49 protein-coding genes (1 of these 49 running past the window's edge) are annotated in these 57,671 nt (G+C 61.5%); 21 read left to right on the top strand and 28 right to left on the bottom strand.

All coding sequences use genetic code 11. The annotated features are described in order from the left end of the window. Positions 1 to 719: the 3' portion of a glycosyltransferase family 1 protein gene (locus CXQ94_RS13780; protein WP_104091152.1), read on the top strand. It extends 532 nt beyond the left edge of the window; the window shows 719 of its 1,251 coding nt (coding positions 533-1,251); its start codon lies beyond the left edge, outside the window; its stop codon occupies positions 717 to 719. A 431-nt stretch (positions 720 to 1,150) separates the two neighbouring features. Here CXQ94_RS13780 and CXQ94_RS13775 read toward each other — a convergent pair whose 3' ends face one another. The 7 genes from CXQ94_RS13775 to lhgO form a co-directional block, all read right to left on the bottom strand. Continuing rightward, the gene (locus CXQ94_RS13775) at positions 1,151 to 2,194 is read right to left on the bottom strand and encodes a glycosyltransferase family 2 protein (RefSeq protein WP_104091151.1); all 1,044 of its coding nucleotides are present in this window, start codon (positions 2,192 to 2,194) and stop codon (positions 1,151 to 1,153) included. A gap of 90 nt (positions 2,195 to 2,284) precedes the next feature. Then, the gene (locus CXQ94_RS13770) at positions 2,285 to 3,886 is read right to left on the bottom strand and encodes an O-antigen ligase (protein ID WP_104091150.1); all 1,602 of its coding nucleotides are present in this window, start codon (positions 3,884 to 3,886) and stop codon (positions 2,285 to 2,287) included. Then, positions 3,886 to 4,587, bottom strand: a complete 702-nt coding sequence (locus CXQ94_RS13765; protein WP_104091149.1) for a hypothetical protein — start codon at positions 4,585 to 4,587, stop codon at positions 3,886 to 3,888. Before CXQ94_RS13765 ends, CXQ94_RS13770 begins: the two co-directional genes overlap by 1 nt. Further along, positions 4,584 to 5,402, bottom strand: a complete 819-nt coding sequence (locus tag CXQ94_RS13760) for a hypothetical protein (RefSeq protein ID WP_146070315.1) — start codon at positions 5,400 to 5,402, stop codon at positions 4,584 to 4,586. Before CXQ94_RS13760 ends, CXQ94_RS13765 begins: the two co-directional genes overlap by 4 nt. A 3-nt stretch (positions 5,403 to 5,405) precedes the next feature. Continuing rightward, positions 5,406 to 6,341, bottom strand: a complete 936-nt coding sequence (locus CXQ94_RS13755) for a glycosyltransferase (protein ID WP_104091147.1) — start codon at positions 6,339 to 6,341, stop codon at positions 5,406 to 5,408. A 1,348-nt stretch (positions 6,342 to 7,689) separates the two neighbouring features. Continuing rightward, the gene (locus tag CXQ94_RS13750; RefSeq protein ID WP_146070314.1) at positions 7,690 to 10,482 is read right to left on the bottom strand and encodes a WecB/TagA/CpsF family glycosyltransferase; all 2,793 of its coding nucleotides are present in this window, start codon (positions 10,480 to 10,482) and stop codon (positions 7,690 to 7,692) included. A 260-nt stretch (positions 10,483 to 10,742) separates the two neighbouring features. Beyond that, a complete protein-coding gene (gene lhgO / locus CXQ94_RS13745; protein ID WP_104091145.1) occupies positions 10,743 to 11,939 on the bottom strand; it encodes an L-2-hydroxyglutarate oxidase in 1,197 nt (398 codons plus the stop codon). Positions 11,940 to 12,183: 244 nt separating this feature from the next. Between lhgO and CXQ94_RS13740 the strand changes: the two genes are divergently transcribed. The 3 genes from CXQ94_RS13740 to sufU all read left to right on the top strand — a co-directional run bounded on the left by CXQ94_RS13740 (position 12,184) and on the right by sufU (position 15,567). Further along, complete coding sequence (locus tag CXQ94_RS13740; protein ID WP_104091144.1) at positions 12,184 to 13,596, top strand: glycerophosphodiester phosphodiesterase family protein; 1,413 nt, start codon at positions 12,184 to 12,186, stop codon at positions 13,594 to 13,596. Positions 13,597 to 13,779: 183 nt separating this feature from the next. Beyond that, a complete protein-coding gene (locus tag CXQ94_RS13735) occupies positions 13,780 to 15,090 on the top strand; it encodes a SufS family cysteine desulfurase (protein WP_258067081.1) in 1,311 nt (436 codons plus the stop codon). A gap of 6 nt (positions 15,091 to 15,096) precedes the next feature. Beyond that, positions 15,097 to 15,567 (top strand): Fe-S cluster assembly sulfur transfer protein SufU, encoded by a 471-nt coding sequence (gene sufU, locus CXQ94_RS13730; RefSeq protein ID WP_104091143.1) that lies wholly within the window; start codon positions 15,097 to 15,099, stop codon positions 15,565 to 15,567. Here the strand turns inward: sufU and CXQ94_RS13725 are convergent. From CXQ94_RS13725 to CXQ94_RS13715, 3 genes are all read right to left on the bottom strand, one after another. Further along, the gene (locus CXQ94_RS13725) at positions 15,564 to 16,022 is read right to left on the bottom strand and encodes a VanZ family protein (RefSeq protein ID WP_181034222.1); all 459 of its coding nucleotides are present in this window, start codon (positions 16,020 to 16,022) and stop codon (positions 15,564 to 15,566) included. The genes sufU and CXQ94_RS13725 overlap by 4 nt on opposite strands. A 119-nt stretch (positions 16,023 to 16,141) precedes the next feature. Continuing rightward, positions 16,142 to 17,449 carry a Na+/H+ antiporter NhaA gene (gene nhaA / locus CXQ94_RS13720; RefSeq protein ID WP_104091141.1) on the bottom strand — a complete coding sequence of 436 codons (1,308 nt, stop codon included), beginning with the start codon at positions 17,447 to 17,449 and terminating at the stop codon, positions 16,142 to 16,144. A gap of 172 nt (positions 17,450 to 17,621) precedes the next feature. Continuing rightward, positions 17,622 to 17,984, bottom strand: coding sequence for an Hpt domain-containing protein (locus tag CXQ94_RS13715; protein ID WP_181034221.1), 363 nt, complete (start codon positions 17,982 to 17,984; stop codon positions 17,622 to 17,624). A 384-nt stretch (positions 17,985 to 18,368) separates the two neighbouring features. On the opposite strand from CXQ94_RS13715, the gene CXQ94_RS13710 reads away from it, so the two are divergent. The 6 genes from CXQ94_RS13710 (at position 18,369) to CXQ94_RS13685 (ending at position 23,039) form a co-directional block, all read left to right on the top strand. After that, positions 18,369 to 18,911: an alternate-type signal peptide domain-containing protein gene (locus CXQ94_RS13710; protein ID WP_104091139.1), complete on the top strand. Its 543-nt coding sequence runs from the start codon at positions 18,369 to 18,371 to the stop codon at positions 18,909 to 18,911. Between the two features lie 74 nt (positions 18,912 to 18,985). Next, positions 18,986 to 19,579: a hypothetical protein gene (locus CXQ94_RS13705; RefSeq protein WP_104091138.1), complete on the top strand. Its 594-nt coding sequence runs from the start codon at positions 18,986 to 18,988 to the stop codon at positions 19,577 to 19,579. A gap of 11 nt (positions 19,580 to 19,590) precedes the next feature. Next, positions 19,591 to 20,202 carry a signal peptidase I gene (locus CXQ94_RS13700; RefSeq protein ID WP_258067080.1) on the top strand — a complete coding sequence of 204 codons (612 nt, stop codon included), beginning with the start codon at positions 19,591 to 19,593 and terminating at the stop codon, positions 20,200 to 20,202. Further along, on the top strand, positions 20,199 to 21,077 hold the full coding sequence (locus tag CXQ94_RS13695) for a hypothetical protein (protein WP_104091137.1): 879 nt from the start codon (positions 20,199 to 20,201) through the stop codon (positions 21,075 to 21,077). The genes CXQ94_RS13700 and CXQ94_RS13695 overlap by 4 nt, the downstream gene beginning before the upstream one ends. After that, positions 21,074 to 22,057 (top strand): hypothetical protein, encoded by a 984-nt coding sequence (locus tag CXQ94_RS13690; RefSeq protein WP_104091136.1) that lies wholly within the window; start codon positions 21,074 to 21,076, stop codon positions 22,055 to 22,057. Before CXQ94_RS13695 ends, CXQ94_RS13690 begins: the two co-directional genes overlap by 4 nt. Before the next feature lie 157 nt (positions 22,058 to 22,214). Beyond that, entirely contained in the window at positions 22,215 to 23,039 is an 825-nt protein-coding gene (locus tag CXQ94_RS13685; RefSeq protein ID WP_181034220.1) for a response regulator transcription factor, read from the top strand. Positions 23,040 to 23,135: 96 nt separating this feature from the next. Here the strand turns inward: CXQ94_RS13685 and CXQ94_RS13680 are convergent, their stop codons facing one another. Continuing rightward, complete coding sequence (locus CXQ94_RS13680; protein WP_104091134.1) at positions 23,136 to 23,639, bottom strand: DUF2505 domain-containing protein; 504 nt, start codon at positions 23,637 to 23,639, stop codon at positions 23,136 to 23,138. Between the two features lie 183 nt (positions 23,640 to 23,822). Here CXQ94_RS13680 and mfd point away from each other — a divergent pair, with 183 nt between their 5' ends. After that, positions 23,823 to 27,476, top strand: a complete 3,654-nt coding sequence (gene mfd, locus CXQ94_RS13675; protein ID WP_104091133.1) for a transcription-repair coupling factor — start codon at positions 23,823 to 23,825, stop codon at positions 27,474 to 27,476. A 68-nt stretch (positions 27,477 to 27,544) separates the two neighbouring features. Here mfd and CXQ94_RS13670 read toward each other — a convergent pair whose 3' ends face one another. From CXQ94_RS13670 to CXQ94_RS13660, 3 genes are all read right to left on the bottom strand, one after another. Next, the gene (locus tag CXQ94_RS13670; protein ID WP_104091132.1) at positions 27,545 to 27,769 is read right to left on the bottom strand and encodes a hypothetical protein; all 225 of its coding nucleotides are present in this window, start codon (positions 27,767 to 27,769) and stop codon (positions 27,545 to 27,547) included. Between the two features lie 84 nt (positions 27,770 to 27,853). Then, positions 27,854 to 28,555, bottom strand: a complete 702-nt coding sequence (gene deoC, locus CXQ94_RS13665; RefSeq protein WP_104091131.1) for a deoxyribose-phosphate aldolase — start codon at positions 28,553 to 28,555, stop codon at positions 27,854 to 27,856. 58 nt (positions 28,556 to 28,613) lie between these two features. Further along, the gene (locus CXQ94_RS13660) at positions 28,614 to 30,356 is read right to left on the bottom strand and encodes a phospho-sugar mutase (RefSeq protein ID WP_258067097.1); all 1,743 of its coding nucleotides are present in this window, start codon (positions 30,354 to 30,356) and stop codon (positions 28,614 to 28,616) included. A gap of 263 nt (positions 30,357 to 30,619) precedes the next feature. On the opposite strand from CXQ94_RS13660, the gene CXQ94_RS13655 reads away from it, so the two are divergent. Further along, positions 30,620 to 31,462 carry a type IV toxin-antitoxin system AbiEi family antitoxin domain-containing protein gene (locus CXQ94_RS13655; protein ID WP_104091130.1) on the top strand — a complete coding sequence of 281 codons (843 nt, stop codon included), beginning with the start codon at positions 30,620 to 30,622 and terminating at the stop codon, positions 31,460 to 31,462. A gap of 63 nt (positions 31,463 to 31,525) precedes the next feature. On the opposite strand, the gene CXQ94_RS13650 is transcribed toward CXQ94_RS13655, so the two are convergent. Continuing rightward, a complete protein-coding gene (locus CXQ94_RS13650; RefSeq protein WP_104091293.1) occupies positions 31,526 to 32,341 on the bottom strand; it encodes a purine-nucleoside phosphorylase in 816 nt (271 codons plus the stop codon). A gap of 84 nt (positions 32,342 to 32,425) precedes the next feature. Between CXQ94_RS13650 and CXQ94_RS13645 the strand changes: the two genes are divergently transcribed. Beyond that, the gene (locus CXQ94_RS13645; protein WP_104091129.1) at positions 32,426 to 33,853 is read left to right on the top strand and encodes an NAD(P)H-quinone dehydrogenase; all 1,428 of its coding nucleotides are present in this window, start codon (positions 32,426 to 32,428) and stop codon (positions 33,851 to 33,853) included. 203 nt (positions 33,854 to 34,056) lie between these two features. Beyond that, positions 34,057 to 35,466 carry an MFS transporter gene (locus tag CXQ94_RS13640; protein WP_104091128.1) on the top strand — a complete coding sequence of 470 codons (1,410 nt, stop codon included), beginning with the start codon at positions 34,057 to 34,059 and terminating at the stop codon, positions 35,464 to 35,466. Positions 35,467 to 35,725: 259 nt separating this feature from the next. Here CXQ94_RS13640 and CXQ94_RS13635 read toward each other — a convergent pair whose 3' ends face one another. From CXQ94_RS13635 to CXQ94_RS13620, 4 genes are all read right to left on the bottom strand, one after another. After that, on the bottom strand, positions 35,726 to 37,528 hold the full coding sequence (locus tag CXQ94_RS13635; RefSeq protein ID WP_104091127.1) for a biotin carboxylase N-terminal domain-containing protein: 1,803 nt from the start codon (positions 37,526 to 37,528) through the stop codon (positions 35,726 to 35,728). 118 nt (positions 37,529 to 37,646) lie between these two features. Beyond that, on the bottom strand, positions 37,647 to 37,979 hold the full coding sequence (locus CXQ94_RS13630) for a transcriptional regulator (protein WP_104091126.1): 333 nt from the start codon (positions 37,977 to 37,979) through the stop codon (positions 37,647 to 37,649). Next, on the bottom strand, positions 37,976 to 38,419 hold the full coding sequence (locus CXQ94_RS13625; protein ID WP_104091125.1) for a hypothetical protein: 444 nt from the start codon (positions 38,417 to 38,419) through the stop codon (positions 37,976 to 37,978). The genes CXQ94_RS13630 and CXQ94_RS13625 overlap by 4 nt, the downstream gene beginning before the upstream one ends. Before the next feature lie 241 nt (positions 38,420 to 38,660). Beyond that, positions 38,661 to 39,275, bottom strand: coding sequence for a nucleoside triphosphate pyrophosphatase (locus CXQ94_RS13620; protein ID WP_104091124.1), 615 nt, complete (start codon positions 39,273 to 39,275; stop codon positions 38,661 to 38,663). Positions 39,276 to 39,360: 85 nt separating this feature from the next. On the opposite strand from CXQ94_RS13620, the gene CXQ94_RS13615 reads away from it, so the two are divergent. Next, complete coding sequence (locus CXQ94_RS13615; protein WP_104091123.1) at positions 39,361 to 40,119, top strand: class I SAM-dependent methyltransferase; 759 nt, start codon at positions 39,361 to 39,363, stop codon at positions 40,117 to 40,119. A 48-nt stretch (positions 40,120 to 40,167) separates the two neighbouring features. Here the strand turns inward: CXQ94_RS13615 and CXQ94_RS13610 are convergent, their stop codons facing one another. The 6 genes from CXQ94_RS13610 to CXQ94_RS13585 form a co-directional block, all read right to left on the bottom strand. Then, a complete protein-coding gene (locus CXQ94_RS13610) occupies positions 40,168 to 40,635 on the bottom strand; it encodes a hypothetical protein (RefSeq protein ID WP_104091122.1) in 468 nt (155 codons plus the stop codon). A gap of 207 nt (positions 40,636 to 40,842) precedes the next feature. Continuing rightward, positions 40,843 to 43,515, bottom strand: coding sequence for an MMPL family transporter (locus tag CXQ94_RS13605; protein ID WP_104091121.1), 2,673 nt, complete (start codon positions 43,513 to 43,515; stop codon positions 40,843 to 40,845). Positions 43,516 to 43,570: 55 nt separating this feature from the next. Next, entirely contained in the window at positions 43,571 to 44,200 is a 630-nt protein-coding gene (locus CXQ94_RS13600) for a TetR/AcrR family transcriptional regulator (protein ID WP_104091120.1), read from the bottom strand. A gap of 138 nt (positions 44,201 to 44,338) precedes the next feature. Then, a complete protein-coding gene (locus tag CXQ94_RS13595; protein WP_104091119.1) occupies positions 44,339 to 44,722 on the bottom strand; it encodes a YbjQ family protein in 384 nt (127 codons plus the stop codon). Between the two features lie 188 nt (positions 44,723 to 44,910). Next, positions 44,911 to 46,350: a dicarboxylate/amino acid:cation symporter gene (locus CXQ94_RS13590; RefSeq protein ID WP_104091118.1), complete on the bottom strand. Its 1,440-nt coding sequence runs from the start codon at positions 46,348 to 46,350 to the stop codon at positions 44,911 to 44,913. Between the two features lie 91 nt (positions 46,351 to 46,441). After that, positions 46,442 to 46,909 (bottom strand): MarR family winged helix-turn-helix transcriptional regulator, encoded by a 468-nt coding sequence (locus CXQ94_RS13585; RefSeq protein WP_104091117.1) that lies wholly within the window; start codon positions 46,907 to 46,909, stop codon positions 46,442 to 46,444. A gap of 84 nt (positions 46,910 to 46,993) precedes the next feature. On the opposite strand from CXQ94_RS13585, the gene CXQ94_RS13580 reads away from it, so the two are divergent. Further along, positions 46,994 to 47,761 carry a hypothetical protein gene (locus CXQ94_RS13580; RefSeq protein ID WP_181034219.1) on the top strand — a complete coding sequence of 256 codons (768 nt, stop codon included), beginning with the start codon at positions 46,994 to 46,996 and terminating at the stop codon, positions 47,759 to 47,761. Continuing rightward, complete coding sequence (locus CXQ94_RS13575; RefSeq protein ID WP_104091116.1) at positions 47,758 to 48,567, top strand: SDR family NAD(P)-dependent oxidoreductase; 810 nt, start codon at positions 47,758 to 47,760, stop codon at positions 48,565 to 48,567. The genes CXQ94_RS13580 and CXQ94_RS13575 overlap by 4 nt, the downstream gene beginning before the upstream one ends. A gap of 201 nt (positions 48,568 to 48,768) precedes the next feature. Here the strand turns inward: CXQ94_RS13575 and CXQ94_RS13570 are convergent, their stop codons facing one another. Beyond that, positions 48,769 to 50,496: a DUF885 domain-containing protein gene (locus CXQ94_RS13570; protein ID WP_104091115.1), complete on the bottom strand. Its 1,728-nt coding sequence runs from the start codon at positions 50,494 to 50,496 to the stop codon at positions 48,769 to 48,771. Between the two features lie 117 nt (positions 50,497 to 50,613). Between CXQ94_RS13570 and CXQ94_RS13565 the strand changes: the two genes are divergently transcribed. Continuing rightward, a complete protein-coding gene (locus CXQ94_RS13565; protein WP_104091114.1) occupies positions 50,614 to 52,710 on the top strand; it encodes an FUSC family protein in 2,097 nt (698 codons plus the stop codon). Between the two features lie 16 nt (positions 52,711 to 52,726). Here CXQ94_RS13565 and CXQ94_RS13560 read toward each other — a convergent pair whose 3' ends face one another. Beyond that, positions 52,727 to 52,969: an acyl-CoA carboxylase subunit epsilon gene (locus tag CXQ94_RS13560; protein WP_104091113.1), complete on the bottom strand. Its 243-nt coding sequence runs from the start codon at positions 52,967 to 52,969 to the stop codon at positions 52,727 to 52,729. Beyond that, on the bottom strand, positions 52,966 to 54,549 hold the full coding sequence (locus CXQ94_RS13555) for an acyl-CoA carboxylase subunit beta (RefSeq protein ID WP_104091112.1): 1,584 nt from the start codon (positions 54,547 to 54,549) through the stop codon (positions 52,966 to 52,968). Before CXQ94_RS13555 ends, CXQ94_RS13560 begins: the two co-directional genes overlap by 4 nt. Before the next feature lie 226 nt (positions 54,550 to 54,775). On the opposite strand from CXQ94_RS13555, the gene CXQ94_RS13550 reads away from it, so the two are divergent. Genes CXQ94_RS13550 through CXQ94_RS13540 form a run of 3 tightly spaced genes read left to right on the top strand, consistent with a single transcriptional unit; the run spans position 54,776 to position 57,354 of the window. Continuing rightward, a complete protein-coding gene (locus tag CXQ94_RS13550) occupies positions 54,776 to 55,684 on the top strand; it encodes a biotin--[acetyl-CoA-carboxylase] ligase (protein ID WP_104091111.1) in 909 nt (302 codons plus the stop codon). A 58-nt stretch (positions 55,685 to 55,742) separates the two neighbouring features. After that, entirely contained in the window at positions 55,743 to 56,291 is a 549-nt protein-coding gene (locus tag CXQ94_RS13545) for a PH domain-containing protein (protein ID WP_258067096.1), read from the top strand. Further along, on the top strand, positions 56,275 to 57,354 hold the full coding sequence (locus CXQ94_RS13540) for an adenylate/guanylate cyclase domain-containing protein (RefSeq protein ID WP_258067079.1): 1,080 nt from the start codon (positions 56,275 to 56,277) through the stop codon (positions 57,352 to 57,354). The genes CXQ94_RS13545 and CXQ94_RS13540 overlap by 17 nt, the downstream gene beginning before the upstream one ends. The last annotated feature ends 317 nt before the right edge of the window (positions 57,355 to 57,671 follow it).

Here is a 57,671-nt window from a genome sequence, read left to right as displayed (position 1 = left end):
ATTATGAACCCTTCTTCCATGCACGGGGTCCTCTGTGGGAACTCGCGGAGGACACTTACAGGTTCGGATTCACGATGATTGCCTTGGGGGAAATGGTGGCATCGTGTTTGGCATCGTTCGCGAGTGTCAATGCGTCCGCTATTGTGCCCTTCGGCTGTGACACAGCTGTGTATTCGAATTCAGATTCTGAGAATCGCGTTCGAAATGGGGTCGTTTTTTATGCCAAAAAGCGCGACGATCGGCGCGGATACTGGCTTGCCAAACAGGCCTTGGAACTGTTCCACAAGGCGCATCCGGATCAGGAGATACATGTTGTGGGGGATACTCCGACCCGGTGGTCCGTCCCGGTAACGGCGCACGGTAGCGTCACTCCAGCCTCACTCTGCGCTCTTTACAACCGTTCTTTGGCTGGTTTGGCCCTTTCGTACACGAATGTCTCACTGGCCCCGGTTGAAATGCTCGCGGCGGGAGCGATCCCTGTCATAAACGATTCGCCTATGGCCCGATTGAGTTTGGCGACGTCCGGGCCGGTGTGGGTGCCGTCAACACCACAGGCGATCGCCGACGGTTTGTCAGCGGTAGTCGCGATGGATGAAGCCGAACTTGCCAAACGACGCAGCTATGCCGATAGTTTGCCTGGTTGGGGTGACACGGGGGATCAGGTTGTGGATGTTTTCGAACGGGGAAGCATTATTCAGGCGTCGGCGGCTGGAGCATAGGCCCATATGATTGGACCAAAATCCCACTAACGAGTGGCTCCTTGTCTTGGAGTTGATCCTTGTAGCCTGCCAGTCTGACGGGCTCGATGCCGGGTTTGACCCAATTGGTGTCACCCTTGGGTGTCTTGGGCCGGTTGTGTGAAAGCCTTCGGAGTTTTTGACGAGTGGACGGTATTCTGGCACGTCCGGTTCGGACGGTGGCCAAGCGGAAAAGAGCTTCGTGAGGGGCACCTCGCCGAGCGGCCGACCCTACTAACACTGTCGCGAGCCAGTTCCTGGGTGAGATCACTGTCAGTAGCCCGCCGATGCTGCCGTGCGCCAGCCCGAAGGCCGGCTCCCAGATCACCTCGCTTGCGGAACTTAACACTTTGTTCACTTCGCGGGTGAACATGGTCCACCACCAAACTGCGCAGTCCAATATCGGGCCAAGCTCATCCCCTCGGGCGGTAACGGTCGCACACTTCCGCGTAAGCCTCCGCAAGACGGCTCCGCGGAGCCGACATGATCAAGTCCCTCCCGGAGAACGCGGCGACAGCACCCCGGTGAATGTCCCTCACGTACGCATCTGAACGCCGAAGCGAGTAGAGAAACACCTTGTAGCGCAGGTACCTTGGCAGGCTGGCGAGTGCACGCGAGCCGGGCGGAAACACCTTCTGGGAGATGTATGCGTAGTTGAGCACATGGAAGAAGCCGTAATCAAAGCCATTGGCACGCTTGCCGGGTGCCACATTGTGGAACACTAAGGCCTGGGGGGCTGCTGCGATGAGCGATCCGGAGGCAAGTACCCGAAGGCCAAGGTCTTTGTCCTCGTGCGTGGCGTACCCTATGCGCGATCCCAACAGCCCATCGAACAGCAATGCGGACGCCACATTGGTGCGGAAGCTCATCAGATATCCGCCGATCGTCTCTACTATCGGGTAGCTCAGACCATCAGCTGTCGCATAAGGCGCCAACTCGGTAATCTTCTCCGTTCCGTAAAGGTTGAAGGGCTGTGGCACAAGGCGATTTTCAATTCGATTGCGCCATCGAAGGATTCGGACGTCGTCTTTTATTGATCGTTGGGCCGGGGGGCGGTCGAGGGGCGCACCGGCAGGGGGATACCTGCTCTCGGTGGCCGATACCGCGCCGAAGCGATGTTCCGCGTCGGCCTCGTAGACAGCCAAAAGCTCTGCGGCCGTGTCCGGATACCACAGAGAATCGTCGTCGGGGAAGGCGACGACCTGCTCGGTGACACGCGCCAACCCCTGGTTTCGTTGTGCTGACGAATTGGCCGCCTCGCCGTACACGATTTCGATCGGTATGTCTGACGTCGCCGCAAGCTGTTGACAATATGCTCGGACTGGCGGGTGGTCGTCGCTCCGGTCGACGACCACGATTCGGGAAGGTGGTCGAGTCTGCGCGAGAAACAGCGGAAGAGATGTATTCAGCATCGAGAGCCGGTTCCGTGTCGCCACGACGATCGCGTAGTTCAGCATTCAGATTCTCCTTGAGTGCACGAGAGGGGGGGGTATGAGGAATGCACGTTCCTCCTTGAAGAAGGGACTGGCGGTATAGAGGACGCAGAATCACGTTGCTCCTTTTCTCGGTTTCCTGCGGGACTTCTTAAGCCCCCAACCAACGAAATCGCCTTTGTAATTGCCCTGTGTTGGAATCGTAATTGGCAATACCAAGGGCGGACCCATGTCACCATTCGTCAACTTCCGGTCGGATCCATCAACCCGCATGTGATTGTCTGGACGTTGTGATGGGCGCGAGTTCTGCACTGGGTCCTGAACCTCGTGTTGGCCCGTGCCAACGCCACCCTTTTGGCTCGGAGGCGTCTCTACAAATGTCCATGACGTAGCTTCACCTGGCTTTTCCGTCTCGGGGCTGCCCTGACGGAGGCGTGCCATGGCCCCGATGATACCCAGTAGCAAGAAGAGAATCCCGGACGTGATGGGAAAAGCGAAACCGTCGAAAAACGCAAACATGACGCTGACGCCGCCGACTCCCGCGGCCAGGGCGAAGCCTTGTATTCTCCAAGCTGCATCAGTGGACTTTCGCGCAATGGACCATGCGCAAACCATTGCGGTGACAACTAGGGTCAATAATGCTAGGACGCCAAGAAACCCGCCATCGATGAAGAGAGTCAAATACTGATTGTCCATTACGAGCTCCCACGGCTGGAATGTCCCGAATCCCTGGCCAAAGAACGGATTCCGAAGGGCAATTAGGATCGCCGCGCTGCGGCTGTTTGTCCGTGACAGGGCACTTGGGTCGTCGTCTATCGACAAGAACATCCCGCGGACAGTACCCATGAGGCCGGGGACGGCAAAGGCCATTATTACGACCAGTACTATTCCTCCTGCGACGGCTCGCAAGCGATAGCGCTTAGGGACGCCTGGAGCGAAGAGCAGCAAGCTAACAAATACGCCGATTAGGGCGGAACGGGATACTGACAGAACCACTGCTATGGTAATGACCAGAGCTGGCCATGTACGGCGCCAAATCGACTTATGCTTGTCGGTGGCAATAAGTCCGAGTGCAAGCGGCAGGGTCGCGCACAGCATGGAAGCGTATTCAAGCGGATGTCGCGCCGTTCCCGCAGCCCTGGTGAAGTCACCACGTACCTGGACATTGCCGGTGTCGTCGCTAACAGCAAAACCCGGCAGCGAGATTGCGTCAACAAGAGATTGTTTGGTGATAAATTGTGCGATGCCAAGCAGCGCCATGAGGGCTCCTGCAACGGCCATTCTGCGTAAAAGTGTATGCAATCGGTCCCGACCACGGATTCCATCCATAGCCACCAAGGCAACCCCCGCCCAGCTGGCGAGGCGGAGAAGGCTACTGTCTGCCGTGGTTGCCGAATCTGTTGGAATTCCTCGCAGGTTTGCTATGGCATAACTAAGGGCCAACATTGACAGGAAGATGAGCAAGACAATTTTTACGGGATTGGCACGTCGCGTTATCGGAATCGTCAGCTGGGCCCGGTAAAAGGCCCACCAGATGATTCCAAACAATCCCCAAAGAACGGAGAGACGCCCAATCGAGCCAAGGGCTGGAATTGTCAAATTTGAGGGGATCGCAGTGAAGAGGAATAAATAAATCGTCAGGAATGTAACTGCGTCAAACCCCGGCTTCGTGCGGTCGGTTGCGTCGCTTTTTTCCCCGCCGGCTGAGGGTGTCATTAGCTGGCCACCATTCGAGTTTTTTTGGATTCATTAATGACCTGCCTCATCGGCTTGCGAGATCTTTTTGGCCAGCGTCGATCAATGAATTCAGCGATGATGGTTGACAGGCAAAATGCAACGGCGATTATGGTGACCTCGGCTTTAAGCTTGCCAGCACGCGTGGGTCCGAACGAATGAATGTCTATACTGGTCCGATCGAAGTCAGCTTTTATGAATGTTGCTGGACTAGCACCTATGTCTGATTGTATTTTACTCGTGAGATCTTGGATTCTTGTCGATATTTCATCTAATTTTGCCAAAACTTGATCGGGACTTGAGCTGATGATCTGGACAGTAATGACTGGGGTGCCGAAGGAGGGGCTCCATTGTGTGCCGCTGTCCGCAAGCCGGACCGATATGCCGTCGCGTATCCCATTGCCGAAAAGTGATGCTTTCGGAGCTGAAAGAGAATAGGTGGGAGTTTTGTCATTGAACTCCCTGACAACGATGTCAGCGAAATTCACCAACGATACTCTTGTCTCGTCAGCCATCCCGAAATTCACAGATGTTCCAGGTGAAACCATAATGAATTCGACCTGCGCCGTATATAACCGCACGTTCGTATTTAGCCCAAAGATTGCCGCAGTGGCACAGGTCAAAACCACGATAAACACATACCATCGTTTGGCGCAGAGCTGGATAAGCTTGTCTACGGTCATAGCACGTTCATTGGAGATTTGGCCTTGTTACTTGTTGCAGTTTCCACCTTTGGTTCGGAACTGGCGACAACATCGTGGAGAACCGCGACCTCGCTGACGAGCGTGACTTCCTTCTTTTTACGTCGGCGGGTGGGCGTGGGCGGCTTGTCGACAACGCCGTTTGTCTCGGTGTCGTGTTCAATGGCAAGCTCGTTTTTGCTCGCACGGCGCATTCGTTGTTGGCGACCGATGATCCATCCATCCACTAAGCCTGCCAGCCAAAGGGTACCAATCGATCCGGCACCGACCGCCGCAAGCAAGAGTTGGATCTTTGTTTTGGTCTTGGGCGTGGCAACTTTATCTACAACGAGTTCTTGCCCGTGAACACGATTGATGTCCTTGACCGAGGCCTCGTCCTGCATGATGGACAATGTTGCGTCCACTGACTTTAATGCGGCGTCGAGTATCAGTAATGATTGCGCTTCCGTCGACGCGTTGGCTGTCACCATAAGGATGGGGGAACTAGTGGTGCCATCGGCTGCAACGGTATAACTAGCCCCAGGGAACCGATTCAACAGAGGTGCCGTTACTTCCGGGGCGCTCGCCCGGCGAACAAGAACGTCTACGGCCTGGTTCATTCCGCTGAGAAACAGATAGGGATTCCCCTCGGCACCCACAGTGAATTTTGGTGGCATAATGAGAATGCTGCCTTTAGATTCGTAGGTTGTGGGAACTCTTGTGTTGACCATATAGGCCAGTCCTACCGTCAATAGTATTCCCAAAAGGACAACGTACCAACGTCTTCCAATACTCTTAAGCGTTTCACCAATGTGCACGACTCATTCCTCCGATTCCATATTTTCCTGAGACCAAGGTAGATTCTTGGAACGAGAAATAAACTTGCGAGTCTTGGCAGAGACAGCTGAAATTTGGTTCTTCGCTGCATCAAAACCACTTTTGCCTAGGACTTGCATCATGAGCGACTTGGTAGCGTGGCGAACGGCCGACTTGGCTGCCCTTGCGGGAACTAGTAGACCGTTCTCAATTGCGACAACAGGAAGTGCGGGGTCTGGCAACGATGCCAGGGCTGTGGGAAACAAGTCGGCATAATTGGACGGGCTGCACAGAAGCCCGTGCACCCTGTTGCTGACGTTGCGGTCATGAACTAGTTGGAGCCACGCCGGATCACCGGCGAGTTCCTTGACTGGCATAGATAGTTCCAGCCGATTGTGCCAGTCAGCCCATGCCGTAACCGGCGATTCCCACCCCTCAGCGACCGAACAGAATGCGTTTCGACCATCGGACCGCAGGTAAGTGCGCGAATCTCGGAGGATGACACCTCGAGTCAGATAGACAGCCGTTCGCGTGGCAGATCCTATCGAAGCCTGAAGTCGCTCCGCGAAGTCGACGGAAAGTCCGTCGTCATTGTCAAGGTTGGTCGTCAACAGCACCTCACCGCGACTGTCTGTGATCCGACGGAGGTCAGCGACTAGATCGTCGCGGTGGACAGATGTGCGGAAAACGGCAGTAAATTTATACGCTTGCCTTGCCAACTGAACCCAGTCCATGAACCATTGTGGGCTGTCTGGATCGAAATAAATCAACCAATGAAAAGATTGCACCCTCTGGGCGCCCATGGATGGGGCACAAAACCGTTCAAAAAGTGCGATACGGTCCTTCAGCCAACCTTCCTGCGCTCTGATCAGGCCTTCTCGCCCAGGTGTTGGAACATTAAATCTCGTGATGAAAACGTGGTCGATTTGTGGCTTGCTCATTTGTGTTCGCCTGTCGTTGTCCGGCTCGAAACGTCGCGTCCCCCCGCGCAAAACGTTGCCGCTTGACGTCGGCTACGCGCGACGAGTGCAGGCGAAAAAAAAGGGGCTGTGTCGAGGCCGTCAAATGGCCAACGCTCCAAAGAGGCCTGGACATCAGGAGTTCGTTCCGATGTGCTGGCGCTGCTGCCGGGCCGTAGCCCACGCGTCCCGCTGCGAGTGTTGGTGTGGTGCATGCCAACCTGCCCCTGGTACATCGACCATTTGAGTTCTGGAAGTTCCGCTTCGACAAAAGGGAAATCTGCGCGTGGTCGCTGAATATGTAACACCACCTTCGCTGACGGAACCATTTGCCCCCTGAAAGTATCTGGGTGGAAAACCCAATCTTTCGCTTCGCGGAGTCGCGGTGAGGCGGCTTCAAGCGCTTTCTCAAGTGAGCCCGTTAAGTTGTCGGCCGGGCGTTCCAATATGTCCTCCTCTCCACCAAGTCCAAACGGCGTTCCTTGAATGCTCCCAATGATTTCGCGTGTATTCCTGCACGGTTTCAGAAGGTTATTAGTGCATTTCTCCGCCAAGTGATTGGTGAGGTGGCTAGATCCCAGATCGCTTAAATGGGCTCGAACGTCAGGCTCAGCGTTTCCTTGCATCGTGGAATTCGGCAAAAGGCAATTCTCCTGCGCGGAAACGGCGTAGATTGCATACGGGAGGGACCTACCGGGAAACTGCAGGAGTTCGAACACCGTACGAGCAAATTTGGCAGGCCTTTTTCGACGAACCTGGGGCGCGCGGCCTGTATCTGGGTGCTGGGCGGCCGAGACCCTTGTATTGTCATGGAAATCCGCTTTCCTATCGTTTGACACCATTCGCTCAATCATTAGTTTCCCCATCGTCTGATCAAACCAGCGGACGCACTCCGTGAAGCCGGATAATGCATCTGGACGGGGTCCCAGCCGACCATACGTAGAGCAGACTAATTGAGCGAGCAAAAGGCTGAGACCTGTCACGTCACACTCTATGATCACCGACAGTGTGTCGATAGAGTAGTCGACTACTTCATTTTTGACGACAGTACTTGTGTTCGGTCATTTTGGTACTTGGACCGGTGGCGTGACGGTGGCCCCGAGGCGCTGACTCCAAGGAATGGCTCAGTGTGCGGTGGCTCGGTTCGTTGGGTGCCGTCGGCGGCATCCAGGGTCGTCTTTTCTCGGCGTCCGTGAATTGCCAGTGAACCATGCCTGGCTTGGTAGGCCGGATGCAATGCTGCCCCGGCACCCTTCGGACATCCGGCATAAAACCATCGATACAAAAACCTGACCCGCGATTCCGAACACTAGGCCCCCAAATATTGCGCCTAGACGGGGCCGCCCGGCCTAGTTGGAAATGAGTGGCGAGCGACTATGCTGGCGGACTGTCGGCTGCTCTCATCGCGGTCCCATCCACCATCAACTGTCATCGACGTTCTTTTTCGAGTTTTCCCCGATGCAGCCATGAATGCGTAAATGCCTGCATCAAGAAATTGCCGCGGCCCATTGACGCTCGTCAAGAGTCCAACCAAGCTCGAATTGTCCTTTTTGGGTGCGTCGATTTCCTCATTTCCTTTGTAAACACGGCGAAGCGTTCGATGAAGTTCGCGTCTCGTCTGCGGCGTTCGCACCACGACTGGCGGTGTGTCCAAGATCGTCTTTTCCTCTGCCGTAAACAATGAGTCAATGTAGGCGTCGTCGGCGGTGACGTCTGGGAATCGCCCAAAACGGCGGTGTCCTTCTTCGCTGACCGCGTAGGCCCCCGCACCCCAGAGGTGCCTGGACATTTCTGGAATGCGCATCCGGGCCCGATAGTAGGCTTGCACGAGGGGATCCGCACCGCTGGTGTCGTAGCGGAATGCTGGGCGGGCAGCCAGTTCGCCTGGCCCACGCAAATGATCAAAAACTTCGGCTAGCGCCTCTGCCGTCACCTCAATATCTGCGTCGAGATAGAGCCTTGGCCAGCGTGAACATACGCCGTCGGCGGCATTCAGGGCTGCCGTTTTGGACGGTTCGGGGAGGTCTAACACCGTGACCCCTGGGAACTGTGCAGCTATGGCGGCGGTGTCATCCGAGCAGCCGTTGCAGGCCACGATGACTTCGATGGTGCCCGACGCTGCCAGCGCAGCGAGGGGTTGCAGAGTCCTGGCAATAACCGCGGCCTCGTTGTGCGCCGGAATGATCACGGCGCCGGGCGGAAAGTAGAGTGTCGGCCCGGAAGATGGCTGTTGCTGGCGCCCCGGCCCAGAAACAGCATGGGGGAGTCTTGACCAGGGCAGTAGACCCGCGAGTGCCAAAAAAGCGCGGCGGTTTCCAGGCTTGTGGATGCGGGCCAATTCCCCAGCGGTCGCAATGATCCGAAAGGCACCGGCATACGCCTTGGAATGGTGCGCTGCGGCATAGCGGACACGGTTGACGGCCATCAGCGCCACCAAATTCGGTGATTCGCCTGACCCTCCGCGGCTATGAACCATGCGCGCGGCAGGCTCAAACCAAATGGTACGCCCGGTTTGGCGAACTCTGCGGAAGAAATCGGTTTCTTCCGAGTACAGGAAGTACGCTTCATCCCATTCACCAACGTCGGCAAGAGCTTGCCCGGAGATCAACAAGGCCGCTCCGGTGGCCCAGTCAACCGTGTGCGGAAAATGGTAGCTTTCAGCGTTGTAGTCAATTTCTGAGAGCCAGTCCGGCCGCCCTGACAGCCGCTTGCCCATGACGGCGTCGCCTGCGGCCTTCATGGTGCTTGGTTCACGCCGTAGAGAGGGATATGTGGTGCCATCGTCGTCCAGGAGTTTGGGCACAACAATGCCCGCCCCGGACTTCGCAAGCCGCTGGCGAAGTGTTGAAATCGCGCCCGGGATGATGCGCAAGTCCGGGTTCAGAACCAACACGTCGTGGTAGTCCCCGGCATTGCGCAATGCCGCATTGATTCCGCCGGCATAACCTAAATTCCCGCCGGTCTGGACCAAAACGACGTCGGCATGGGCCGCGACGCGTTCCAGGGTCCCGTCCGTTGATCCGTTGTCGGCCACGACGACCTTGAGACTTTGGGCGCTGGCCTCTGTACGCAGACACTGAACTAGGGGATCGATGTCCTCGGCGTTGTTGTAGGTGACGAGTACCACTGTCACCTCCGCCAGGAGGGCTGGCGGGACAAATGCGTCTGTGCTTGGTTCAGGTGCAAGCGGGGCTGCATGGGCGTAATCTAACTGGGTGGGGACCAAAATCCCAGAAGCTAGCTGTACCGCCACCTGATCCGACGAGGCCAAGGATTCACATAGGCTGCTATGCCTGTTCATGCGCACATACGCCTCCGGACCCTGGACAAGATACCTTTTTGCCAGTCGGCGTGGCTCCAAGGCCAGACGCCATGCCCATTCCATGCCAGCATTGGCGACGGGCTGCGGTGCCCGCTTAATCCGGCCAGCGAGAAAGTCAACCACAGCTCCAAAAGCGAGCATGACCGGGGCTCCGGTCAAGGCACCGTATTGGGCTATCCAGAGTTCTTGCCGGGGTTTCCCCAAGCCCACCACCAAAATGTCTGTCGCGGACTTCGCCACCTCCCTGGCCAGCCGTTCGGACGTGTCCGGGGTAGTAAGTTCGGCCCGGGTGGGGGTCCACCATCCGGAGACCTGAAGTGCCGGCCTGCTTTCCTGCAGCTGCAGCTTAAGCATCTGGTGCGTATGTGCGGAGCCGCCGAGAAATCCGACCCTCAATCCCTGGGCTTCTGCCTCGTCGAGAAGTGGGTGGATGAGGTCGCTGCCTGCCAGACGGGGCCACGCCTGCCCCGTCAAAGCTGTGGCCTTGGCACGCAGGGGTGCTCCGTCCAGCAAGGTTAGCCAGTCGATGCTGGATTCTGTTTCCATGGTGCCGCGCCATCGGCTGCCCGTCCCGAAATGCATAACGTGGTCAAGGTTCGCGGACACCACAGCCAAGGGGTTCTTATGTCGACGTCCAGTGGCCGAAATGATCTCCGCGATAGCTTCATCGAATCCCCGGAGGTCAACACTGGCTCCGCCGAGAATAGCGCGAACGGGGAATCTGTGGATCGGACTGTCAGAGATGACATCTTCACTGTTCCATACCAGGGCGGGGTCCCATGTATCTTGCCAGCTATTCACGGTGACGTCACCAAACTGCCATGGATGTAGACATGCATGTCAAACCCCCCGTTCGATTTTCCCCATAGAAAGTGGGCAGCATTGCTCACACCGAACCCCAATGATCAACCGTGTTCGAGGAGTCCCCTGAGTGGCTCGGATGATCCCGAGTCTACGGAGTGGTGGAGCTGCACCACTAGAGTGGTGAACTACCCGAAATTACAAGCGAGTACTTGGATTTGAGGTCGGGAATACTCAATTGCAGGTGGAAAGTAGTGTTCCTACCTGAAGGCGGCCTCGCGAACAATGTATTCGGCGATGGCCATGGAGGATGTGGCGCCGGGGGAGGGGGCGTTGCGGACGTGCAGCATGCGCCGGCTTCCGGTGATGACAAAGTCGTCCACCAGGCTGCCGTCGCCGTTCATAGCCTGGGCCCGGATCCCGCGGCTTCCAGGCACGACGTCGGCAACTTGAAGTTCCGGGACATAAGCCCGGGCCGCCTCAATGAAGGCCTTTCGGCTGACCACTGTGCGGCCCTCCCTAAAGGCCGCGGGGATGTTGCCTGCCGCGAAACGCCAGAAGCCGCCAAAGCCGGCCACCTCGGCAAGATCCCGCGGTACCACTTGCAAGCCCTTGTAGGCTTCACGGCCGCCGGCCAGGAACGCATTGGGGCCCACCATGATTTCCCCGTCGATCCGCTTAGTCAGGTGCACGCCCAGAAACGGGTACTTGGGATCCGGCACGGGATAAATGAGGCCGTTGACCAACGCCCGCCGTTCCGGGCGCAGCAGGAAGTACGCGCCAAAGAATGGCACGATCCGCGGATTTTCCGAATCTCCGGAGGCCTTGGCCAGCCGGTCCGACTGCAGCCCCGAACAGTTGATCACCAGATCAAAGGAGTCTGCCACACCATTGGCGGTCACTGTGGCCGCCGTGCCCGAATCGTCCACGGCAGAGACCAAGTGTCCGAGCAGGAGCGTGCCGCCAGCTTCCATGAAGTCCTGGGCTAGGGCGTTCGTTACGGCGCGGTAGTCGGTGATGGCCGTGGTGGGGGAGTGCAGTGCGGCAATGCCGCGGGCATGTGGTTCAATGGCCGCCAACTCACCGGCGTCGACCATCTTCACCCCCGGCACCCCATTTGCCACGGCACGCCCAAAGATGGTCCGCAGGCGTCCCAATTCGGCGTCGTCGCGAGCCACCACCACCTTGCCACATTCCTCATAGGGGAGGTTGCGGCGCTGAGCCAGTTCCCGAAGCAGACCCACCCCGCGCCGGCACAGTGTGGCCTTGAGCCCGCCGGGTTCGTAATACAGCCCGGCATGGACCACCCCGCTGTTTCGACCTGTCTGGTGGGCGGCCAGCTCGTTTTCTTTTTCATACAAGGTGACCGACGACGCGGTGCCAGAGTGCAACAGTTCTCTGGCAACTGCCACGCCGATGATTCCGCCACCTACGACGGCGGCCCGCACCGCCCGCACTAGATCTTGCCTGGGTGCTGGGCAGGGAAGCCCGGGGCAGGAACTGGGGCAAGGGCTGCGCAGCCGGGTCTTATTTCCTCTGCCGGTCTCACCTGAAAATTACAGTGAGCCGTGACATAGTGGAAAAAGTTGGAGCCAATAATGCCGGGGCCGCCGGTAACCAATATTCTCGCCATGGCCCCAGCGTAGCGCCAAGAGGCCCATGGAACGGGCAGGGGGCGCGCAGTTCAGATAAAGGACCGAAATGGATCAATCGTTCACACGACGACAGGTGCTGGTAGGTGTCGGAGCGCTGCTGGCGCTGAGCGGATGCTCCCGTGAACCTGGATCTGTGAACTACTCGGTGAAGGATGTCACGGCCACCAAGCCTTTCTATATTGCGCATCGCGGTTCCGGAGACAATTGGACCGAACACACCGCCGTCTCATATTCCCAAGCTGTGTCTCACGGTCTAAACGCAATTGAGGTCTCCGTGCATGCAACATCTGACGGAGTATTGGTCTGTCATCACGATCCAAGCACCCTGCGTATGACGGGGACTGGCCTCACGATCGCAGACGTAACGTTTGCCGAACTTCAGACGCTTCGAAACGACGCCCGCCAGTGGCTGGGTCCGGCGGCACCCTTGCTGCCCATCCCACGGCTCAAGGATGTATTGGATGCGCATGCCGCAACCCACATCATCTTTATTGAAGACAAGACCGGCAAAAACCTTGTCCCGATCACAGACCTCATGAAGACCTACCCTAAGCCGACCGACCACTTCATCTGGAAGCAGCCCGCGAATTCTGCAAGCTATCTTAAAGCCCGGGCCATGGGATTTAAGACCTGGGGGTATTTCACCCCCGAGTTTTTTGGAACATTCGACAGGTACGCAAAAAATTTTGACATGGTGGGGATCTACTCCTCGGCCACGGACGCGCAAGTAACCGCGCTGGTATCACACGGGAAACCTGTGATCTGCTGGGAAGTTCACAACCGGTCTACCCGAGATCGAATGGTGCGACTCGGGGTGCAGATAATGATGTGCTCAAATGTCGAATACGTCATGAGCGATCGCCCACTCAATACGAGCGACACGTTTTCAACGGGACTTAGGGCATCTGGCGACCTGCCCTGGACATTCGATCGAGCCTGGTCCGTTCAGCCAACCCTTCAGCCCGAAACGGCTTCAATCCGCATCGACGATGCAGATACCGCCAGCTACTCGATGGGCTCAATGGGGCCCATCAGCGAAGCCTCGTACAGCATTCACTGTGCCTTTAGATGGCCCGACCCAGGTTTTCTCCCGACCCAACACGTTGGGATGGCCTTTGGGCAGGAAAACGATTCGCCATACCGCGTTCAGAAGACAAGTGATGTAGGTGGATATCACCTCACGGTAAGTCCATCAGGGGAACTGGCGCTTTATCGGCGTGCGCCAGGAGAAATTGATGGCACCCAATTGGCGTCCATATCTACCACGCCGGTCCAGCCCGGAATTTGGACGGAACTGTCGGTGGCCGTGGCTAGTTCCGGCATAACCTTTTCCCGCACCGACGGGAACTTCCAACAAGGGTTCGCACCGGACGCTACATACCGGGGTGGCTATTTTTCCCTCGGCAAGAACTATCCAGGGGGGCCACCTGTGGAGTTCAAGTCTGTGAATGTTAGCTAGCCTCACCCACACCGGATGGTGAGGCCAGTGCTGTCTCTGTCCCGGAAGCGTGGGTAAGCCAAACCTGAGATGCCCTGCCCGCGTATCAATGCAACAATTAGGTGAGGCGGATATGACCTATTCGGTTGTTTCCCAAGCTGGTCGAGCAACGGCCTGCTGCGCTAACTGAGGAGCACAATTTTGGTGACAGGATCCGCTGAGCAGTTCCACCTCTTTCCCCTGACGGATACGGAAGTACTCCGTATCCGCAACGACTTCCCCATTTTGGATCAGGATGTCAACGGCCAGCAACTGGTGTATCTGGATTCGGGTGCCACTTCGCAAAAGCCCATTAGCGTGATGGAAGCCGAACAGGAATTCTACGAACAACGCAATTCGGCCGTGCATCGCGGAGCCCACACCTTGGCGGTTGCCGCCACCGATGTCTTCGAAGACGCGCGCGCAACAGTTGCAGCCTTCGTCGGTGCGCAGGAAAATGAGCTCATCTGGACGGCCAACGCCACTGCCGGGCTGAACCTGATCGCCTATTCCTTTGGCAATGCAAGTGTCGGCGAGGTCGCCCCCGAAGCCCGGAAGTTCGCCGTCGGGCCTGGCGATGAATTGCTCGTGACAGAGATGGAGCACCACGCCAACCTGATCCCGTGGCAGGAACTATGCCGCCGCACCGGGGCCACCTTGAAGTTTGTCCCTGTCTTGGATGACGGAACCCTCGACATGGAGGCCGCGGCGGCGCTGTTTACCAGCCGCACCAAGGTTTTTTCCTTCACACATGTCTCCAACGTCACCGGCGTCATCAACCCCGTGCTGGAGCTGACACGTATGGCTCACGACGTCGGCGCGCTGGTGGTGCTCGACGCCTGCCAGTCAGCGCCGCATCTAGTTTTGGATGTCAAGGCGTTGGACGTCGACTTTGCCGTGTTCTCCGGGCACAAGATGCTGGCCCCCACAGGGATCGGCGCCGTCTACGGCCGAGCCGAACTACTTGATGCCATGCCACCGTTCTTGACGGGCGGTTCCATGATCACCACCGTCACCATGGAAAAAGCTGGCTACCTTCCCGCACCGCAGCGATTTGAGGCCGGCACCCAAGCAATCTCGCAGGCCGCCGCGTTCGCCGCCGCGGTCAACTATCTCAGCGAAACTGGCATGGGACGCATCCACGAATGGGAAGCAGCCCTGGGCCAACGCCTCGTGGCCGGGCTTGAAGCTATCCCCGGTATCAGGGTGCTGGGTCCTGCTGCTGGTGTACCCCGTGCGGGGCTCGCAGCTTTTGAGGTGGAAGGGGTACACGCGCACGACGTCGGACAGTACCTTGACGCCGCCGGAATTGCCGTTCGCGTGGGTCACCATTGCGCCCAACCTCTGCACCGCAGGCTTGGACTAAACGCCTCCACACGCGCCAGCACCTATTTGTATAACACCACGGAGGAGGTGGATGCGTTCTTGGCAGCTGTGGCAGGAGTGCGCCCCTACTTCGGAATTACGGGAGCATAAAAGACCATGAGTGCCTTAGATTCGCTGTATCAACAAATCATTCTGGAGCATGCCAAAACCCGAACGGGTGCCGACCTGGCCGATGACCAGCTACAAGGACTTCACCTGCCCACCGGTGTAGGTCAATGTCACCAGCTCAACCCGGTTTGCGGCGATGAGATCACTCTGCGGGTTCTGACCACAGGTGGGGCCGCGCCCACCGTGTCGGAAGTTCACTGGGCAGGTGACGGTTGTTCGATCTCCATGGCGTCCGCCTCAATCCTCACGGAGTTGATTGTGGGACTCGGTGTTGAGGAGGTACATGGCCTGATCGCGAACTTCCGTGAAGTAATGCGCTCACGCGGGAAACTTGACGCTGACGAGGAAATCCTCGGCGACGCTGCAGCCCTCTCCGGGGTGTCAAAGTTCCCGGCCAGGGTCAAATGCGCCATGCTCGCTTGGGTGGCTGCGGAGGATGCGCTCAACCAGACGCGCTAGTCCGGGAGCTCTCGCAGAGGAACGCGCAGGAGTGGCTTAGGCCGGACTACCCGGAACAAGCACACCCCCAACGCACCAAGGAGGGCCCCTGATGTGTTGGCGACGATGTCCCTCCAGTCAGCAACACGCTCTGGCAGAAGAAAGCCTTGCGTCAACTCAATAAGGCTGGAAAGTGCTGCACCCGCTGGGACTGCAACCCACCAAAAACGATGTGCCAAGGGTACCGCCACAATGATCCCAAAAGGGACAAACATGACAATGTTGGCGGTAAACTCCACCGTTGTGAAAGTGGAAATCCAGTGGGGGATGCTCAATGAGCGCAACCATCTAAGGAAATCGGTGAGGTTGCCGTCAAAAGGCCGGTCAACCGGCGTCGGCCACAACACGACTGCAGCCAACGCGACAAAGTAAAGTACGGCAACGATGATGCCAAGGCGGTGTCTGCTGATGCTCACGCCACTCAGTCTAGGACCGACAAAGGCAGAAATGGGAGCACCTGCCAGATTTAGACAAACTCAACCTCTGCTTTGGGACCCGCAACCATGGTCGTGTCGAAGTCATCGGATGCCGCGGCTCAGTCCTCGGTTCTCTCGAAGACATCCGGGATGCCGTCACCGTCACCGTCGAGGGACTCCAACTCGGCAAGTTTGCGATAGTGCCGGTTCCTGCTGCGAAGCACCACCGCGGCAAGCAGGGCCGCGATGAGCGAGCCGGCCAAGATGGCCACCTTCGCATGGCTGTAGTGCGGGCTGTCATCACCGAAGCTGAGCTCGCTGATCAGCAACGACACCGTAAACCCGACCCCGGCAAGCAACGCCAGACCTGCGACGTCGATCCAGGCAAGACCGTCGTCGAGCTTGGCCTTGGTGGTTTTGGTGACAAGCCAGGTGGCACCGAAAACGCCAACGAACTTGCCTAGAACCAGGGCCACGACAATACCGATTGCCACAGTGTCGGTGAAAGCGGATTTGAGACCGGCCACCCCGCCGAGGGCAACGCCTGCGGAGAAGAACGCGAAGAGCGGCACAGCGATCCCGGCGGAAACGGGCCGGGTGAGGTGTTCAAAGTGCTCGGCGAGGCCAGGTCCGGCGTCGGGCCCGCCGTTCTTGGCTGAGCGGATGACAGGCACGGCGAAGCCGAGCAGGACGCCGGCCACCGTGGCGTGGACCCCTGAGGCATGGACAAGCGCCCACGTGGCAAAGGCCAATGGGAGCAGGAAATACCAGGCGTGGATGCGTTTTTGGACCAACCAGGTGAACGCCAGAAGCGGCAGGGCGGCAAGGGCCAGGAAGCCAAAGTGCATCTCGCCCGGGTAAAAGACGGCGATGATGGCGATGGCGATCAGGTCATCCACCACGGCCAAGGTCAGCAGGAATGTGCGCAGTGCACTGGGCAGGTGCGTGCTGATGACGGCAAGGACGGCCAGGGCGAAGGCGATGTCGGTGGCGGTCGGGATGGCCCAGCCCTTGAGGATTTCGGGCCCGGCGGTGAAGTTGATGACCACAAAGAAAAGCGCCGGGAGAATCACCCCACCCACGGCCGCGGTGATGGGGACGACGGCGCGGGCCGGGTTGCGCAGATCCCCTGCGACGAACTCTCGCTTGAGTTCAAGTCCTGCAACAAAGAAAAAGATGGCCAACAGGCCATCCGATGCCCAGCCGCCCAAGCTGAGGTTCAAGTGCCAGGCCTCCGGGCCAATGCGGAAATCGCGCAGGGCGAAGTAGCTTTCGGCGATAGGGGAGTTGGCCCAGACCAGGGCGACGACGGTGGCGGCGAGAAGGAGTGCGCCGCCGACAGTTTCAGAGCGCAGAATTTCGCTGATACGTACGGATTCGCTATACGTGCCGCGGGTGAAGATCTTCCGGGGTGAGGGGAGAGTCATTGGCTTTAGCCTACTTAGACGATGAGGTGGATTTATGAAATCCAACGGGGTCGACAATTACATTGCCGACCAGACTTCCCGGCGCACCTAACCTACACTCTACAGTGCGACCATGACCATGCGAGCCGAAAGCGCGGCGGGCTTTGACATTCGCATCATTTCTTGCCCGTTGCTAGGCCGCATTGACATAGGAGGCCGTCAATTGGCACGTTGTTTGGTTCCCGCACAGTTGCAATGCCGGCAACTTCTTGGCGGCTGCCCCAGCGCGTCCGCACTCAAGTAGTTGGATCAGATCGCCAGCCAATTCGCCCAGCCTTGCAGCTCCGACCATCATGCTGGAACTACGCAAGCTAAGTGCGGCATCCATGGCGGCTTCCTGGTGACCGGTGGTGACGGCGTCGTGGATCCGGCTGAAGCGTTGCGGCCACATTTCAACATAACGACACACAAAGTTTCGGCAAAGCGCCCGCTCCCCATCAAGTGATTCTTCAAGAGAGTGCAGTGTCGCTGTGCAAACCAGTGGCAACGTAGTCACGACCATGTCCTTTGGATGCCCCCTGCCTGTTCGATGACGCTGCAATAAACCCTGTTCTGGTTATCAACAATAACGCTCATAAGAGTTGTTTTTGAGATGTTTTTCCTGAAATCTCATCAACTTCAGAGAACCTTAGGCAAACAGCCGGATTCAGCACCTATTCCCTAACCTTTTGGATAGTGAATTGCTGGAAGTGAGCACAATCTTGAGCAGATCTTGAGCCTTTGCTTGATCTTTGCCGCGTCTTTGGACGGTGCCGGAATCTTGCGTTTTTCTTCTGTGAATCTTCCGGATTCTTGGTGCTGTTTCTTAAGTCGTGGGCGGCAAAGTTGTTCTCACCAGCAGGAACGCCTGCTGGGAAGAACTTGAACAAGGGGTCTCACGATGAACAAGATGGTCAAAGGCGCAATTGCAACCGGTGTAGGCGTTATCCTTCTGGCCGGTGGTGGCGGAACATTGGCTACCTGGAACCAGGCAAATACTGCCTCCATGGGTTCGGTAGTAGCCGGTGACCTGAATTTGGCCGCTGGTGCAGGTGTCTGGACCAACGCTGCCGGCACCGCGATTCCCAAGATTGCCGACTACAAGGTTGTTCCGGGGGACACCTTGACGTACACGCAGCCGCTGACCGTCACACTGACGGGTAACTTGATGACCGCGAAGCTGGCCGTCACAGGAGCATCCGCCGCCAGCGGTTTTGGTGACAACGCCGTCGTTTCCGCCACCACCTTGACTAACAGCAAGAACGGCAAGGTCTTGGCCGACACCGTGTTGGTTCCCGCCGACAGTGGTGTTGTTACCGCGTCGACGACGTTCACCTTCAAAAAATCAACGACGTCAACGGACGCGACAAAAGCCACCGTAGACCTCAGCGGAATCGGCTACAAGCTCGAGCAGCAGGCCCCCGTCAGCAGCAACAACCAGTAGCACCTACTTTGTAGACCCCGGAGGTGGGCCAGACACGCTCTGGCCCACCACCACCCCACCCAACGGAAGCAGCCATGCAAAGCACCCGCGCACTCAAAGCAACCGGCCTGGTGCTGGTTGCCGTGCTGTTGGGTCTGCTGACCGTTCAGGGAAGCTATGCGCTGTGGAACAAGTCGGCAAGTACAAATGCCGGGACGGTCCAGGCGGCGGAATTCCGTGTCAGCCTCACCGACACCATCACCAACCAGGCCACTGATATGACCCTGGACGATGGGACCGCCGCAAGTTTCTCACTCAGCACAACACCGAGTGGAGTGGTGGTTCCCGGCCAAAGCAGCTACGCCGGAGTCCAACTGGGCAATGCAACAAATGCCGGGGGGGAGTTCACCATTAGGGCCAGCACAGGTGCCCCCGTGGTGGGAGGCAATACCGGATCTCCGCTGGCACCGTACCTAAGCGTCAAAGTAGTGGCTGCATCGTCGCTGTCACAGTGCTCGCAGGCTGCGCTCTACGCCACTGCCCCAAGCAACGGAACAGGAACGCTGGACATCGCCAAAGCTGCAACCGGAGTGCTGTGCTTTCAAATCAGCCTGGCTGCGACCATGCCAGCCAGCCTCACCGGGCAGAGCACCCGGATTGCCGTGCCCATCATCGTCAACCAACTCTAAGAGGGAACACCGTGCCTGTTATCACTGAAGCCAACGCCCCTGCAGAGACCAGCAATGCGGTCATTGCCCAGTCGCAACGCCCCGGCGGAATCGTTCGCAAGATGGGCCGAGCAGTGTCGTATCTGCTGTTGCTCGTTGCGGCCTTCGGTGCGCTAGTCATGGTGGTTGTTCCCCTGGCGACCGGATCGCAAACCTACACGGTGCTGACCAATTCCATGGCTCCGAAATACGCGCCTGGCTCCTTCCTGGTGGTCAGGCCCACTCCTTTCGACAACCTTCGCGTCGGTGACGTGGTCACGTACCAGATCGAGTCCGGCAAGCCGGCCGTCATCTCGCACCGAATCATTGCCGTGGGAGTCAACCAGGAGGGCGAACGAACCCTCACCACCAAGGGTGATAACAACTCGCTTGCGGATGCGGCACCCGTCAAAGAAGTGCAGGTCAAAGGCAAGCTGCTTTATGCGATTCCGTATGTTGGCTTCGCAGCCCACGCCGCTGGCCAGGAACGGGGGGCGTTGCTGCCCATCATTGCCGTGGGCTTCCTCGGATTTGGTGCGCTGACCATGGTCACCGGGACATTGGAGAAGAAGCGTTCACGGACCAAGGCCCGGCACGCCCTATGACCAACGGCACTCCCCGATCGTGGTCCACGGTCCGGGGTTCCTTGGCACGTCTGGCTATGGCCCTGACGGCGGCCACCGCCGTAACGGCAATGCTCCTTGCGGCGCCAGCGTCGGCCAATGAGGAGACCGGCACACTTCTGGAGCTGAGCGGCGACGGCGTCCACTACAGCACGGGCCTGGTGGCGGGAATCCTCGGAGACACCAGCGGTTTTGTTCCCGGAGAGTCACGGCACGGCACGATCTGGGTTCGCAATGCCAGCGGCGGCGCTACCGTGCTATCGGTGGGTGTTGGGAATACGGACCGGATAGACAGCGCAGTCTTGCCGGCGTACTTGCAGTTGCAAGCCCACTCCGGCCATCGCAGTACGAATCTGGGCGCTCTGCCCGGGCCCGGTGCCTGCAGCCCATTCGTTGAAGATTGGGCGCTGGCGCCAGGCGAAACCCTCCGCCTTGACCTGGGCCTCACCCTGGTACTGCAGGCCCCCAACGCGACCCGGAATCAGAAATCCAACTTTGATTTGGTATTCCTGTTGCAAGGGGACGACGGCGGACAGACCGTCAATGCCTGCGGAGCTGGCACGGGGTCACTTCCGGCGGACGTTTCTGCCAGCTTCGCACCCATCACCGGCGGGACGGCGGGAGCTCCCGCCGTCGGGAACGTGATTGCAGGCTCGGCTGGCGACTCCGTATCCCCTGACGATCCGGGCAACCTTGAGCAAGGGCCCCGGGACCAGGCTGGCCCGGAGCGGGAATGGTCCGTTGCTCCATTGCTGCAAAGTAATGTGGAAGCCAATGACCGCAGCCCGTGGCCGTGGCTATTGATACTCAGCGCAGGCACCTACATGGTGATCTCACTTAGGAGACGGACTCGATGAGCCCTCAAGAACCGCAGGAACGCAAAAGCCTGCCGAACGGGCCGGTCGGGCGTTGGCTTCGACGTCTGCGGCAGATGCCCGGCTTCACCGTAGCCGCGGCCGCTTTTGTCTTGGTGGTGACCATGGGCGCCGGTGGTGTTGCGATGGCAAATTGGAACCAAAGCGCCACGGCAACCATCGACATCACGGCGGGGGCGGCCCCGGCTCCAAGCCCCACGCCAACACCCACGCCAACACCTACGCCGCCGCCCGCCGATGGGCGGAACATTGTGGCTAATCCGGTCATTGCGACCCGGCCTTCGAAATTGAATGCGGAGAATGTTAGCTGTGGTGCCCTGGGCAGTTCTGGCCAGTTTAGGTTCGACTGGGATAGGGACCCGGCCAACGGCATCAGCTACGTGGTGTCATTGAGCAGCAGTGACTCCGGGTACGGAACCCCGCAGACGCAAACGGTCACCAAAAATACGGTCACCTTCAGGTTTGACAGGACACCCGCAGCCTACGGGAACTACATCATCCGGATTCAGCCAATGAATGGCACGGTGGCAGGGGACCCCGTCTACCGGACCTTCAAACACTCGGAACAACTGACGGCCAACTGCTTCTTCGCCAGTGGCGATGGACAGTCTCCACTCGGCGCGTTCGCGTTCAGTACGGCGCCGGTGGCTCCCGCCCCCAACGACAACATTCTCATCCTTAACTGGGCTGCAGCCCCCAAAGCCACAAGCTATGTGGTGAGCATAAAATCCAAGACCTCCAGCTACGGGGCGGAGTTCACCACGAGTACCTTGGGTGCCACCCTCGTCTTCCCGCCGAGGGTGAGAAACGAATGGGGAAATGTCACCAACTCCGGAGATTACTTCGGTCAATACCTATTGCGCGTCATACCGATGAACGGGGGCCAAGCTGGCGACCCCATTTACAAGGTTGTCCAGTACCAGGCCAATGACTTCACGATTTGGGACACCACAGCCCCCTGACGGACCAGGAACTTGAATTTAGACTCACTAACGAGACGAACCACACTTTTGATGCTGCCGAAGATGCCATACTGGGGGTATATGCGGGGCCTCGGGATCCGAATTGATCCCAGCCCGCTGGCGTTTTGTTGGTCTTAGTAAATTTAGTGAGGTAAAAGTGGACAATTCTCGTGTGGCGGTCATCATCGAAGATGACCAGGATATTCGGGAACTTGTCAGCGTCATCTTGAACCAGTCGGGTTTTGACGTCCACACCGCCAGTAGCGGCGCCGAAGGGGTGGAGGCTGTCAAGGCCAACAACCCGGCCATCGTGACGCTTGATCTGGGCTTGCCGGACATAGATGGGTTCGAGGTGGCCCGGAGAATCAGGCTATTCAGTGATGCCTACATCATCATGCTGACGGGCCGCGCCGATGAGATGGACACGTTATTGGGCCTGGAAACCGGTGCCGATGACTACCTGACCAAGCCTTTTCGCCCACGTGAGCTGCGAGCCAGAATAAGCGCCATGATGCGACGGCCCAGAATAACTGCTGACGCGTCCCACACGCCGGACACAGTCAAGATTGTGCCGGTGCCGCTGCCATCTTTGCGCACGCCGTCCTTGCAAACGCTGGTCGAGCCGCCAGTTCCGGCCGCAGCCAGCACTGATGCCGCCCCTAGCCCGCAGAATTATGACGGCCTGATCTTTGACAGCGGGCACCGCAGCGCCAAAGTGGACGGCAACGAGCTGGAACTTACCCGCAGCGAGTTTGATCTGCTGCACGCACTCATCGACAGCGGCAGGCAGGTACGCACCAAATCAGATTTGGTGCGCCGGCTCCGGGGCGAGGAATACGACGTCGGCTCATTCATTAGCGATAGCGATGAACGGACCATTGAGGTGCATATGGCTAATCTGCGTCGCAAAATGGGGGACAACCCGCGGAACCCGCGCTGGATCAAGACCGTCCGGGGTGTGGGCTACCGCTTGGTTCACTAAGCGACTTGTTATGCGCTACGTTCGCAATGACCGTGGCGCAGAACAGTGTTATGCGCCACGCTCGCAGCGACCGTGGCGCATAACAGGACGATGGTGTCAGGCCGCGTGGCTGTCCAGCCATTCCTGAGCAAGTGTTGCCTGCAGGTTCAGGGCCTTGCCAATGACGGGCTCGGCGGCGTTGGCGATCTTCGCGCCCAGGAACGGGATGGAAGATTTGACCTCGCCCGTCAGTTCCACGAGGGTGCCATCGGCTGTTGCGGTCAACTTTTGGGTGGCGGCAACATCCAAGGGGGCCCCGGCAACCGTGAGCTTGATGGTGTTGCTGCGTGAACCGTCGGCCGCCGGGGCACTCCACTGCTCCAGCTGGGTGACAGTCAGGGTGGCCCCAACAACCTTCCTGGCGATTTCGGGCATCCGGGTGGTGGGCAGGGTGCGCACCGTCTTGGTGGAGAACGCACCGGTGGTGGGCCCGCTGATCTCGAACGACTTCAGCTCTCCACCGACAGTGGTGCTGACGTGCTTGATGAATTCCTCATTGGCGAAGACATCGGTGACTCGCTGTGCGTTGGCGGACAGGGTGGTTGATGCGGTGAGTGCCATGATTCCTTACAGATTGGGGAGGTGGGGGCTAGACAATAGGATAGCAAGGCGTGCTGGCGCCGGAGTAAACTGAAAACCAGTCCCGGCATTCACTTCACGAATTCCGGGCTTTCGTGTTGTTCCCTGCACGGGGAAAATGTTCGCCAGTAAGGTCGCGCTCAGGCGCTGAGGAGAGAAACACCCATGAGTCTAGACGGTTTGCGTTCTGCCCTGGCCGAGGATCCCCTCTTTGCAAGAGTGCGCGGCTACGCCGCTATCGACGCCGCGACCCGCAGCACAGACCTGCAGTTCAGCGCCCCCGCCGGCATGCGCGCGGTGCTGCTGGCAGAGGTCGCCGATGGACTCACCGACGCCGGCGGCGCGCCCGGGCACACCGGCGTCGTGCTTGCCATTACTGCTACGGGGCGCGAGGCCGAGGACACAGTGGCCGCCCTGCGGTCCTACCTCCCCGCCGATACGGTGGCCGAGTTCCCCAGCTGGGAGACCCTGCCCCACGAACGGCTGTCACCCCGCTCCGACACCGTGGGCCGCAGGCTTGCCGTATTGCGCCGACTGGCCCACCCCGAGTACGACGCCGGGAACCACCTTCGCGTGGTGGTGGCACCCATCAGGGCTGTGGTGCAGCCGATCGTGGCGGGACTGGGCGAGCTGGTTCCGGTTCGCGTGAAAGTCGGGGAAGAGGTTGGCTTCACCGAACTGGTCAAACAGCTGGCAGACGCCGCCTACGCCCGGGTTGACATGGTGACGCACCGTGGCGAATTTGCCGTACGCGGCGGCATCCTGGACGTCTTCCCGCCCACCGAGGACCACCCGTTGCGGATCGAGTTCTTCGGCGATGAGGTCGATGCAATGCGCTGGTTCTCCATCGCGGACCAGCGCTCGCTGACCTCGGTGAAGGGCGAGATTTCCCACCCCACCGAGCTTTATGCGCCACCATGCCGGGAAATTCTGATTACCCCCACCGTCATGGGCAGGGCCGCAAAACTGAAGAACTCAATGCCCTCAGCCGCTGCCATGCTAGAAAAGATTGCCGGCGGCATCGCTGTGGAAGGCATGGAATCCCTGGCCCCCGCCCTGGTGGATGGCATGGTGGCCCTGACGTCGCTGTTCCCCTCCGGCTCCCTGGCTGTGGTGCTGGAACCGGAAAAAGTGCGGGCCCGCGCCCACGACCTGGAATCCACCAACGAGGAGTTCCTGGAGGCCGCCTGGTCCACCGCGTCCGACGGCGGCACCGCACCCCTGGACCTGGCCTCCTCCGATTTGGCCGCCCATGGCATTGACCTGGCTGCTGGCGGCTTCAAGTCGCTGGCGCAAACCCGTGATGGGGCCCTGTCCGATGGTGTGGGCTGGTGGTCCATCAACTCCCTGGCGCAGGATGAGGAATTGCTGCCCGAACTGGACGTGGTGAACCTGCACGCCCGCGAACCCCGCGGCTACCGCGGCGATGTGGCCGAAATGATGGAATTCATTGGCTCCCGGGTGAAAGAGCAGTGGCGTGTGGTGGTGGCCACCGAGGGCCCTGGCCCGGCCCAGCGCCTGGCGGAACTTTTCCACGAAGCCAACATCCCGGCGTCGCGCGTGGAATCCTTGGATGCGAAGCCACAGCCCGGCATCATCGAGGTGACCACGGCCGACGTCGGACGCGGTTTTGTGCTTGATTCGCTGAAGTTGGGACTGCTGACGGAGGCCGACCTTCTGGGAAGGGCGTCCGCCGTCTCCACTAAGGACATGCGCAAGCTCCCCTCCAAACGCCGGAACGTGGTGGACCCACTCCAGCTGCGGGCCGACGACTACGTGGTCCACGAACAGCACGGTGTGGGCAAGTTCGTGGAGCTGATTCAGCGCAAGGTTGCCGGGGCTGGTGTGGGTGGGGCTGTTGGCCTGCGCGAATATCTGGTGCTCGAGTATGCGCCGTCCAAGCGTGGTGCGCCCGGGGACAGGCTTTTTGTGCCCACCGACCAGCTCGATCAGGTGACGGCCTATGTGGGCGGTGACTCGCCAGCGCTCTCGAAGATGGGTGGCTCCGATTGGGCGGCCACCAAGAGCAAGGCCCGCAAGGCTGTTAAGGAGATTGCCGGTGAGCTGATCCGGCTTTATTCGGCGCGCATGGCGTCCAAGGGGTTTGCGTTTGGGCCCGACACGCCGTGGCAAGCCGAATTGGAGGAGGCGTTTCCCTATGTGGAAACTCCGGACCAGCTGGTGGCCATCAACGAGGTCAAGGCCGACATGGAGAAGGAAGTTCCCATGGACCGGCTGATCTCCGGCGATGTGGGCTACGGCAAAACCGAGATCGCTGTGCGGGCCGCGTTCAAGGCTGTGCAGGACGGCAAGCAGGTAGCAGTTCTGGTGCCCACAACACTGCTGGCTCAACAGCACTATGAGACGTTCAACGAACGCTTCTCCGGGTTCCCGGTCCGTGTGGCCGCGCTGTCGCGCTTCCAGACCGCGAAGGAATCCAAGGAGATCATGGAGGGCGTGCGGACAGGTTCCGTGGACGTGGTCATTGGAACGCACCGGCTGCTGTCGAAGGACTTTGGGTTCAAGGACCTGGGCCTGGTGATCGTGGATGAGGAGCAGCGCTTTGGTGTGGAGCACAAGGAAGCGCTGAAGAAGATGCGCACCAACGTTGACGTGCTGGCCATGAGCGCCACGCCCATTCCACGCACGCTGGAAATGTCGATGACGGGCATCCGGGAAACGTCCACGCTGGCCACCCCGCCTGAGGAACGCCACCCCGTGCTGACCTATGTGGGCGGTTACACCGACAAGCAGGTGGGTGCCGCCATCCGGCGCGAGCTCATGCGTGAGGGCCAGGTTTTTTACGTGCACAACCGGGTTAAATCGATTGAGCGCACGGCCGCGCACATTCAACAGCTGGTGCCGGACGCCCGCGTGGCCGTGGCCCACGGCCAGATGAGCGAGTCCCGGCTGGAGCAGATCATTGTTGACTTCTGGGAGAAGCGTTTCGACGTGCTGGTGTGCACCACCATCATCGAAACCGGCCTGGACATCTCCAACGCCAACACTCTGATCGTGGAACAAGCCAACAACTACGGACTCTCACAGCTGCACCAGCTGCGCGGACGCGTGGGACGTGGCCGCGAACGCGCCTACGCCTACTTCCTGTACCCGGCGGACAAGCCCCTTGGTGAGGTAGCCCTGGAACGCCTCAAGGCCGTTGCCACGCACAACGAACTCGGCGCCGGCATGGCGCTGGCCATGAAGGACCTCGAGATCCGAGGTGCCGGCAACCTGCTGGGCGGGGAGCAATCCGGCCACATCCAGGGCGTCGGTTTTGACCTGTACATCCGCCTGGTAGGCGAGGCCGTGGCCGAATACCGTGGTGACGGCGAGGAACGCGCCGCCGAGATGAAGATCGAGCTTCCTGTCAACGCCCACCTGCCGCACGACTACGTGCCGGGGGAGCGCTTGCGTCTTGAGGCTTACCGGAAACTTGCCGCCGCCACCACGCTCACGGAGATCGACGACGTCGTTGCCGAGCTGGTAGACAGATACGGTGAGCTGCCTCCCGCCGCCGTGAACCTGATTGCCGTGGCCCGCTTCAAGGTCCATGCCAGGGCGGCTGGGCTCACGGATGTGGCGTTGCAGGGCAACTTCATCAAGTTCGCCCCGGCCGAGCTGCCCGAGTCCAAGGAGATGCGCCTGAACCGCATGTACCCCGGCTCGTTGGTGAAGCCTGCCCTGAACTCGATCCTGATCCCCAAGCCGAAGACCGCCAGGATCGGCGGCCGGGACTTGGCCGACGCCGAGGTTCTCACCTGGGCGCAGGGCGTTCTGGAGGCTATTTTCGAGACGGCCCCGGCGCCGTCGGCCTAGCTATAAACAAAAGAAAGTCCTGCGGTAAATGACTGATCATTTACCGCAGGACTTTCTTTTGGCCGGGCTTACTCGCCGGCGGAGTTGGAGCGTCCGATCCACGTCAGGGGGATCACCAGGGACAAGAAAACCAGGCCAAGGCCGATGGCGCCGGGCACAAAGGCGTGGGCAAAGCTTTCCAGGCTCCAGAAGGACATGGCGAAGATGCCACCCAGGAACAGGGCAAAGAAAATGACGAACATGATGATTGACTGGACAAGATTATTCTCGCCGCGGTAGCCGTTGTTGGACACAGGTCCTCCTCACCCCAAAACGGGGAACTGGATGGGTGCGCCTTGGGGTCCGGCGCTCTTATCTACCCACGATCCTAGTACGTTTTAGTATGAAGCCGTGCCTTGAGCGCCAGTGACGATGGCAACGCCGGAACTGGTGCCGATGCGGGTTGCCCCGGCCTCGATCATTTGCAGGGCAGCTTCCAGTGTGCGGACCCCGCCGGAGGCCTTCACGCCAAGGGTGGGGCCTACAGTTTGGCGCATCAGGGCAACGTCTGAGGCGGTGGCGCCGCCGCCGTTGAAGCCCGTGGAGGTCTTCACATAGTCGGCGCCGGCTTCAACTGCGGCCTGGCAGGCCAGTACCTTTTCCGCGTCGCTGAGCAACGATGTTTCGATGATGACCTTCAGCAGGGAATCTTCGCCATGAACAACCTCGGCAACGGCGGAAATGTCGCTGATGAGCGACTCCTTGTCCAGGGCGCGTGCGGCGGCAATGTTGATGACCATGTCGATCTCGTCGGCGCCGTCCATGGTGGCGCCGCGTGCCTCAAAAACCTTGACGTCGGTGTTGTGGGCGCCCAAGGGGAAACCAATGACGGTGCAGGTGAGAACGCCAGTGCCGCGCAACGCCAGCTTGGCCGTTTCCACCCACACCGGGTTCACGCAAACGGATTTGAAGTGGTGCTGCGCGGCTTCCTGGCACAGGCGCAGGATGTCCGCGCGGGACGCTTCGGGCTTCAACAACGTGTGGTCGATGAAAGCGGCGAGTTCGGGATGGGCGTCCTGGGGTGTGGTGCGCTCAGTCATGGTGGGCCTTTCTTGGTCCGATGAATCGTTAGATATTATGGTGCCACAGTGGCTCGGCTCATGCGTCGATACCCAGGGCCACCTTCAGATCGTGTGCCACGGCAGCCAATGCCTTCTGGGCTGTGGCCTTGGCGGCGGTCAGAGCCTTGCGGTCCGCGACAGGTACCAAGACTTCCACATAGCACTTCAACTTCGGCTCCGTGCCGCTGGGGCGCACGATGACTCGCGTTGCGTCCTCGGTCAAAAATAGCAGGCCGTCGGTGGCCGGCAGCTCGGGCGTCCCCTCCGACAGATCGGTGAATTGAACCACTGTGGAGCCGGCGAATTCGGTGGGAGGGTTTCGCCGCAACCCCGCCATGAGCGTTTCCAGGGTAGGCAGGCTGGTGACCCTTACGCTCATCTGGTCGCTGGCATGAAGTCCGTGGGCCATGGCCAAGTCATCCAGGGCGTCGAAAAGCGTGAGCCCTTGGGCTTTCTGATCGGCGGCCATTTCGGCGATCAGCAGTCCAGCGGAAATGCCGTCCTTGTCTCGCACCAGGTCAGGGGCGACGCAGTAGCCCAGAGCCTCCTCGTAGCCGTAGCTCAGGTTGGGGACCCGGGAAATCCACTTGAAGCCCGTCAGGGTTTGTACATGGTTGAACCCGGCAGAGGCGGCAATCTTGGCCAGCAGCCGCGAGGAGACAATAGAGTTGGCGAACACCGGCGGCACTGTTGCGGTGTCCGTCGTTGAATGTCCTGCCTTACCCAATCGGGTTGCGAGGTGTGCGCCGAGCAAAGCGCCTACCTCGTCGCCGTGAAGCTTTCGCCACAGGCCGGTGCTAGGGTCCAAGGCGCCCACGGCTGCGCGGTCGGCGTCGGGATCATTAGCCAGGACGACGTCGGCACCCACCGCGTGTGCCAGGGCGAACGACAGGTCCATGGCCCCGGGTTCTTCGGGGTTGGGGAAAGATACCGTGGGGAAGTCCGGGTTGGGGGCGGATTGTTCCGGCACGGCGTGGATATCCGTGAATCCCGCCATGTGCAGCACGGCCAGCGCAGTTTCGTGGCCCACACCGTGCATGGAAGTGTGCACGATGCGCAGCTGTCGTTCAGGGAACGCGGCGGGATCGCGCAGCTGGCTTACCGCGCGGATGTAGTCCTCGGTCAGGTCTTTGCCAATGACGCTCCAGCCGCTGGTGGCGAGCGGGATGGCCGAGGTGTCGCCGGCGTCGGGGGTGGCCGATACCGCGTCGATGGCCGAGGCGATCAGGGCATCGTGAGGGGCTACGATCTGAACGCCGTTGGCTTCCGGTGCAACGGCCCGGGACCCTAGGTACACCTTGTAGCCGTTGTCCGCTGGCGGGTTGTGGCTGGCCGTCACCATGACCCCGGCCTCGCAGTGCAACGCCCGTACGGCGTAAGCAAGCACGGGAGTGGGCAAGGCGCTGGGCATAAGGAATGTTTGGATGCCGGCAGCGGTAAAGATGGCGGCCGTTTCTTGGGCAAAGATATCCGAGTTGTGGCGGGCATCAAAACCCACCACCGCCCTGGGAACGTAGGGGGATTCGGTACCGTTTCCCTGTGCCAGATTTAGCAGGTGGGCGGCCAGGCCTGCGGCGGCCCGACGCACCACCACCCGGTTCATCCGGTTGGGGCCCGGCCCCATGGCAGCGCGAAGGCCGGCCGTGCCGAATTGGAGGGTGGCCGCGAAGCTGTCCGCGAGCTCAGCCGCGGCCTCCGGATCGGCGGCCAGGGCCCGCAGCTGTGCAGCCGTTGCGGGGTCGGGGTCGTGGCTGGCCCACTGCCCGGCTGCGGCCTTCAGGGCTTCGGTTTCGAGTGCGGCGTTGGACTCGGAGCTGGTGTCATAAGAGTGTCTCACCAGATAAATGTAACCGCAGGAGGCCCAATATGCGCCGTGCAGGCCACGACGGTGGCGCATAACACTGTTGTGCACCGCCGTCGAAGTGGGCGTGGAGCAGAACGGCACGGGGCATTGAGCCCTCCACAAGGCGCGCCAAGACCGGGCTGTTCACAAAGGGAGAGAAGGGGCTGCGACCGATGCCGTTTTCGGTTCACTCTGGAATCATGAACTCACCAACCAGCGCAAAAATTGCCTCCGTTCCTACCGCAATTTCGAGGTTCGGCCCAGTTGCCCGGCAGCGCGATCTGCTGGCACTGGGGATCTCCACACGGCAAATCAGGATAGCCGTGCAGCAAGGATCCGTGATCCAGGTGGCGCGTGGCCACTACGCAGTGCCGGGCGTGAGCACCCAAGACATTTATCTAGCCAGGCATCAAGCTCAGCGGACGTGCCTGAGCAAGGTTTCGGAACTGGGTCTGTGGCAATTGCGCGAGCCGGAAAGCGTTCACGTGGCGGCTGCCCACGGCCGCCCGATTCCCGGGTGTGTGGTGCACAAACATTCTGGCGGGCAGACCCTGATGGGGATCCTGCGCCAGTGCGTGGCGTGTGGCACCGAGTTGGAAGGGCTCATCATCCTTGAATCGGCCGTGGTGGCAAAGATATGCACCATCAATGACCTTCAAAGCGAATTCACCAAGCGGGGCGACAATGCGGCACGCGCCTTGGTGGAGACCATCGATCCGCAATCGATGGCAATCACCGAAACTGCGGGCAGGTATCACCTGAAAAAGGCCGGGCACAACGTGCAGGGGCAGGCATATATTCGGGATGCCGGGCATCTGGATCTGCTGGTCGACGGCGTCCTCGGCATCGAAGCCGATGGGAAACGGTTCCACGACACCGAGAACGGTTGGAGGGAAGACCTGCGGCGGGACACCATGTACGTGCTTCGAGGCGTCTGGCGGCTACGGATTCCTGGCGAAGTGGTGCTCTACCATCCGGACGTCATGATGGCTTGGGTGTCACAGGCGCTGGCCATGATCCGTTCCACGCCGCGCTCGCGGTGACGGCGGCGCATAACACTGTTCTGCGCCACGCTCGACGCGGGCGCGGCGCAGAACCGGACGGTGTTACAGCTTCGCGAGGATGTCCGCCAGCAGCCGGGAGATCCGGGGCCCGGCGGCTTGGCCGGCCTCGATGACCTCGGCGTGGCTGAGCGGGGTGGGGCTGATTCCGGCCGCAAGGTTTGTCACCAGCGAGATGCCGAAGACTTCCATGCCGGCGGCCCGGGCTGCGATGGCCTCCAGTGCGGTGGACATTCCCACGAGGTCTGCACCGATCCGCTTGGCGTACTGCACCTCGGCCGGGGTTTCGTAGTGAGGTCCGGTAAATTGCGCGTATACGCCCTCGGCCAGCGACGGGTCCACTTCACGGGCCACCGCCCGCAGCCGCTGGGAGTACAGGTCGGTCAGGTCCACAAACGTGGCACCTTCCAACGGAGAAGCGGCCGTGAGGTTGATGTGGTCACTGATAAGAACTGGCGTACCCGGTGCCCACGACTCATTGAGCCCGCCGCAGCCGTTGGTCAGGACCAGGGTCTTGGCCCCGGACGCTGCCGCGGTGCGGACGCCATGGACTACGGCCCGCACACCCTTGCCCTCATAAAAATGAGTGCGGGCGCCAAGCACCAACACGTTCTTTCCGGCAGGGGTGCGGATGGAGGTCAGCGTGGCGGTATGGCCTACAACTGCGGGAGCGGAGAACCCTGGCACGTCGGCGGCGTTCACCACTGCAGTGACCTGGCCAATGAGCCCTGCGGCGTCACCCCAGCCGGAACCCAGTACTACTGCCAGATCGTGGCTGGGCACACCCGTGTGCTCGGCAATGTATTCGGCGGCCTCTCGGGCCAGCTCGGCGGGGTCAGTTACTGAAGGAAGATTATTCACGAATTCAACATACAGGCACGGGCCGCCCGCGTACACGCGAGGATAAGTTGGTGCCTAGCGCAAGCTAGGGAAGAATGAACAATTGTGACGAGCCAACAAGATGTCTTTCAGCCCTTTGCCCTTCCCAGCCTAGCCATCCTTGGTGGTGGGCCAGGCGGTTATGAAGCCGCCATGGTGGCCGCCTCGATGGGTGCGTCCGTGACCATTGTGGAGCGTGCCGGATTGGGTGGCGCGGCCGTCCTCACTGATGTGGTCCCCTCCAAGTCGCTGATCGCCGTGGCCGAGGCCATGAACCGCAGTGTCGATTCCACCGAGCTGGGTGTGAGCTTCGAAGCCGCAGAGGGCAACCCCAAAACCGTCATGCGTGCAGACCTCAAGCACATCAACGAACGAGTCATGCGCCTTGCCCGGGAACAGTCAACGGATATTCGCAACGGACTCGAGGCCGTGGGCGTGAAGATTGTGATTGGCACCGGCCGACTGTTGGATAACCGCACCATTGAAGTGGACCGCGGCGAGTCCAAGGAAATCATCAAGGCCGACGCCATCCTGGTCTCCGTGGGTGCCCACCCGCGCGAACTTGCCACGGCCCAGCCCGACGGCGAACGCATCCTGAACTGGACCCAGATCTACGATCTTGAAGAGCTGCCCGAGGAGCTCATTGTGGTGGGTTCCGGCGTCACCGGAGCCGAATTCGCCTCCGCCTTCAACGGCCTGGGCTCCAAGGTCACCCTGATTTCCAGCCGCGAGCAGGTGCTCCCGGGTGAGGATTCCGACGCCGCCGCCGTGCTGGAGGACGTCTTTGCCCGCCGCGGCCTACGCGTGCTGTCCAAGTCCCGTGCCGAGGCTGTGGAGCGCACGGCCGACGGCGTGGTTGTCACCCTGGGCGACGGCTCCAAGGTCACTGGATCGCACTGCCTGGTCTGTGTGGGTTCCATCCCGAACACCACAGACATTGGTTTGGAGGCTGCCGGGGTTGAGGTCACCTCCAGCGGCCACATCAAGGTTGACGGGGTCTCCCGCACCAGCGCGCCCAACGTATACGCGGCCGGTGACTGCACTGGCGTGTTTGCCCTAGCATCAGTGGCCGCCATGCAGGGCCGCATTGCGGTGGCCCACCTGGGCGGCGACGGTGTGCGCCCGCTGAAGCTGACACAGGTTTCCTCCAACATTTTCACGTCCCCCGAAATTGCCTCGGTGGGTGTCTCGGAAGCCGACCTGGCCTCCGGCAAGTACCAGGGCGACGTCATTAAGCTGTCCCTGCACACCAATGCGCGGGCCAAGATGCGCGGCGTCAATGACGGTTTCATCAAGATCATTGCGCGCAAGGGCTCAGGCACCGTCATTGGTGGCGTTGTGGTCGGCGCAGGCGCCTGTGAGCTGATCTTCCCGATCGCCCTGGCCGTCACGCAAAAGCTGCACGTGGACGACGTCGCCAACACCTTTACGGTGTACCCGTCGCTGTCGGGCTCTATCGCCGAAGCGGCCCGCCGCCTCCACACCCACATGTAACTCCCGCGCAGCGTGAAAAGGACCTTCGCCACTGGGGCGGAGGTCCTTTTTGCATCCCGCCCGCGGCGAAAATGTCCACATGGTGGCGGTCGCTGTCCAACAGGTGGACGCCTTGGGTAGGGTTGACGGGCATCACCGTGCACCGCCGTCGCCCTGTCTTGATGTACCGACGCCTGACAGGGCCCCTAGAGAAAGTCGCCACCATGAGCACTCCCCAAAAAGCGGAGACTGTGGAGATTCCACAAGCAAACAGTCGAGGCCGAGTCATTGTTGCCAGCCTCATTGGCACCACCGTCGAGTTCTACGACTTTTACGTGTATGCCACGGCGGCCGTGCTGGTCTTCCCATCACTCTTCTTCCCCAACGCCGAGGGCAGCATCGCCTTGCTGGCTTCCTTCGCGATCTTCGGGGTGGCGTTTATCGCCCGCCCCCTTGGTTCGATCGTGTTTGGGCATTTTGGCGACAAGGTGGGGCGCAAGGGAACCCTGGTGGCCTCCCTGCTGACCATGGGGATCGCGACCTTCCTGATTGGCTGCCTGCCGACGGCCCTGGTTCCGGGCTGGACGGTTTGGGCGCCGGCGCTGCTGGTGGTGTTCCGATTCGCGCAGGGCCTGGCTCTGGGTGGGGAATGGAGTGGCGCCGCGCTGCTGGCCACCGAAAATGCGCCGGCAGGAAAGCGCGCCATCTACGGCACATTCCCGCAGCTGGGTGCCCCCATCGGGTTCATCCTCGCCAACGGCATCTTCTTGGCGCTGAGCCTGGGATTGACCACCGAACAATTCACTGCCTGGGGCTGGCGCATTCCGTTCCTGCTCAGCGCGGTCATGGTCATCGTCGGCCTTTATGTTCGCCTGAAGCTGGTGGAAACCCCGGCTTTCCAGAAGGTCATCGACCAGGGTGAAGTGTCCAAGCTCCCCGTGGGCCGCGTCTTTAAGACCAGCTGGCGCCCACTGATCCTGGGTACCTTCGTCATGCTCGCAACGTACGTGCTGTTCTACCTGATGACGACGTTCACGCTGTCCTACGGCACGGCGCCAGCCACGATTGAGGCTGCCAAGGCCAAGGCTGTAGCCGCCGGTAAACCCATGAGTGCCGACGCCATTGCCAGCTGGGTTCCCGGGCTGGGCTACACGCGCAACGAATTCCTGGTCATGCTGATTGTGGGTGTGGTGTTCTTCGGCATCTTCACGCTGGTCTCGGGCCCGTTGGCGGAAAAGTTTGGACGCCGCAAGACATTGCTTTGGGTGACGGGCGGCATCATCGCCTTCGGCCTGCTCTTCGTGCCGCTCCTCGGTGGTGGCCTGGTTGGCGTCATGGCCCTGCTCATCGTTGGCTTCACCCTAATGGGCCTGACGTTCGGCCCGATGGGTGCACTGCTGCCAGAGCTCTTCCCCACCAACGTGAGGTACACCGGCTCGGCTATCAGCTACAACATGGCCAGTATCCTCGGCGCTGCCGTGGCGCCCTTCATTGCCGTGGCCCTGTGGCAGGCCGCCAATGGCAGCCCCATCCTGGTCGGTGTGTACCTATCTGTTATGGCGGTGCTGACCTTGGTTGCCCTGCTCATCATGAAGGAAACTCGAGATCTGGACTACAACTCCAACGTCAGCTGATCCCCACGCCCTCCCCAATATAGCTCGCTAGAGCGAGCCGTATTGGGGCCCCTCGGGCGCGCGGGCCCAATCGCCCTCCCTACAAAAGAACGCTAGAGCGAGCCATATTGGGGCCCCTCGGGCGCGTGGGCCCAAACGCCCTACCCAAAAAAGCTCGCTGGAGCGAGCCATATTGGGGCCCCTCGGGCGCGTGGGCCCATGTAAAAAAGGCCTCCCGGACCACTGGTCCGGGAGGCCTTTTTGGCGATGCGGGTGGGGACTAGTCCTCGATGGTGGCCAACACGGCGCCGGCCGAGACGGTATCCCCGGCGGCGGCGCTGAGCCCCGTGACAGTTCCAGCACGGTGCGCCGTGAGCGGCTGCTCCATTTTCATGGCTTCCAGGACCACAATCAGGTCACCCTCGGCCACGACGTCGCCGTCGGCCACGGCAACCTTGACGATAGTGCCCTGCATGGGGGAGGTGAGCGCGTTGCCATTGGCGGCAGCCGGAGCCCCGCTGCGGCCACGAGCTGCCTTCTTCGCCTTCTTAGCGCCTGCCGGGCTGGAGCCGTTGCCCACGGACAGCGACGCCGGGAGCGTCACCTCAAGCCGCTTACCGCCAACCTCGACGGTCACGCTTTGGCGAGTGCCGGCGTCGTCCGAGGTCCCGGCGGCCGTTGATGGGTCAAAAGCGGGGATGGTGTTGTTGAACTCGGTTTCGATCCAGCGAGTGTGGATGGTGAAGGGTGAGTCGTCGACGGGGGCGAACGCGGGGTCCACCACCACTGCGCGGTGGAAGGGGAGCACTGTGGGCATGCCCCCGATTTCCATTTCCGACAGGGCGCGGCTGGCGCGCTGCAGGGCCTGGCGGCGGGTGGAACCGGTGACGATCAACTTGGCCAGCATGGAGTCGAAGTTCCCGCCAATGACCTCACCGGCCACGATCCCGGAGTCGACGCGCACGCCGGGGCCGGAGGGGAGGGCGATGCTGGTCACGGTGCCGGGGGCTGGCATGAAGCCGCGGCCGGCGTCCTCCCCGTTGATGCGGAACTCGAAGGAGTGGCCGCGGACTTCGGGGTCGCCGTAGCCGAGTTCCTCGCCGCGGGCAATGCGGAACTGCTCGCGGACCAGGTCGATCCCGGTGACTTCCTCGGAGATGGTGTGCTCCACCTGCAGGCGTGTGTTGACCTCCAGGAAGGAGATTGTGCCGTCGGTGCCCACCAGGAACTCGCAGGTGCCGGCGCCTTGGTAGTTGGCCTCGATCAGGATCGCCTTGGAGGCGGCGTACAGCTGGGCGTTTTGCGCCTCGGTCAGGAACGGGGCTGGGGCCTCTTCAACCAGTTTTTGGTTGCGGCGCTGCAGCGAGCAATCCCTGGTCGAGACGACGACGACGTTGCCCGCCGCATCTGCCAGGCACTGGGTTTCCACGTGGCGGGGTGCGTCGAGGAAGCGTTCCACGAAGCACTCGCCGCGGCCAAAGGCTGCGACGGCCTCGCGGACTGCGGACTCATACAGTTCGGGGATTTCCTCGCGGCTGCGGACCACCTTGATGCCACGCCCGCCGCCGCCGTAGGCTGCCTTGATGGCCAGCGGCAGGCCGAACTCGTCGGCAAAGTCGAGAACTTCTTGCGTGGACGCCACGGGGTTCTTTGTACCGGGAACCAGCGGCGCGCCAACCTTTTCGGCAATGTGGCGGGCCTGGACTTTATCGCCCAGTGCTGCGATGGAGGCGGCCGAGGGGCCGATCCAGGTCAGTCCGGCGTCGACCACTTTTTGGGCGAACTCTGCGTTTTCGGCCAGGAAGCCGTAACCCGGGTGGATGGCGTCGGCACCGGAGCGCTTCGCGGCATCCAGGATCTTCTCCATCACCAGGTAGGAGTCTGCGGCCGTGGTGCCGCCCAGGGCGAAAGCCTCATCGGCCATGCGCACATGCAGGGCGTCCCTATCGGGTTCCGCGTACACAGCCACGGAGGCAATGCCCTCGTCGCGGGCCGCCCGGATGATACGGACGGCAATTTCGCCGCGGTTGGCGATCAGGACTTTGGTGAGCTGGTTTGCACCGGCGGGCTGTGAGTTGGTCACACGAGACTCCTTCTATTCTCCAGTGAGCCTAGCGCGATTGTGAGGGTTTAGCCCACACATGATGCTGTTTCGGCGTGTGAAGCCGGCTTCTTTTGTGGGGTTCCTACAAAATCTACCTCTAGGGGGCCGAAGCGTCGCCGGCGATCCGCCGCAGGGTGTCCAGATGACTGGTCCAAGCGGTTTTCCCTGCGGCGGTGAGTTTGACCGAGGTTCGGGGAAACTTGCCCACAAAGGCTTTTTTGATCTCCACAAACCCTGCCTTTTCAAGCGTTGAGAGCTGCTTGCTGAGGACGGAATCGCTGACCTGGATGGTGTTGCGCAGGTCCTTGAAGTCTGTGGTCTCCGCGTGGGCCAGTGCCGCTGTGATGGAAAACCGCACCGGTTGATGCAGGATCTCGCTCAATTCATGGCGGGGGTGCTGGCCCTGCTCCACTGCTGGGTCGGGGCTCATGCGCGCAGCTCACGGAACGCTGCGGCCAGTCCGACGGCGGCGAGGACGACTGCTGCTGACAGGTAGTACGCCAGATTGCCGTTCGGAAAACCGTACGCGCCGACGAAGATGGCAATCACGTAGAGGCCCATGTATGCCGCGAGCGAGGTGCCGAAGCGCTTCGAGAATCCGGCCTTGGTGGTGCGGTGCATCAACGACCAGGTTGAGCCGGTAACGGCAAACCAGACCCCCGCCGTGATGGCCAGCAGAGGGGCGCCGTAGCCGGTGTGGGCGACGATCTGGAAACCGATCATGAGCATGGAGCCAAGGATGGCGAAGGAGTTGAACACCATGGCGGTGGGCCAGCCCGCTGAGCTGATGGCTTTCGCGCCGATGTCCTGCGCCTTGGCGAGGAGTTCCTGCGCTTCTGCAGCGGACGGGGTGCTGTTGTGCTGACTCATTTTGGTGCCTCTCGCTGATGTTTTTGTGGAACGATGATGACATCAGTGTATGAAAGTACTTTCCATTGCGTCAAGTAGTTTCCGAAGAACAGTTTCTTATGCGTGCGACGGAGTGTGGAGGATGGCGCAGCGCGGTCACTGGCGCAGTCCAGGGTGGCTGCCATTGCGCATAGGGAAAGTACCGGTCCGCTATGCGCAGAGCTAGCCGAAGGTACCGCGCATAGCGGATTGACTTCAGAGGCTAGGCCCACAGTGCGGTGATAGACACCCCGGTTTTAGCCAGCAGCCGGCGCAAGGTGGAAATGGACAGTCCAACAACTGTGTGCGGATCGCCATCGACGCCAGTGATGAACGCCCCTGCGAGGCCATCGATTGTGAAGCCACCGGCAACCTGCAGTGGCTCGCCAGTGGCCACATAGGTGTCAATCTCGGCGTCGGAGACGTCCTCAAAGTGCACCACTGCGCTGGTCACTTCCCCGTGCGCGACAGCCTCGCCGGAGGTGGCGTTGATCAGCCAGTGCCCGGTATGAAGCACCCCAGACTTGCCACGCATCAACTGCCAGCGTTCGCGGGCGACGTCGGCCTCCCAGGGCTTGCCATATGGCTCACCACCAAATTCAAAAACGGAATCACAACCCAGCACAAGGGAGCAGGCGACACCTCTGGCAACGGACTCGGCCTTGGCGCGGGCCAGCAGGAGCGCGGTCTCAGCAGGGCTGACGGGGCCAGCGGCGGCCGTGACGGCGTCCTCGTCAACGTCCGAGACCAGGATGCTGTGCCGGATTCCGGCGTCGGAGAGCAATTTGGTGCGGGAGGGGGAGGCGGAGGCAAGGATGAGCGAGGCTGGGGAGGTCATGCACCAAGCCTAGACGGCGCACAGCGGCCAGCCCGCTCCCTGGCCTGGCTTCGCTCGCCCGGGCCCCTCGCGCTAGCCTTAGTCGATGCAGAGAACTTTTGAGGAACTCGTTACCGAGGCAACCACCGTTTCAGTGGATGGCTGGGATTTTTCCTGGTTGGATGGTCGGGCGCTGGAAGAGCGGCCGCCGTGGGGCTACCAGGGCGTCATGGCGGCCCGGATGGCAGCCGCCACAGCGTCGCTGGACCTGCAGACCGGCGGGGGAGAGTTTCTGGCTGGGGCATCGGTGATTCCACACTTGGCTGTGGCAACCGAGGCCTGGCCGCCCAACCTGCCAGTGGCGACCGCCCGTTTGCACCCCTTAGGCATTGTGGTGGTTTCGGACAATGACGAGCCGCCACTGCCGTTTGCAGACGACGCATTTGACCTGGTCACCAGCCGTCACCCCGTCAAGGCATGGTGGGATGAGATCTACCGCGTCCTGGCGCCCGGTGGCACTTATGTCTCCCAGCAGGTGGGTCCTGCGAGTGTCTTTGAACTCGTGGAATTCTTCCTCGGCCCCCAGCCTGAACATGTGCGCCGGGGCCGGCACTGGGACGACGCCGTCACTGATGCAACCGCTGCCGGACTGGAAGTTCTCGGTCTTCAAACGGCTTCCCTGCGAACAGAGTTCTACGACATTGGTGCAGTCATCTACTTCCTGCGCAAGGTCATTTGGATGGTTCCCGGATTCTCGGTTGCAGAGTACGAGGGCAAGCTGCGTGAACTTCACGCGATCATTGAACGCGACGGCAAGTTCAGCGCCACCACCACGCGTTTCTTGATCGAGGCCCGCAAGCCGTAACACTTTTCAAGCGCGAGGGTGCAGAGGCACAGCTTTTGGCGGGCACATCTAATGCGATGACGCATCGTCTATGAACGACACCTTGGCCACATATTGACGATACATTTCCACCGCATTATCGATGGGCAGGTGCCCGAATTGCAGGGCGGACTCGAGTCCGTCCAGTTCCGCGCTGCAGGCCTCGGCCGCTGATACTTGCTGCGCAAGCGAGTGCGAATTAGCCAGATTGGTGGCCAACGCCGCTGCCAGGGACAAGATCACCGCTGCCAGGCACAGAACGCGCCAGACGGTTGAGTCATCACGCAAGGAAAAGATGCCCTGCACGGCGCCGGTGAACCTGGTTCCACCGACGGCAGGCCCCAGAGTCAGGACAGCTGCGAGAGCACTGCCGACAATGCTGATGTTGGTGAGCCGGTTCCTGCGGGGCCGGGCCGTGCGCAGAAATGCCAGGACGCTGGCCCTGCGTTGATGAATGCGTGCACTGAGGTCCTGGCGGGCCTGCGGGTCTTCAGTCACAACATTTCCTCCCTCTGCCTTTGGCGGGGTCGTCACCCTTCATTCTGGCAGCCAGCGAGGCGGGTGTACATGGCCGACGCCGGAGGTGGTGTGGTGGCCGGAAAACTGGGCAGAACCGGCCATGATGCGTCCCTAAAAGCCAAAGGTGCGGCGCATGTTGTCCTGAAACAACATGCGCCGCACCTCAGAGCAGAAAGGCCTTGTCCGCTACTTGGCGGCCACCTTTTCGGTATCCGCTTCAGCCTCAGGGCGGTTCTGAGTCTCGGCCATGGTGCTCAACTTTGCCCCCTCCACATCCACGTCAGGCAGGATTTTATCCAGCCATTTCGGGATCCACCAGGCAGATTTGCCCAGCAGGTGCATGGCGGCGGGGATGATGGTCATACGGACCACAAAAGCGTCGATGAGAACACCGAAGGCCAGAGCGAATCCAAGCGGACGCACCATGGTTAGATGGGAGAAAATGAACCCGGAGAAAACACTTGTCATGATGATCGCCGCGGCCGTGACCACGGGTGCCGCATGTTTGAAACCGGTGCGCACTGCCTGCTTCGCGTCCTGCCCGTGGACAAACGCCTCACGCATGCCGGAAGCGATAAACACCTGATAGTCCATGGCGAGCCCGAACAGCACGCCAATCAAAATGATGGGCAGGAAGCTGAGCACAGCTCCCGGATTGGCAACATCAAAAATGCCACCGAGCCAGCCCCATTGGTACACAGCCACCACGCCGCCAAAGGCAGCGACGAGTGAAAGGAGGAAACCGGCCGTAGCCAAAACTGGAACCAAAATTGAACGGAATACCAGGATCAAAAGGATCAGGGACAGTCCGACGACGATTGCCAGGTACGGCGGCAACGCCGCTCCCAGCTTGGCCGAGACATCAACGTTCGCCGCAGTCTGGCCCGTGAGCCCGATTCCGACGTTGAGGTCCGCCTGGATGGCTGTACCTTCGGCCCGAAGATCGTGGACCACCTGGACGGTGCTGGCGCTGGCCGGTCCTTCGGCCGGGATCACTTGGTAGACCGCGGTTCGGAAGTCCTTGCTAACAGTGACGGGAATTGCTGCCTTCACGTTGGGAACCTTACGCAACTGGTCGGCCACATCAAGGTTCAACGTGGTCGCCGTGGCCTGGTTCAGGCCGGCCGGCAGAGAGCCAACCACGATGATGGGCCCGTTCATGCCTTCACCAAAGTTCTCACCGGTGATGGTGTAGGCCTTGTAAGCGCTGGAGTCGACGGGTTCGGAGCCGCCGTCGGGCAGTGCCAGGCGCAAGCCGGCGGCAGGGATGGCGATGATGACCAAGGCAAGGACGGCCGTGACGAGTGAAATGACGGGGTGCTTGGTGACAAGCCCGCCCCAACCCTTGGCGCTGGCCTTGACCTCTTTGGCGCCGTCGGCGGCGGCACGATCGCTGGCTGACAAACCGGCCGTTTCGGCGTCGTGCTTGAGGTGTGCGGCCTCATTCTTCGCCCAGGTCCGCTTGGAAATCACCCTGCGGCCCATCAAGGACAGGATGGCGGGGGTCAGGGTCAGGGCAATGAGCACGGCGACGGCAACGGTTGCCGCCGCGGCAAGCCCAAGCACCGCCAGGAACGGCAACCCCGTGACGGACAGCGCCGCCAGGGCGATCACAACGGTCAATCCGGCAAACGTTACGGCGTTTCCGGACGTGCCGGTGGCCTTGGCAATGGACTCGCGCATCTCCATCCCGGACAGCAACTGTTGGCGGTGCCGGTTCACAATGAACAGGGAGTAATCAATGCCCACTGCCAGGCCCAGCATGAGGGCCAGCATGGGGGAGATGGAGGACATTTCAATGACACCGGTCAGGGCCATGGTGCCACCCACGCCGATACCTACGCCGACAACGGCCATCAGCAGCGGCAAGCCAGCCGCGATCAAGGTGCCCAACATGATGATCAGCACCGCCGCGGCAACCGCAATACCCAACACCTCGGCAATGCCGAAGAGGGAGGAGACGTCCTCCACGATTTCCTTGCTGTAGTTGACAGTTACACCGCTGCTATCCAGGGTGTTCAATTTGTCCTGAACCAACTGGCGGTTTGCCGGAGTCACGGCGTTCATGGACTCAGAGAACTGAATCTGCGCGATGGCGGCCTTGCCGTTGTCGGAGACAAACTTCAGCCCAGATGCGGCCTCGGCGGAACGCTGGCCAGTGGTGAGCTCGGCCTTCTTCGCGGCCAGTTCCTTCGCGGACGCGGCATATTGGGCTTCGCCTGCTGCCAGTTGGGCCTGGCCTGCTGCAAGAGTGGCCTTTTGGGCGTCAAGCTGGGCCTGCCCGGCGGCGAGTTGCGCAGATGCTGCAGCAGCCTCAGCGGAACCGGCAGGCAACCCTGCAACCTGGCCCGCTTGGGCATCAAGCTGGGCCTGTGCGGCGTCGAGCTGGGTTTGGGCGCCCGTGAGCTGGGCGCTGGTGGCGTCCAAGGTGGTCTTCCCCTGGGCCAGCTGTGCCTCACCAGCGGCCAGTTGCTGCGCGCCGTCGTCCAGCTTTGCCTTGGCCTGGGCCAGGGTTGCCTGCGTTACGAACGGGTCGATGACGCCCTTGACAGTCGGCACCGAGGTCACGGTAGCCAAGGCTGCGGAAATCGCCTTCTCCTGGGCGGGTGTGAACGGCTGGCCGTCGGTGCTGGTGAACACCACGGATCCGGTTCCCCCGGAGGCCTCTGGCAGGTCAGCCTGGAGCTTGTCCGCCATCTGCTGGGTCTCGGTGCCCGGAATCTGGAAGTTGTTGGACATGGGGCCCATGAAAAGTGCGGCGGCGCCGCCCACCATGCCAATGATCACGGCCCACGCAGCGATCACCAACCATGCGCGGCGGGCCGAAAAGCGGCCGAGTCGATAAAGCCAAAGAGCCATGATGCGTCCTTATTGGTTATATGCCGGCGCGGGCGGGCGCCAAGCAGGTGAATCGTTAGTAGGCGAAACCGCTACGTATGAGGGAAATGGTGGTGCCCAGGAGCTCGCGCAGCTGGGCTAGGGAATCCTCGGAGGTGTCAGCACCGCGCTGGCTAAACCACACACCGACTGCTGCGCGGCAGCTTCCGACGACGGCCCCGACCAGTGCGTTGATGTACAGTTCGTCCGTTCCCGGGGGGAGTCGGTGGCGTGCCACTTCGGTGATCTTGATGCTGCAGTCGTCCCAGGCCTGCAGCTGAAACCTGCCCAGCGCGGGATCCTGTGTCAAGGTGAACGTCTCCGCCAGGATGGCTAGATCGCGGGGGCTGCCCACGGCCGACAGGGCGAACTGTGCAGACTCCAAGATGGGCTCATCGGAGGGGCGGGCCTCCAGCTCGGCAATCACCGAGTCCAGGTAGCGCTGGGTAAAGCTGGCTACGGCCGCTTCCACGGAGGAAAAGTAGTTGAAAAAGGTGCGTCTCGAAACCCCGGCAGCGATGGCGACGTCGTCGACGGTAAATTCGTTGAGCTCACGGGTCCGCAGAAAGTTCAGGGCGGCCTCGGCGATCGCATCCCGGGTGGCGGCTTTGTTGAGCTCGCGGCGGGAGACTGCGGGGGCTGGAAGTGCAGGGGAAGGCAAAGTCACTTCTCTACACTAAGTGCAAGTTTGCACGCCGTGCAAACTAAAAGGGGAGTGTGCTATAAGCTACGACGTCTCCATTTGCCTCATGTACAAGACGGACCAAAGGTGGGTGCGCCAGTCCGGTGCACCCACCCCGTGTGACTACTGGGCCTGCGGGTTGGCTGCCAAGTAAATGGACTGGCCGGTAGCGCCGGGCTGGCCCTCGCCGAGCGGAATCGCGTACACGGCAGTGCCGTAGGCGCATACCTCGGTCCACGTGCCACCCATTTCCGAGGTGTCAAAACGCGTTGCCACAATGGCGTTGGCTCCCTTTGCCTGAGCCTCGGTGACCATGCGGGCCACCACTTCCTGGCGGCTCTCGTAGAGTGCCTTGGTCATTTCGGGCAGCTCGCCGCCGCCCAGGGCGCGGAAGCTGGCGGTGAATTGGGCGCCAACGTGGCGTGAACGCACGGTCAGGCCCATGACTTCGCCAAAGACGGCATCAATCTTGTAGCCGGGGAGGTCGTTGGTGGTCACGATAATCATGGTGTGGGCCTTTCGGGTATACGGCCATTTGTGGTGCCGGGGTTACTATTTTCCTTTGAAAGCCTAGAGGGGTGAACGCACAAAATCCCGCCGCAGACCATTGTGCTGGTCCGTGGCGGGATTCTGTGATGGCGTTCCTACAGCTTCATCTAAGCCTTAGTGAGGTTCTTGCCTTGAGGCAAAGAAGCTCAGGCGTTGGCGAGTTCGCGCTGGGAGTCGGGATCCCCGGCGTCGTTCTTGGAACCATTTTCATTGGAGACCTCACCGAGAAGTTCGGTGCTGTCATCGGCGAAGGGATTGCCGTTGCGGGGCGCGTTGTACAGTTCCTCGTTGAGGATGCCCTGGCGCTTGGAGACGATGGTGGGGACCAGTGCTTGACCGGCAACGTTCACAGCGGTGCGGCCCATATCCAGAATCGGGTCGACGGCGAGGAGGAGTCCGACGCCGGCCAGCGGCAGTCCCAGCGTGGAGAGCGTCAGGGTCAGCATGACGACGGCGCCCGTGGTGCCAGCGGTTGCTGCCGAACCCAGTACCGAGACCAGGACGATGAGCAGGTACTGGCCCAGGTCGAGCTGGATTCCGAAGAACTGTGCCACGAAGATGGCGGCGACGGCCGGGTAGATTGCGGCGCAACCGTCCATCTTGGTGGTGGCGCCCAGCGGGACGGCGAAGGAGGCGTAGGCGCGGGGGACACCGAGGTTACGTTCGGTGACGCGCTGGGTCAGGGGCAGGGTGCCGATCGAGGAGCGGGAGACGAAGCCCAGCTGCACTGCCGGCCATACACCGGAGAAGTACTGCTTGATGGACAAGCCGTGTGACTTGATCAGGATCGGGTACACAACGAACAAGACGATTGCCAGGCCAACGTAGATGGCAACGGTGAACTTGCCCAGAGAGCCGATGGTGGTCCAGCCGTAAGTGGCGACGGCGCTACCGATCAAGCCAACGGTACCGATCGGGGCCAGGCGGATGATCCACCAGAGCACCTTCTGGATGACGGCCAGGGCCGAGCCGTTGAGCTTCAGGAACGGGTCCGCTGCCTTGCCAACCTTCAGGGCCGCGATGCCGATCGCGATGGCGATGACAAGGATCTGCAGAACGTTGAAGTTGACGCTGGTAACCAGGGTGCTGGTGTCCGCGCCCTTGGTTGTGGCGCTCAGGCCCAGGAAGTTGGAGGGGAACAGGCCGATCAGGAAGGCCCACCAGTCGCCGGACTTGCCTGTGTAATCCTTGGGGGCTGCGGTGCCGGTGCCGGCGCCGGGCTGGAAGACCAGGCCCAGGACGATTCCGATGGTCACGGCGATCAAGGAGGTGATGGCAAACCAGAGCAGCGTGTTCCACGCCAGTCGTGCGGCGTTAGTTACTTGACGCAGGTTGGCGATAGAGGAGACCACAGCGGTGAAAATCAGTGGCACCACCGCCGCCTTGAGTAGCGAAACGTAGCTGGAGCCGATGAGGCCAAGCGTGGTGACGAGAGTGTTGGGGGCAGTCTTGGGGTCGCCGCCAAGATTGCGGGCGATGAGGCCCAGGACGAGGCCGGCGAGAAGGCCGGCAATGATTTGAACGCCGAAGTTGCTGGCCCACTTGGGGAACCGCGACACCGTGGCAGTGGTAGCTGTGGAAGTCATGGGACAACGGTAGGCGGGGAACAATAACACCCAAGAATTTGTGTTTCCCCGTGTTACGGCTATCAATTTTCTTTATTACGTAACAGTAGCGTTAGCGGCCCAACTCCCGGTGCAGATCCTTGTCTAGGCCGTTGCCTTCGGCGACCAGGATGAGCAGCGCCTGAAGCTGTTCGAGCTGCTCCTGAGAGAGTGCCTGCAGAAGCTCCGCCTCGTGATCGGCGGCGACGGCACGGAGCCGCCCGAGCATGGCGGTGCCGTTGGGGGTCAGCTTGAGTTCGTAGTTGCGACGGTCGGTGCTGCTGCGTGTTCGCTCCACGAGCCCGCGTGTTTCCAGCGAATCGATCAGCGGCACGATCCGGCTCGGCACGGCCCCCAGCCTGTCCGCGAGGGACCGCTGGCTCATGCCCGGGTTGCGGCCAAGCAGACGCAGGGTTCCGGCGTCGCTGGGTGTCAGTCCCAGGGATTTGGTGCGCTCGGCAAAGCGGGAGGAGGCCAGGGCGCCGAGCTGGGACAGTAGGAATGCCGTCCGCTGGGGCCTGTTGGGTGAAGGTGTTGCCATGAAGCCAAGATTACATGGTTGACAGAATAGTTCAAGAGGTGAATCATTCAATGCATGATTCAATTCAAGGAGGATGATTCATTCATGTCCAGTGAAACGTTCAGCCCGGCCGCCGGAAGGCGCAAGGCCGGTGGGCCGCACCCGGGGATTCTGGCTGCCGTCAGCTTGGGGCTTTTTCTTCTATCGCTGGTGCTCGGCGCCGCGATGACCGGCGGCCAGGTGTTTGTTTCCCCGTTCGCGAAAGCCGCCGATGTGGCGCGGTTTTACCAGGAAAACGCCAGCGCCATCCGGGTAACCGGCATGCTGCAGTTCGGCTCCGCCGTCCCTTTGGGGATCTTCGCGGCAACCGTTTACGCCCGTCAGTTGAGGCTCGGGGTGCGAGTCCCGGGCCCTGCAATTGGTTACTTTGGCGGCATTGCCGCATCCGTGTTCTTGATGCTGTCCGGGCTGGTCACCTGGATCTTGGGCCAGCCGTCGGTCAGCGCCAATGTACCCGTGACCCAGGCCCTGGCATTCCTGGGGTTCGCGGCAGGCGGCGTGGGGTTCGTCGTCGGGCTCGGCTTGTTGGTGGCCGGACTGGCCGTGCCGGCGTTCATCCTGCGTTTCGTACCGCGCTGGCTGGCCTGGACCGGGTTGGTACTCGCCGCGTTGTCGGAACTGAGCTTCCTGTCGTTGGCCATTGAGCCGCTGCAGTTCCTGTTGCCGATTGGGCGTTTTGGCGGGATGTTGTGGCTGGTGGCGGTTGGGTTCTTGCTGCCAGTGACCCGGGCCGCGGCCAACCGTGTGCCGGGCGGCGACCAGGCCAGACGGAGCGGCGCGGCTCGGAGCGGCGACAGGGAGGTGTCATCATGACTGCGGCGGGCGGAGTGCAAGGCTTGCTGGCTGGGAAGGTGGCGTTGGTGGTTGGCGCCAGCCGCGGTATTGGAGCCGGGATCGCCGCAGCAATGGCCGACGCCGGTGCCCACGTGGTGCTGGCGGGCAGGGACCAGCAGGCCATGGCCCTGCGCGTGGAGGAGATCTCAGTGGCAGGCGGCAGTGCCGTGGCCGTGGTCGTGGACGTTCTGGATGAAGGCTCCGTCAGGGCGCTGCTGGCCGAGGTGCAACGCCGTTTTGGCCGGCTTGACGTTGCCGTCAACAACGCTGCTGGTGGTGGGCGGCCTCCAGCCCTGCTCGCCGAGTGGTACAGCGCCGAGTTCGACAGCGCCGTCGCCGTGGACCTGCGAGGGGTGTTCCTCTGCTTGAAATATGAGTTGGAACTGATGCTTGCAGGGGGCAATGGCGGGGCCATTGTGAACATGTCCTCCACCGCTGGCGAGCAAGGGGTGAGCGGTATGAGTGGTTATGTGGCCAGCAAGTACGGCGTCGGCGGACTGACCCGTGTTGCTGCGCTGGACTACGCTGGCGCCGGAATCCGGGTCAACGCAATCGCCCCCGGCCCCATCCTCACCGATCGGCTGGCGGCGGCAGGATCCGCGGCGCAGCAAATGGCGGCCGCGGCTGTCCCGCTGGGGCGGCTCGGCCAGGTGCGCGATGTTGCGGCGGCCGCCGTCTGGCTGTGCTCCGAGCAATCCAGCTTTGTGACCGGAACCGTCCTGCCGGTCGACGGCGGACGCCTCGCCGGCGTCCCCGCCTTCAACTTAAGCACGGGCAAGCCGTAGACGCGCTCACTCCGCCGACCCGGTCCCCGGAGGCGTCGGAGCCGGTATTTTTTGTAGGTGACGTAAAGGAGACACTAAGGCCGCCCGCGGCCGTGTGTCGGATAGTCACCGGAAAAATGCTGGCCCCGACGCCGAGGGAATGCCGGAGCCGCCGCCGGAGGTGGGTCGGCTCCGGATGGTCTGACGGGCTCGACCACCGGGTTAGCCCAGCAGCGCCACCTTCAAGGTGTCCAGGCCCACCGAGCCTAGGTTCAGGGCCTGGGTGTGGAAGTCGCGCAGGGAAAAGGCGTCGCCGTCACGGCCGGCCCGGGCGTCGCGAATGTCCTCCCACAGGCGCTGGCCAATTTTGTACGACGGTGCCTGGCCAGGCCAGCCCAGGTACCTGTGGAACTCAAAGTCGAGCTGGCCGGTGGAGATGTCCAGGTTCTTGGCCAGGAAGTCGTATCCCGCCTCCGGGGTCCATGTGCCGGTTCCCCACTGGGCGGGAATTTGGAGTTCAAGGTGCACGCCGATGTCGAACACCACGCGGGCGGCACGCATCCGCTGGCCGTCGAGCATGCCCATTTTGTCGCCCGGATCGGCGAGGTAGCCCAGTTGGTCCATGAGCCGCTCGGCGTAAAGCGCCCAGCCCTCGCCGTGCCCGGACACCCAGCACGCGTTGCGGCGCCAATTGTTCAGCAACCCGCTTTGGTACGTGGCCGTGGCCACCTGCAAATGGTGTCCCGGGACGCCCTCGTGGTAGACGGTGGTGGTCTCCGCCCAGGTGGTGAACGTTTCCTCACCCTCGGGCACAGACCACCACATGCGCCCTGGTCGGGCAAAGTCGTCCGACGGGCCTGTGTAGTAAATTCCGCCGTCCTGGGTCGGGGCGATCTTACACTCCAGGGTGCGCATGATCTCGGGGATATCGAAGTGGGTTCCGGCAAGGTCCGCCACTGCCGCGTTGGAGAGCTTCTGCATCCATTCGGTCAGGGCCGCCGTGCCGTGCAACTGCCGCTTCGGGTCGGCGTTGAGCAACGTCTTGGCCTCAGCGACGGTGGCGCCGGGCTTGATCTGCTCCGCGACAGCCTCCTGCTCGGCAATGATCCGATCCAGCTCAGCCACACCCCAGGCGTAAGTCTCCTCAAGGTCGACGGCGGAGCCCAGGAATTCCCGTGAGGCCAGGGCATAGCGTTCGGCGCCCACGGCATCCCTGGCCGGGGCCAGGGGCAGCAATTCGGTGCGCAGGAAGTCAACCAACGAGCCGTAGCCTGCACGCGCCAATTCAGCGTTGGCCGCCAGATTGGTGGTGAGCTCGGCCGGAAGAGACGTTCCGGCGTCGGCTGTGTCGGGGGAGGGGGAGGCTGCTGGGTCAAGGGCAGCGTCGGCGGCCAGAGAGGCAAAGAAACCGTCTGCAGCCGCGTGGCGTTCACACTGCTCGATGACGATGGAGACCTGGCGTTGCGCGGCGATCAGGCCACGTACTGCGCCTTCACGAAGGGAGGAAATGTACCCGGCAACGGCACCGGGGACGTTCGCCAAACGCCCGGAAATATGCTCCCAATCGGGCACCGTGGCCGTTGGCATGAGGTCAAAGATGGCCCGAATCTCCTGGGCCGGGGAGGCGATGTTGTTCAGCTCTGCCAGCGGCCAGCCGCTTTCGTGGTCTTCAAGGGCCAGCCCGAGACGCTCCCGCATGGCGTGCAAGGTGACTTTATCGACGTCGTCCACGGGCTCAAGCCCGGCCAGCTCGGCCAGTGCGTGCCGGGCAGCGTCGGCGGATGCGGCCAGGCCTGCCGGGGAATGGTCGCGGTATTCGCTCTCGTGGCCAGGCAGACCCAGCTCGGTTGCGAAGCCAGGGTCCAGCTCGAGGAGCCTCTCCGTGTAGGCGTTGGCGGCGTGGTCGATGGCGCTGGTGGGACGTTTGAGACGGGTCGGATCAAGTGTCATGACACGAGCTTATTACCTGGACCGCGTGCACTGTGTTGCCAAACGCCGCGGGCTGGAATACTTAGGATCGTGTCCGCTACTCAAGCAGTCGCAAGGACTTTCAAACGGTCTCTGCGCTTGGATTTTTCCCAGTCGGACCCCGTGGTTGCGGCGCGCAACGCTTTCGGGGTTGGGCTGGCACTGGTCTTTGGGCTCCTTTCCGGCAATCCGGCCATCGCCGTATTCGCGGCCGTGGGTGCCATGTTTGCCGCGTTTGCGGACAGGCCGGGCAGTTACCGGCTGCGTCTGGCCCGGATGAGCGCCACCTCGCTGGCCGCCGGGCTGGCTGGTGGGCTCTCTGTGCTGTGCGCACACTCCGTTCCGGCGTCCTTGCTGCTGATCGCCGTGCTGTCCTTCATCACCGGTATGGCGCTTTCATTGGGCTTAAACGTGGCTCAAATCGGCATTGCGGCCACGGCCGTGGCGATTGTGCTGAACAGGTTTCCGATGCCGCCGGTAGATGCTTTGGGCATTTCCGCCGTGGTGGTGGCAGCCGGGCTGGTGCAAAGTTTGCTGGCCATCGCAGGGTGGCCGCTGCACCGGCACGCCCCCGAACGGGCAGTGCTGGCGGACCTCTACGATGGCTTGGCGGCGCGAACCCGGCAGGCGCACCCTCGCATGGCGGCGCCCGGGGCCGGGACCCTGCTTGACGCAGCCCGCGGGACCATCACCGGATTTGGGCATGGGCATGGTCCCAGCATGCAGTCCTACCGGGGACTTCTTGACGAGGCGGAGCGGATCCGGCTCGAGATCATGGCGCTTGCCTACTGCCTTGAACGCTTCGGGCGTGTGGACCGGCAGGAGCAACGCGATGCCGTGCACGGGCTGCTGGGGGCTGCGGGAACAGCCCTCGATGCCGTGGCACAGTGCCTGCGTAAGGGGACTGTGTTTGACCCTGCGCCTTTGCGGCCCGTCGACGCCGCGTTGGCCAACGTCGAGGAGGTTATGGCCAATTACCCGGATTCGCCCACGGGGCGGTTCGCCGCCATGCACGGCAGGGCCTTGGCCGGCCAATTGCGTGCCTGCGGGCGCATGGCCACGCCTGGCGCAGTGGAGGGCCGGGTGGCGGAAGAGACTGCGCGGGTGGGTCGGGTCCGCTTGGCCGTGCAGGCGCCGTTGCAGGTGATCCGGGCCAATCTGCGCTGGGATTCGGCTATTGCCCGGCACGCCATCCGGTTGACGGTGCTTGTCACCGCCACCGACGGGCTGGCCCGGCTCCTGCCCGGCAGCGACAGGGGCTACTGGATTTCCCTGATGGTGCTGTTGCTGCTGCGCCCCGATTTTGCCGCCACATTGCACCGCACCAGCGCCCGACTCGCGGGAACACTTGTTGGGCTGGGCATCGGCACAGCTGCCGTGTACCTGGCAGCCCCCGGCGGACGAGTCGCGCTGGTGGCGTTGGTAGTGGTGTTTGTCTTTGGGGTGCGCCTGGCAGGGGCGCCCAACGCGTTTTTCATGGGCACCTGGACGGCGGCCTACCTGGTGGCCCTGCTGGACTTGGCGGGCTCCCCGGCCGCACAAGTAGTCGTCCCACGCATGCTCGACACGCTGGTGGCCGGCGTTCTTGCAGTCGCCGCCACCGTTGTGTGGCCTGCGTGGGAGCGCAGCTACCTGCCGGCTCGGATTGGTGAATTGCTGGCCGCTTACCGCCACTATCTGGGGGTGGTGGCGAACCCTGCGACCGGCAAGGCGGAACTGGATTCGGCCCGCAGTGCCGCCCGCCTTGCCCGCTCGAACGCCCAGGCATCACTTGAGCGTACGCGGGGCGAGCCTGTGGCGGGGCGGACCACTCTGGATGTGGGTGAGGGGGTGCTGGTGCAAAGCCACGTGCTGGTCCAGGCAGTGATGATCATTGACGCCGCCCGGCAATCAATGCACGTCGAAAACCAGCCTGTGGAGGGGTTGTTGGGCAAGCTTGCGCCGTTCGTGGCCGATTGCACAGCCGTCCTTCAATCCTGCGAAAAGGCTGTAGCTGAGGGGGCACCTCCGCGCGGGGTGCCCCAGATGCGGGAGGCTTACAACCAGCTCAAAGATGCCTTGGACGCTGTTGGGAAGGGCCCCGGTACTGTCCGTCAGGCGGTTCTAGATGCAGCAGACGCCATCACGAACGCCCTCGACACCATGGTGCACCTACTACGTGGGCAGGCCAAAGCCGACACCACGAATCGTCGCTGAGCTAGCAGGCACTCGACTAACGAGCCGAACGCCGCCAAGCACCTGGACCCGGCTTGGGGGCCAAGTTTAGCTGAGCCCGTCGGGCCCAGTGCCGTGAGGTGGGCTTTTGCGGTTCCGCTTCCGGTGTACCACCTAAGGCGAGTACGACGGCGGTCAAGGCAGCCAGCTCCTCGGCGTCGGGATTGCCCTTAGTGACGGTAAGTAACGGCTCGGCCTGTGGCTGATCCGCGGGTGCATTCGATTCCTGGGTGCGCGTCACAGCGGGATGTTCCCATGCTTCTTGGCGGGCAGGCTGGCACGCTTGTCACGCAGGGCGCGCAGGCCCTTGATGAGCTGGATGCGCGTGTCCGAGGGGGCGATCACGGCGTCAATGTAGCCAAGTTCGGCTGCCTGGTAGGGGTTGAGGAGTTCGTCCTCGTAGTGGCGCACGATCTCGGCGCGCTTGGCCTCGACGTCGCCGCCGTCGGCCTCAACGGCGGCAAGGTCGCGGCGGTAGAGGATGTTGACGGCACCCTGGGCGCCCATGACGCCGATCTGGGCGGTGGGCCAGGCCAGGTTCAGGTCGGCGCCGAGCTTCTTGGATCCCATGACGATGTACGCTCCGCCGTACGCCTTGCGGGTGATGACGGTCAGCTTCGGCACGGTGGCCTCGGCGTAGGCGTAGAGCAGCTTGGCGCCGCGGCGGATGATGCCTTGGAACTCCTGATCCTTGCCGGGCAGGAAGCCGGGCACGTCCACCAGGGTGATGATCGGGACGTTGAACGCATCGCAGTGGCGCACAAAGCGGGCGGCCTTCTCCGAGGCGGCAATGTCCAGCGTGCCTGCGAACTGCATGGGCTGGTTGGCCACGATGCCTACCGTGTGGCCCTCGATCCGACCGTAGCCAATCATCACGTTCGGGGCGTAGAGGGCCTGCATCTCCAGGAAGTGGCCGTCGTCGATGACCTGCTCGATGACCTTGCGCATGTCGTACGGGTGGTTAGCTGAGTCCGGGATGAGCGCGTCCAAGGCGAGGTCGGCGTCGTCGAGCTCCAGTTCCTGCTCATGCTCGGTGACGGGCGCCTCGGCCAGATTGTTCGACGGCAGGAAGTCAAGGAGTTCGCGCACGAACTCGATGGCGTCGGCTTCATCTGTGGCCAGGTACGTGGAGGTACCGGTGGTGGTGTTGTGCTGGCGAGCCCCGCCCAGGGTCTCCATGTCGACGTCCTCACCGGTGACGGTTTTGATGACGTCCGGGCCGGTGATGAACATGTGGGAGGTCTTATCCACCATGACCACATAGTCGGTCAGGGCGGGGGAGTAAGCTGCACCGCCAGCGCACGGACCCATGATGAGGGAGATCTGCGGGACAACACCTGAGGCGTGGACGTTGTTGCGGAAGATGTCCGCGAACATGGCCAGCGAAGCCACACCCTCCTGGATGCGCGCGCCGCCGCCGTCGTTGATACCCACCACAGGGCAGCCATTGCGCATGGCAAATTCTTGGACCTTGACGATCTTTTCGCCGTTAACCTGGCTCAGCGAGCCGCCGTAGACGCTGAAGTCCTGGCTGTAGAGGGCCACAAGGCGGCCATCAACGGTGCCGTAGCCGGAGACAACGCCGTCGCCCAGCGGCTTCTTCTTCTCCATGCCGAAGGCGTGCGAACGGTGCACGGCCAGGGCGTCGAACTCAACGAAGGAGTCCGGGTCGACCAGCATCTCGATGCGCTCGCGGGCGGTGTTCTTGCCCTTGGCATGCTGCTTTTCGACGGCGGCCTCACCCGAGGGAACTGCCGCCTGGGTCAAACGGTCACGGAAATCGGCAATTTTGCCTGCAGTTGTCGAAAGATCGTGGCTCATAAGTACTCCGGCTCAGGTTGTTGGCGGCTAGCAGCCCTTAAGTAGGAAACGCACAAAAGGGCAATCACTACTGACAGTCTAATAACGGATATGGCCTGTGCCTGTGTAGAAACCCTACAAAGTCGGTGGTTCACAATCTGGGTTCCTCTACCGCCGGGGTGTTGAGCCCACCGCGGTGCCCCTCCCGTGCCCAAACGATCCCGTCGCGCCAGATAGGATTGTGAGCATGAGCCGCACACTTCCCGCACTGGACGCCAGTGCCCTTGATAGCGCGCTCACGCACCCCCTGGGTGGTTTTCGGCGCGTAGAAGTGCTGGAGCAAACAGGCTCCACAAACGCGGACTTGGCCGCCCACGCAGCCAATAACCCCACCCAGTGGCCCGATCTGAGCGTATTGATCGCCGACTCTCAGATTGCAGGCAAGGGCAGGCTGGACCGATCGTGGGAAGTGCCCGCCGGTACCGCCATGATTTCCAGTGTCTTGTTGCGCCCCACAGACATTTCCGCCCATCCGGGCGTTCCGGCTTTCCTTCCCACCGGATATGGCTGGCTTTCCATCCTGGCTGGGGTTGCCCTGTGCCAAGCCGTGATTGCCGAAGCCGAAGTTCGAGCCACGCTCAAATGGCCCAACGACGTGCTGGCCGACGGCCGAAAGCTTGCCGGCATCCTGGCCCAGATTGTGGTTCCGGCGGACGACGGCGGAACGCAAGGCCACGCCGTCGTGGTCGGTGTGGGCGTAAACATCAGCCAGGAACGGGAGCAACTACCCGTTGAACGGGCCACGTCGCTGGCACTTGCTGGAGCCGCAGTGCTGGATAGGAACGTACTGCTGCCTACCTACCTCAACCGTTTTGCCCGGCTCTACCAGGATTTTGTCGCCGTGGGTGGCGATGCCCTGCGCCCCCTCTCCGGCGGTGAGTCAGCACATTCGCTGGCCTCGGCGCTGATGACGACACTGGGCATAGACGTCAGGGCGGAGCTTCCCGGCGGAGCCATGGTTTATGGCACTGCTGTGAGGCTGGGTAACGACGGTGGATTGGAGATCAAGACCGACGGCGGCGCCGTTCACTTTGTGAGCGCAGGCGACGTTGTTCACTTGCGACGTATTGACGGGGCCGGTGTTGGCTATGCGTAGCTGGCTGGTCGACGGAGAACAAGTAAGCGTCAAGTGCCGGCCGCACCCAAGAATCTTGGTGTGGCCCATCACGGTGGGGCTGCTGCTGATCGTCGTGAGCTCCGCCGCACTGGCCAAGTTACAGCCGGTGCAGTTTGCCAGCTGGGCCCCTGGGGCCGCGCAACTGCGCGAACCAGCCATCGTCTTGCTCGTGACGGCCGTGCTCTTGATCGAAATCGGCTACCCCGTGCGGCGCGTCATCCGCTGGGTCAACACCCGCTATGTCCTCACCAACCAGCGTGTGGTGATTCGGCGGGGAAACCTCCGCAGGAGTCAAGACGACTTTGTCCTGGCAAGAGTGCAGAGTGTTGACATGCGCCAAAAGCTCCGCCAACGGTTGGTCGGGGCCGGTGAATTGGACTTCCATATGGTGACCGGGGGAGTGCGAACGGTGCATGATGTCCCGCATATTCAAGAATTCAAGAATTACACGCACGAGGCATGGATGAAATTGTTCCGTGCGTCCTTTCAGCCAGCACCCGGTCAGGGGTACTACGCTGAGGAAGTCAATGCCAGTGAGACCGGATCAATAGGAAAGGAACAACGCAAGCTTGGAAGAGAGCAATAATCCCCCCGAGCCCTCGCTCCTACCCGCCTCACGAAGCCAAACCAAAGCACTCGAAACCCAGCTACTCGGTGGAGAGCGCACCATGCGTCGGCGCGAGGTTGCTGCCGGTGCAGGCGTTTCCCTGCTTTCCGCGCGCAAGATTTGGCGCGCAATGGGTTTCCCCAATCTTGGGGACGACGACGTCGCTTTCACCCAACGCGACCAGGACGCCTTGGGCATTGTGGTCACCATGGTTAGGGAAGGGCTGCTGACCGAGGAAACCGCCATCTCCGTCACGCGCTCCATCGGACAAATGACGGACCGCATGGCTGTATGGCAGATCGAGGCCCTCGTCGAGGACCTGGTGGCCGAGCACGGCGTCAGCGACGCCGAAGCCCGCCGCGCCGTGGTTTCTGAACTACCCAACCTCATAGCCCCCCTGGAAGAACTGCTGGTCTACTCCTATAGGCGCCAGCTCAACGCAGGTATCCAGCGTCTTGCGGTGCGGGCCGAAGAAGGTTTGGCCGCGAGTGCCCTGGGCCGTGACGGCGACGAGGATGACACTCCGTTGCCGCTTGCGCGCGCCGTGGGCTTCGCCGACCTAGTCAGCTACACGTCCTTGTCACGCCGGATGAATGAGAAAACTCTGGCCAAGTTGGTGCAGCGTTTTGAAAACATTTGCGCCGAGATCATCAGCGTCGGCGGCGGGCGGTTGGTCAAAACTATTGGCGATGAAGTCCTGTTCAACTGTGAAACACCTGTGGCTGGAGCCCAAATCTCCCTGGCACTCGCCGAAGCCATGGAAGCCGACGACTTCCTGCCCGAAGCCCGCGTAGCCATGGTCTGGGGGCGGGTGCTCTCGCGACTCGGTGACATCTACGGGCCCACAGTGAATCTTGCTGCGCGGCTGACGTCCCTTGCTGAACCGGGCACGGTGCTCATTGACTCCGTCACGGCCGCCTCGCTGGCAGGCGATGACAGGTTCATCCTGACCGAACTGCCCATGGAACATGTGCGCGGCTTCGGCGAGATCGCCCCTGTCCTTCTCCAACGCGGCCGCGGCCAGGGGATCGTAGTCGACTAAACCCCACCTGCGCCCCAATCTCATTCCGCCCCAAGTACTCCGGCGCTGGTTGGGCTTGTCGATCCGGCCAGGTTGGTGACTGGTGTCCCCTTGGCGGCTTCTACGGTCGTTGGCCGCGGGCGGCCGTGGTTTTCTTGCTGTCGTCTACGGATTTGCCGGCTCCATCGCAGGGGCCGAGTGCTCGTGTGGTTTCGTCGGGGTTGACGATGGGTGCCGGTTTTGGTGGGTTCACCGGTGGTTAGGTTTGGGGGAGGCCGTGGTGGTAGGTGTTGCGGCGTTCGCGTTGGGTGGGGTCGATGGTGTAGCTGGGGGTGAAG

This window comes from Arthrobacter sp. GMC3, from assembly GCF_002929305.1.
Classification (GTDB): domain Bacteria; phylum Actinomycetota; class Actinomycetes; order Actinomycetales; family Micrococcaceae; genus Specibacter.
This window is presented reverse-complemented; position numbering and strand designations above follow the sequence as displayed.

Bases quoted from the DNA above. Each gene is read 5' to 3' on its own strand.
- CXQ94_RS13775 (WP_104091151.1), bottom strand. From the start codon at position 2,194: ATGCTGAACTACGCGATCGTCGTGGCGACACGGAACCGGCTCTCGATG.
- CXQ94_RS13770 (WP_104091150.1), bottom strand. From the start codon at position 3,886: ATGACACCCTCAGCCGGCGGGGAAAAAAGCGACGCAACCGACCGCACG.
- CXQ94_RS13765 (WP_104091149.1), bottom strand. From the start codon at position 4,587: ATGACCGTAGACAAGCTTATCCAGCTCTGCGCCAAACGATGGTATGTG.
- CXQ94_RS13755 (WP_104091147.1), bottom strand. From the start codon at position 6,341: ATGAGCAAGCCACAAATCGACCACGTTTTCATCACGAGATTTAATGTT.
- CXQ94_RS13740 (WP_104091144.1), top strand. From the start codon at position 12,184: ATGGATCAATCGTTCACACGACGACAGGTGCTGGTAGGTGTCGGAGCG.
- sufU (WP_104091143.1), top strand. From the start codon at position 15,097: ATGAGTGCCTTAGATTCGCTGTATCAACAAATCATTCTGGAGCATGCC.
- nhaA (WP_104091141.1), bottom strand. From the start codon at position 17,449: ATGACTCTCCCCTCACCCCGGAAGATCTTCACCCGCGGCACGTATAGC.
- CXQ94_RS13710 (WP_104091139.1), top strand. From the start codon at position 18,369: ATGAACAAGATGGTCAAAGGCGCAATTGCAACCGGTGTAGGCGTTATC.
- CXQ94_RS13705 (WP_104091138.1), top strand. From the start codon at position 18,986: ATGCAAAGCACCCGCGCACTCAAAGCAACCGGCCTGGTGCTGGTTGCC.
- CXQ94_RS13695 (WP_104091137.1), top strand. From the start codon at position 20,199: ATGACCAACGGCACTCCCCGATCGTGGTCCACGGTCCGGGGTTCCTTG.
- CXQ94_RS13690 (WP_104091136.1), top strand. From the start codon at position 21,074: ATGAGCCCTCAAGAACCGCAGGAACGCAAAAGCCTGCCGAACGGGCCG.
- CXQ94_RS13680 (WP_104091134.1), bottom strand. From the start codon at position 23,639: ATGGCACTCACCGCATCAACCACCCTGTCCGCCAACGCACAGCGAGTC.
- mfd (WP_104091133.1), top strand. From the start codon at position 23,823: ATGAGTCTAGACGGTTTGCGTTCTGCCCTGGCCGAGGATCCCCTCTTT.
- deoC (WP_104091131.1), bottom strand. From the start codon at position 28,555: ATGACTGAGCGCACCACACCCCAGGACGCCCATCCCGAACTCGCCGCT.
- CXQ94_RS13655 (WP_104091130.1), top strand. From the start codon at position 30,620: ATGAACTCACCAACCAGCGCAAAAATTGCCTCCGTTCCTACCGCAATT.
- CXQ94_RS13640 (WP_104091128.1), top strand. From the start codon at position 34,057: ATGAGCACTCCCCAAAAAGCGGAGACTGTGGAGATTCCACAAGCAAAC.
- CXQ94_RS13630 (WP_104091126.1), bottom strand. From the start codon at position 37,979: ATGAGCCCCGACCCAGCAGTGGAGCAGGGCCAGCACCCCCGCCATGAA.
- CXQ94_RS13625 (WP_104091125.1), bottom strand. From the start codon at position 38,419: ATGAGTCAGCACAACAGCACCCCGTCCGCTGCAGAAGCGCAGGAACTC.
- CXQ94_RS13620 (WP_104091124.1), bottom strand. From the start codon at position 39,275: ATGACCTCCCCAGCCTCGCTCATCCTTGCCTCCGCCTCCCCCTCCCGC.
- CXQ94_RS13615 (WP_104091123.1), top strand. From the start codon at position 39,361: ATGCAGAGAACTTTTGAGGAACTCGTTACCGAGGCAACCACCGTTTCA.
- CXQ94_RS13605 (WP_104091121.1), bottom strand. From the start codon at position 43,515: ATGGCTCTTTGGCTTTATCGACTCGGCCGCTTTTCGGCCCGCCGCGCA.
- CXQ94_RS13595 (WP_104091119.1), bottom strand. From the start codon at position 44,722: ATGATTATCGTGACCACCAACGACCTCCCCGGCTACAAGATTGATGCC.
- CXQ94_RS13590 (WP_104091118.1), bottom strand. From the start codon at position 46,350: ATGACTTCCACAGCTACCACTGCCACGGTGTCGCGGTTCCCCAAGTGG.
- CXQ94_RS13585 (WP_104091117.1), bottom strand. From the start codon at position 46,909: ATGGCAACACCTTCACCCAACAGGCCCCAGCGGACGGCATTCCTACTG.
- CXQ94_RS13580 (WP_181034219.1), top strand. From the start codon at position 46,994: ATGTCCAGTGAAACGTTCAGCCCGGCCGCCGGAAGGCGCAAGGCCGGT.
- CXQ94_RS13575 (WP_104091116.1), top strand. From the start codon at position 47,758: ATGACTGCGGCGGGCGGAGTGCAAGGCTTGCTGGCTGGGAAGGTGGCG.
- CXQ94_RS13570 (WP_104091115.1), bottom strand. From the start codon at position 50,496: ATGACACTTGATCCGACCCGTCTCAAACGTCCCACCAGCGCCATCGAC.
- CXQ94_RS13555 (WP_104091112.1), bottom strand. From the start codon at position 54,549: ATGAGCCACGATCTTTCGACAACTGCAGGCAAAATTGCCGATTTCCGT.
- CXQ94_RS13550 (WP_104091111.1), top strand. From the start codon at position 54,776: ATGAGCCGCACACTTCCCGCACTGGACGCCAGTGCCCTTGATAGCGCG.